At 61.5% G+C, this 56,435-nt stretch carries 54 protein-coding genes, 1 tRNA gene and 1 pseudogene (1 of these 56 running past the window's edge); 20 read left to right on the top strand and 36 right to left on the bottom strand.

The features are described from left to right. Positions 1 to 32: 32 nt before the first annotated feature. From hslV to regB, 9 genes are all read right to left on the bottom strand, one after another. Positions 33 to 590, bottom strand: a complete 558-nt coding sequence (hslV, locus tag ARC39_RS17610) for an ATP-dependent protease subunit HslV (protein ID WP_068116155.1) — start codon at positions 588 to 590, stop codon at positions 33 to 35. A gap of 161 nt (positions 591 to 751) precedes the next feature. Then, a complete protein-coding gene (gene trxA, locus ARC39_RS17615) occupies positions 752 to 1,072 on the bottom strand; it encodes a thioredoxin (RefSeq protein WP_068116156.1) in 321 nt (106 codons plus the stop codon). A 59-nt stretch (positions 1,073 to 1,131) separates the two neighbouring features. Beyond that, positions 1,132 to 4,530 carry a double-strand break repair helicase AddA gene (gene addA, locus ARC39_RS17620; RefSeq protein WP_068116157.1) on the bottom strand — a complete coding sequence of 1,133 codons (3,399 nt, stop codon included), beginning with the start codon at positions 4,528 to 4,530 and terminating at the stop codon, positions 1,132 to 1,134. Next, entirely contained in the window at positions 4,527 to 7,517 is a 2,991-nt protein-coding gene (addB, locus tag ARC39_RS17625) for a double-strand break repair protein AddB (protein WP_068116158.1), read from the bottom strand. The genes addA and addB overlap by 4 nt, the downstream gene beginning before the upstream one ends. Next, on the bottom strand, positions 7,510 to 8,208 hold the full coding sequence (locus ARC39_RS17630; RefSeq protein WP_068116159.1) for a nucleotidyltransferase family protein: 699 nt from the start codon (positions 8,206 to 8,208) through the stop codon (positions 7,510 to 7,512). The genes addB and ARC39_RS17630 overlap by 8 nt, the downstream gene beginning before the upstream one ends. After that, positions 8,184 to 9,209, bottom strand: coding sequence for an aminoglycoside phosphotransferase family protein (locus ARC39_RS17635; RefSeq protein WP_068116160.1), 1,026 nt, complete (start codon positions 9,207 to 9,209; stop codon positions 8,184 to 8,186). The genes ARC39_RS17630 and ARC39_RS17635 overlap by 25 nt, the downstream gene beginning before the upstream one ends. Beyond that, on the bottom strand, positions 9,206 to 9,721 hold the full coding sequence (gene tsaE / locus ARC39_RS17640; protein ID WP_068116161.1) for a tRNA (adenosine(37)-N6)-threonylcarbamoyltransferase complex ATPase subunit type 1 TsaE: 516 nt from the start codon (positions 9,719 to 9,721) through the stop codon (positions 9,206 to 9,208). The genes ARC39_RS17635 and tsaE overlap by 4 nt, the downstream gene beginning before the upstream one ends. Positions 9,722 to 9,790: 69 nt before the next feature. Next, a complete protein-coding gene (locus ARC39_RS17645; RefSeq protein WP_068116162.1) occupies positions 9,791 to 11,383 on the bottom strand; it encodes a PAS-domain containing protein in 1,593 nt (530 codons plus the stop codon). A gap of 80 nt (positions 11,384 to 11,463) precedes the next feature. After that, positions 11,464 to 12,864, bottom strand: a complete 1,401-nt coding sequence (regB, locus tag ARC39_RS17650) for a sensor histidine kinase RegB (RefSeq protein ID WP_068116163.1) — start codon at positions 12,862 to 12,864, stop codon at positions 11,464 to 11,466. A 96-nt stretch (positions 12,865 to 12,960) separates the two neighbouring features. Here regB and ARC39_RS17655 point away from each other — a divergent pair, with 96 nt between their 5' ends. The 3 genes from ARC39_RS17655 (at position 12,961) to ARC39_RS17665 (ending at position 14,642) form a co-directional block, all read left to right on the top strand. Continuing rightward, positions 12,961 to 13,593: an SCO family protein gene (locus ARC39_RS17655; RefSeq protein ID WP_068116164.1), complete on the top strand. Its 633-nt coding sequence runs from the start codon at positions 12,961 to 12,963 to the stop codon at positions 13,591 to 13,593. 103 nt (positions 13,594 to 13,696) lie between these two features. After that, the gene (locus ARC39_RS17660; protein ID WP_068116165.1) at positions 13,697 to 14,251 is read left to right on the top strand and encodes an ActR/PrrA/RegA family redox response regulator transcription factor; all 555 of its coding nucleotides are present in this window, start codon (positions 13,697 to 13,699) and stop codon (positions 14,249 to 14,251) included. Between the two features lie 103 nt (positions 14,252 to 14,354). Beyond that, complete coding sequence (locus tag ARC39_RS17665) at positions 14,355 to 14,642, top strand: hypothetical protein (RefSeq protein WP_068116166.1); 288 nt, start codon at positions 14,355 to 14,357, stop codon at positions 14,640 to 14,642. On the opposite strand, the gene ARC39_RS17670 is transcribed toward ARC39_RS17665, so the two are convergent. Further along, positions 14,637 to 15,230 carry an HD domain-containing protein gene (locus ARC39_RS17670; protein ID WP_068116167.1) on the bottom strand — a complete coding sequence of 198 codons (594 nt, stop codon included), beginning with the start codon at positions 15,228 to 15,230 and terminating at the stop codon, positions 14,637 to 14,639. The two genes, ARC39_RS17665 and ARC39_RS17670, sit on opposite strands and share 6 nt — an antisense overlap. A 104-nt stretch (positions 15,231 to 15,334) precedes the next feature. On the opposite strand from ARC39_RS17670, the gene ahcY reads away from it, so the two are divergent. Beyond that, positions 15,335 to 16,723, top strand: coding sequence for an adenosylhomocysteinase (ahcY, locus tag ARC39_RS17675; protein WP_068116168.1), 1,389 nt, complete (start codon positions 15,335 to 15,337; stop codon positions 16,721 to 16,723). 523 nt (positions 16,724 to 17,246) lie between these two features. On the opposite strand, the gene lysM is transcribed toward ahcY, so the two are convergent. Beyond that, the gene (lysM, locus tag ARC39_RS17680; protein ID WP_068116169.1) at positions 17,247 to 17,672 is read right to left on the bottom strand and encodes a peptidoglycan-binding protein LysM; all 426 of its coding nucleotides are present in this window, start codon (positions 17,670 to 17,672) and stop codon (positions 17,247 to 17,249) included. Between the two features lie 267 nt (positions 17,673 to 17,939). Between lysM and ARC39_RS17685 the strand changes: the two genes are divergently transcribed. Continuing rightward, a complete protein-coding gene (locus ARC39_RS17685; RefSeq protein ID WP_068116170.1) occupies positions 17,940 to 18,281 on the top strand; it encodes a DUF2853 family protein in 342 nt (113 codons plus the stop codon). A gap of 238 nt (positions 18,282 to 18,519) precedes the next feature. On the opposite strand, the gene ARC39_RS17690 is transcribed toward ARC39_RS17685, so the two are convergent. The 3 genes from ARC39_RS17690 to tsaD form a co-directional block, all read right to left on the bottom strand. After that, positions 18,520 to 18,939, bottom strand: coding sequence for an EVE domain-containing protein (locus tag ARC39_RS17690; RefSeq protein ID WP_068116171.1), 420 nt, complete (start codon positions 18,937 to 18,939; stop codon positions 18,520 to 18,522). After that, on the bottom strand, positions 18,939 to 19,211 hold the full coding sequence (locus tag ARC39_RS17695; protein ID WP_068116297.1) for a YciI family protein: 273 nt from the start codon (positions 19,209 to 19,211) through the stop codon (positions 18,939 to 18,941). The genes ARC39_RS17690 and ARC39_RS17695 overlap by 1 nt, the downstream gene beginning before the upstream one ends. Positions 19,212 to 19,310: 99 nt before the next feature. Further along, a complete protein-coding gene (tsaD, locus tag ARC39_RS17700) occupies positions 19,311 to 20,420 on the bottom strand; it encodes a tRNA (adenosine(37)-N6)-threonylcarbamoyltransferase complex transferase subunit TsaD (RefSeq protein WP_068116298.1) in 1,110 nt (369 codons plus the stop codon). 72 nt (positions 20,421 to 20,492) lie between these two features. On the opposite strand from tsaD, the gene ARC39_RS17705 reads away from it, so the two are divergent. The 3 genes from ARC39_RS17705 to ARC39_RS17715 all read left to right on the top strand — a co-directional run bounded on the left by ARC39_RS17705 (position 20,493) and on the right by ARC39_RS17715 (position 24,392). Further along, on the top strand, positions 20,493 to 21,215 hold the full coding sequence (locus ARC39_RS17705; RefSeq protein ID WP_068116172.1) for a uroporphyrinogen-III synthase: 723 nt from the start codon (positions 20,493 to 20,495) through the stop codon (positions 21,213 to 21,215). A gap of 76 nt (positions 21,216 to 21,291) precedes the next feature. Continuing rightward, positions 21,292 to 22,878 (top strand): hypothetical protein, encoded by a 1,587-nt coding sequence (locus ARC39_RS17710; protein ID WP_068116173.1) that lies wholly within the window; start codon positions 21,292 to 21,294, stop codon positions 22,876 to 22,878. 11 nt (positions 22,879 to 22,889) lie between these two features. After that, entirely contained in the window at positions 22,890 to 24,392 is a 1,503-nt protein-coding gene (locus ARC39_RS17715) for a heme biosynthesis protein HemY (protein WP_068116174.1), read from the top strand. A 352-nt stretch (positions 24,393 to 24,744) separates the two neighbouring features. On the opposite strand, the gene ARC39_RS17720 is transcribed toward ARC39_RS17715, so the two are convergent. From ARC39_RS17720 to ARC39_RS17745, 7 genes are all read right to left on the bottom strand, one after another. Next, positions 24,745 to 25,110 (bottom strand): rhodanese-like domain-containing protein, encoded by a 366-nt coding sequence (locus ARC39_RS17720; protein ID WP_068116175.1) that lies wholly within the window; start codon positions 25,108 to 25,110, stop codon positions 24,745 to 24,747. Positions 25,111 to 25,136: 26 nt separating this feature from the next. Further along, positions 25,137 to 25,508, bottom strand: a complete 372-nt coding sequence (locus ARC39_RS17725) for a DsrE family protein (RefSeq protein WP_068116176.1) — start codon at positions 25,506 to 25,508, stop codon at positions 25,137 to 25,139. Between the two features lie 746 nt (positions 25,509 to 26,254). Beyond that, positions 26,255 to 26,764: an anthrone oxygenase family protein gene (locus ARC39_RS17730; RefSeq protein ID WP_068116177.1), complete on the bottom strand. Its 510-nt coding sequence runs from the start codon at positions 26,762 to 26,764 to the stop codon at positions 26,255 to 26,257. A gap of 66 nt (positions 26,765 to 26,830) precedes the next feature. Further along, positions 26,831 to 27,658: a Rossmann-fold NAD(P)-binding domain-containing protein gene (locus ARC39_RS17735; protein ID WP_068116178.1), complete on the bottom strand. Its 828-nt coding sequence runs from the start codon at positions 27,656 to 27,658 to the stop codon at positions 26,831 to 26,833. Positions 27,659 to 27,885: 227 nt separating this feature from the next. Then, positions 27,886 to 28,065, bottom strand: coding sequence for a hypothetical protein (locus tag ARC39_RS26025; protein WP_201455773.1), 180 nt, complete (start codon positions 28,063 to 28,065; stop codon positions 27,886 to 27,888). After that, positions 28,062 to 28,367 (bottom strand): hypothetical protein, encoded by a 306-nt coding sequence (locus ARC39_RS26030; RefSeq protein ID WP_201455774.1) that lies wholly within the window; start codon positions 28,365 to 28,367, stop codon positions 28,062 to 28,064. Before ARC39_RS26030 ends, ARC39_RS26025 begins: the two co-directional genes overlap by 4 nt. A gap of 27 nt (positions 28,368 to 28,394) precedes the next feature. Beyond that, entirely contained in the window at positions 28,395 to 29,261 is an 867-nt protein-coding gene (locus ARC39_RS17745) for a pirin family protein (RefSeq protein ID WP_368085985.1), read from the bottom strand. Between the two features lie 111 nt (positions 29,262 to 29,372). Here ARC39_RS17745 and ARC39_RS26515 point away from each other — a divergent pair. The 3 genes and pseudogenes from ARC39_RS26515 to ARC39_RS26520 form a co-directional block, all read left to right on the top strand. Beyond that, positions 29,373 to 29,498: pseudogene (locus ARC39_RS26515) on the top strand (LysR family transcriptional regulator); the annotation flags it as partial. 87 nt (positions 29,499 to 29,585) lie between these two features. Continuing rightward, entirely contained in the window at positions 29,586 to 30,308 is a 723-nt protein-coding gene (locus ARC39_RS17750) for a LysR substrate-binding domain-containing protein (protein WP_236545298.1), read from the top strand. A 266-nt stretch (positions 30,309 to 30,574) separates the two neighbouring features. Beyond that, entirely contained in the window at positions 30,575 to 30,880 is a 306-nt protein-coding gene (locus tag ARC39_RS26520; RefSeq protein WP_161470985.1) for a DUF3604 domain-containing protein, read from the top strand. Here the strand turns inward: ARC39_RS26520 and ARC39_RS17760 are convergent. After that, the gene (locus ARC39_RS17760) at positions 30,868 to 31,440 is read right to left on the bottom strand and encodes an outer membrane protein (RefSeq protein ID WP_068116181.1); all 573 of its coding nucleotides are present in this window, start codon (positions 31,438 to 31,440) and stop codon (positions 30,868 to 30,870) included. The two genes, ARC39_RS26520 and ARC39_RS17760, sit on opposite strands and share 13 nt — an antisense overlap. 273 nt (positions 31,441 to 31,713) lie before the next feature. On the opposite strand from ARC39_RS17760, the gene ARC39_RS17765 reads away from it, so the two are divergent. Beyond that, positions 31,714 to 32,319, top strand: coding sequence for a TetR/AcrR family transcriptional regulator (locus ARC39_RS17765; RefSeq protein ID WP_068116182.1), 606 nt, complete (start codon positions 31,714 to 31,716; stop codon positions 32,317 to 32,319). A gap of 311 nt (positions 32,320 to 32,630) precedes the next feature. Beyond that, positions 32,631 to 32,945: a DUF1476 domain-containing protein gene (locus ARC39_RS17770; protein ID WP_068116183.1), complete on the top strand. Its 315-nt coding sequence runs from the start codon at positions 32,631 to 32,633 to the stop codon at positions 32,943 to 32,945. Between the two features lie 466 nt (positions 32,946 to 33,411). On the opposite strand, the gene ARC39_RS17775 is transcribed toward ARC39_RS17770, so the two are convergent. From ARC39_RS17775 to ARC39_RS17790, 4 genes are all read right to left on the bottom strand, one after another. Beyond that, positions 33,412 to 34,593, bottom strand: a complete 1,182-nt coding sequence (locus ARC39_RS17775) for a carbohydrate porin (protein WP_236545299.1) — start codon at positions 34,591 to 34,593, stop codon at positions 33,412 to 33,414. A gap of 49 nt (positions 34,594 to 34,642) precedes the next feature. After that, entirely contained in the window at positions 34,643 to 35,773 is a 1,131-nt protein-coding gene (locus ARC39_RS17780; protein WP_236545300.1) for a dipeptidase, read from the bottom strand. A gap of 219 nt (positions 35,774 to 35,992) precedes the next feature. After that, positions 35,993 to 36,670, bottom strand: coding sequence for a DUF3299 domain-containing protein (locus ARC39_RS17785; protein ID WP_161470986.1), 678 nt, complete (start codon positions 36,668 to 36,670; stop codon positions 35,993 to 35,995). Between the two features lie 157 nt (positions 36,671 to 36,827). Next, the gene (locus tag ARC39_RS17790; RefSeq protein WP_068116186.1) at positions 36,828 to 38,216 is read right to left on the bottom strand and encodes a metal-dependent hydrolase family protein; all 1,389 of its coding nucleotides are present in this window, start codon (positions 38,214 to 38,216) and stop codon (positions 36,828 to 36,830) included. 173 nt (positions 38,217 to 38,389) lie between these two features. Here ARC39_RS17790 and ARC39_RS17795 point away from each other — a divergent pair, with 173 nt between their 5' ends. Then, entirely contained in the window at positions 38,390 to 39,427 is a 1,038-nt protein-coding gene (locus ARC39_RS17795; protein WP_161470987.1) for an AraC family transcriptional regulator, read from the top strand. A gap of 583 nt (positions 39,428 to 40,010) precedes the next feature. On the opposite strand, the gene ARC39_RS17800 is transcribed toward ARC39_RS17795, so the two are convergent. Continuing rightward, the gene (locus tag ARC39_RS17800) at positions 40,011 to 40,394 is read right to left on the bottom strand and encodes a nuclear transport factor 2 family protein (protein ID WP_161470988.1); all 384 of its coding nucleotides are present in this window, start codon (positions 40,392 to 40,394) and stop codon (positions 40,011 to 40,013) included. Positions 40,395 to 40,540: 146 nt separating this feature from the next. Between ARC39_RS17800 and ARC39_RS17805 the strand changes: the two genes are divergently transcribed. Both ARC39_RS17805 and ARC39_RS17810 read left to right on the top strand, forming a co-directional pair. Next, complete coding sequence (locus ARC39_RS17805) at positions 40,541 to 40,765, top strand: hypothetical protein (RefSeq protein WP_149866476.1); 225 nt, start codon at positions 40,541 to 40,543, stop codon at positions 40,763 to 40,765. A 47-nt stretch (positions 40,766 to 40,812) separates the two neighbouring features. After that, positions 40,813 to 41,763 (top strand): histone deacetylase family protein, encoded by a 951-nt coding sequence (locus ARC39_RS17810; RefSeq protein ID WP_201455775.1) that lies wholly within the window; start codon positions 40,813 to 40,815, stop codon positions 41,761 to 41,763. 328 nt (positions 41,764 to 42,091) lie between these two features. Here ARC39_RS17810 and ARC39_RS17815 read toward each other — a convergent pair. From ARC39_RS17815 to ARC39_RS17825, 3 genes are all read right to left on the bottom strand, one after another. Further along, a tRNA-Thr gene (locus tag ARC39_RS17815) sits at positions 42,092 to 42,167 on the bottom strand. Between the two features lie 198 nt (positions 42,168 to 42,365). After that, entirely contained in the window at positions 42,366 to 44,111 is a 1,746-nt protein-coding gene (locus tag ARC39_RS17820) for a sugar phosphorylase (protein ID WP_068116191.1), read from the bottom strand. A 76-nt stretch (positions 44,112 to 44,187) separates the two neighbouring features. Beyond that, positions 44,188 to 45,657, bottom strand: coding sequence for a UbiA family prenyltransferase (locus ARC39_RS17825; RefSeq protein ID WP_236545301.1), 1,470 nt, complete (start codon positions 45,655 to 45,657; stop codon positions 44,188 to 44,190). Between the two features lie 320 nt (positions 45,658 to 45,977). Here ARC39_RS17825 and ARC39_RS17830 point away from each other — a divergent pair, with 320 nt between their 5' ends. After that, positions 45,978 to 46,913 (top strand): alpha/beta fold hydrolase, encoded by a 936-nt coding sequence (locus tag ARC39_RS17830; RefSeq protein ID WP_068116192.1) that lies wholly within the window; start codon positions 45,978 to 45,980, stop codon positions 46,911 to 46,913. A gap of 27 nt (positions 46,914 to 46,940) precedes the next feature. On the opposite strand, the gene trhO is transcribed toward ARC39_RS17830, so the two are convergent. Continuing rightward, entirely contained in the window at positions 46,941 to 47,849 is a 909-nt protein-coding gene (gene trhO / locus ARC39_RS17835) for an oxygen-dependent tRNA uridine(34) hydroxylase TrhO (protein ID WP_068116193.1), read from the bottom strand. A gap of 94 nt (positions 47,850 to 47,943) precedes the next feature. Between trhO and pncA the strand changes: the two genes are divergently transcribed. The 3 genes from pncA (at position 47,944) to pncB (ending at position 52,478) form a co-directional block, all read left to right on the top strand. Next, positions 47,944 to 48,546 (top strand): bifunctional nicotinamidase/pyrazinamidase, encoded by a 603-nt coding sequence (pncA, locus tag ARC39_RS17840; protein ID WP_068116194.1) that lies wholly within the window; start codon positions 47,944 to 47,946, stop codon positions 48,544 to 48,546. 101 nt (positions 48,547 to 48,647) lie between these two features. After that, positions 48,648 to 50,990, top strand: coding sequence for a hybrid sensor histidine kinase/response regulator (locus ARC39_RS17845; RefSeq protein ID WP_068116195.1), 2,343 nt, complete (start codon positions 48,648 to 48,650; stop codon positions 50,988 to 50,990). Positions 50,991 to 51,185: 195 nt separating this feature from the next. Then, positions 51,186 to 52,478 (top strand): nicotinate phosphoribosyltransferase, encoded by a 1,293-nt coding sequence (pncB, locus tag ARC39_RS17850; protein ID WP_068116196.1) that lies wholly within the window; start codon positions 51,186 to 51,188, stop codon positions 52,476 to 52,478. Between the two features lie 2 nt (positions 52,479 to 52,480). On the opposite strand, the gene ARC39_RS17855 is transcribed toward pncB, so the two are convergent. The 5 genes from ARC39_RS17855 to mepA form a co-directional block, all read right to left on the bottom strand. Continuing rightward, positions 52,481 to 53,416, bottom strand: coding sequence for a phosphotransferase enzyme family protein (locus ARC39_RS17855; RefSeq protein ID WP_068116197.1), 936 nt, complete (start codon positions 53,414 to 53,416; stop codon positions 52,481 to 52,483). Beyond that, the gene (locus ARC39_RS17860; RefSeq protein ID WP_068116198.1) at positions 53,413 to 54,678 is read right to left on the bottom strand and encodes an aspartate aminotransferase family protein; all 1,266 of its coding nucleotides are present in this window, start codon (positions 54,676 to 54,678) and stop codon (positions 53,413 to 53,415) included. The genes ARC39_RS17855 and ARC39_RS17860 overlap by 4 nt, the downstream gene beginning before the upstream one ends. Before the next feature lie 4 nt (positions 54,679 to 54,682). Continuing rightward, positions 54,683 to 55,105, bottom strand: a complete 423-nt coding sequence (gene arfB / locus ARC39_RS17865; RefSeq protein WP_068116199.1) for an alternative ribosome rescue aminoacyl-tRNA hydrolase ArfB — start codon at positions 55,103 to 55,105, stop codon at positions 54,683 to 54,685. A 302-nt stretch (positions 55,106 to 55,407) separates the two neighbouring features. Beyond that, positions 55,408 to 56,040, bottom strand: coding sequence for a queuosine precursor transporter (locus tag ARC39_RS17870; protein WP_068116200.1), 633 nt, complete (start codon positions 56,038 to 56,040; stop codon positions 55,408 to 55,410). A gap of 160 nt (positions 56,041 to 56,200) precedes the next feature. Continuing rightward, positions 56,201 to 56,435 carry the end of a penicillin-insensitive murein endopeptidase gene (gene mepA / locus ARC39_RS17875; protein WP_068116201.1) on the bottom strand. It continues 659 nt past the right edge of the window, so only the last 235 of its 894 coding nucleotides appear in the window; the start codon falls outside the window, past its right edge; the stop codon is at positions 56,201 to 56,203.

Genomic DNA, 56,435 nt, shown 5'->3' on the forward strand with positions numbered 1-56,435 from the left:
GATTCAAGCGACCGGCGGCAAATGCCGATACGTCAGCCGGAGATGCGCTCCACCGTGAGATTGCCGTTGGTATACACGCAGATGTCCGCCGCGATGGCCATTGCCTTCCGCGCCACCTCTTCGGCGCCGAGATCGCTCTCGATCATCCCGCGCGCGGCGGCCAGCGCGTAATTTCCCCCGGAGCCGATGGCGGCGATCCCGTGTTCGGGCTCCAGCACATCCCCTGCCCCGGTGATGATCAGAAGCTCCTTGCCGTCGGTGACGATCAGCATCGCTTCCAGCTTCTGGAGGTACTTGTCGGTCCGCCAGTCCTTGGCCAGTTCCACCGCCGCGCGCGCCAGTTGGCCCGGCGTCGCCTCCAGCTTCGTCTCCAGCCGCTCCAGCAGCGTGAAGGCGTCGGCGGTCGACCCCGCGAAGCCGCAGACCACGTCATGACCGCCGGGGCTCAGCCGCCGCACCTTCCGAGCGGTTCCCTTTATCACCGTCTGGCCCAGGCTCACCTGCCCGTCGCCAGCGACGACCACCTCGTCGCCCTTCCGCACCCCGATGATCGTCGTCCCGTGCCAGCCGGGAAAATCGCTGTCGGCCATATCCGTCTCCGTCTTGGTCCGGCCCTATATGGGCGCCACGCGCGGCAGCCACAACCGGGCAAGGAAAAAGGGCGCCGAAGCGCCCCTCACCGGTGGTCTCGTCGTGTGTCGCTGAATTCCGGTCACTCGACACGGTCGAAATGGCCGGCAATCCGGTCAGATCAAATCGACTCGTCGATCCAGGCCTTGAGCGCGGCCTTCGGTGCGGCGCCGATCTTGTTGGACACCACCTGGCCGTCCTTGAACAGGAACAGCGCCGGGATGCCGCGCACGCCCAGGGCCGCTGGCGAGTTGGGGTTCTCGTCGACATTCACCTTGGCGATCTTGATCTTGTCGCCGTACTCGGTCGCCAGCTCTTCCAGGGCCGGGCCGATCTGTTTACAGGGGCCACACCATTCGGCCCAGAAATCCACCACGACGGGGACTTCGGAGTTCTTTACGTCAGCATCGAAGCTGTCGTCGGTCACTGGGACGGTTGCCATCTGAATTCTCCTGGGCATCACGCGTTGGAGGCGGAAAGTAAGGAGCCGTCCCGGGAGCGTCAAGGCAATGCCGCTTTGCTCACCGCGTCGTGCACAAGCGTGCCGGGCAGGTAGGTCAGGCGCGGGACCCGCGTCCACAAGATCGCCGTTCGGACCTCTCTGTCCGGAAAAATCTGTTTCAAAGCAGCGGTATAGGCCCCCATTTGCCGAAGGAGTCCGTCCGGCGTCTGCCCCGCCTCCGCAGGTACGATGAGGTTCGTCTTGAAATCGACAGCAAGCACGTCGGACTCGCGAACGATAAGCCTGTCGATGGTGCCGTGAATGCGGCGGCCGCCCAATTCGGTGAGGTTCGCAGAGACCGGTACCTCGGCGAGCGTTCCCGGCGCGAACAGAAACGCAAGTTCCGGCGCCTCCAGCACCGAAAGCGCTTCGGCAAGGAGGTTTTCGCGCTCGCCGTTCGACACCTCTGTGCCAAGCAATCGTGCGGCCAGGTCCCGCTGCGTCTCGGGCGAATGGCCGGCAAGGTGTTCCAGCAACAGGTGAATTTGCGTGCCGCGAAGCTTCGCGGCTTCTGCGCCCAACCCAACAACACCTTCCGGTTCGCCGGGCATGACCTTCGCGCCACCGAGCTCGGACGGCGAGACCGTGGCTCCGGCACGGGCCGGGGCCTCCACCGGTTCGGTCAACCAACCGGGCGGCGAGACCGCATCCGGTGCGTCCGTCGGCGATGGTGCAGGCCGGCTGCCGCCAGCCCAATGCGTCGATTCCAACCGCAGCCCCGGACCGCCGTCGAATGCATGCTCCGCAGCCCCCATGGAGCGCAACCCGGCATCGACCTGTTCGTACCAACTGTCCCCAGCGTTCCCGAGGTCGCCTGCCGCAGCCACGATCAGCCATTGCTCCGCCCGCGTCATTGCCACGTAGAGCAGCCTTTGCGCTTCCTCCAGCTGACGTCCGATTGCCTGCTGCTTCAGTTCCGACAGGCGTTCCGGGCTCTCTGCCTGTGGCATCGACCACAGCGGCGCGCCCTCGCCATTGCGCAGCAGGCGTCCCTTAAACTCCCGTGGAGTCTTGCGAAATCCGGTGTCGGGCAAGATCACGATGGGCGATTCCAACCCCTTTGCGCCATGCACCGTCATCACCCGGATCTTGCTTCCGCGCCCTTCGGCCCGGCGCTTTACCTTGACCTCTGCCCCTTCCATGTGCGCCACGAATCCGGTCAACGACAGCGGCCCGGATTGCTCTAGGTCCAGCGCCTGGGCAAGCAGGGAATCGATCCCGTCGGAGGCCTCCTCGCCCAGCCGCGCCACCAGTTTCCGGCGTCCGTCGTGACGAATGAGCAGCCGCTCGATCAGGTCGTAGGGTCGCAGGTAGTCCGCCTGATCGCGCAGGTCGCGCAGCACGGCGTGGGTCTCGGCAAACTCCTCTTGCCGCCGCCGCAGCGCCTGCCACAGGTATTCCTGCGGCCCCCGCTCGGTTGCGAGGTCATAGAGCGCGGCCTCCGACCAGCCAAAGAGCGGCGAGCGCAGAGCGGCGGCCAGCGAAAGGTCGTCCTCCGGCGTGTCGAGAAAGGCCAGCGTCGCGCGGATGTCCCGCACCGCCAATTCCTCGCCGAGTTTCAGCACATCGGCTCCGGCCACCTCCAGCCCCTCACTCTTGCAAGAGCGGATGATCTCGTGGAAGAGCGGCCCGCGGCTCTGCACCAGGATCAGCACATCGCCTTCGGTAACGGGGCGTTCGCGAAAACCGCCCGCGATTTCCTCCCACAGAAAGCCGCTCCCGACCATGTCCCGCACCTGCCGGGCGACGCGTCGCGCCAGGCGGACGGTATGATGCGCCTCGCTGACCTGATCCACCGGGTCGTACCAAAGGCGGTCGTCGTCCTCGGTGTCGCGTTTTTCCTCCAGCGGCCAGAGGTCCACGCGTCCGGGCATGGTGCTCTTGAAGGCGATATGGCTCACCGCATCGCCCATCCCGCGCAGGTCCCCTGTACCGAATGTGAAATCCACCGCGCCGAGGATTTCCCCGGAAGACCGGAAAGAGTATTTCAATTCAAGCTGTTGAAGGCTCAGTCCAATGGTCGAAAGTCGCTCTGAGAAGGCTTCGCGCATGCGGGTGAACCCGCTCGGATCCGCGCCCTGGAACGAATAGATGGATTGCTTCAGGTCGCCCACGACGAAGATGGACCGTTCGCCCACCTCCGCGCTGCCCGTCCCGGCCGTGAACTCCCGCGTTAGATGTTCAATGACCTGCCATTGCAGCGGGCTGGTGTCCTGCGCCTCGTCCACAAGGATGTGATCGATCCCGCCGTCGAGCTTGTAGAGCACCCAGTCGGCCACGCCGGGCTGCGCCAGCAGCGCTTCGGCTCGCTCGATCTGGTCGTCGAAATCGAGCCAGCCGCCCGCCTCCTTCCGCCGGGCATATTCCGGCAGGAACGCCGCCGCAAAACGGTGCAGGGCGAGGGTCCGGCGCGTGGCTTCCAGTGCCAGCAGGCGCTGGCGGGTTCCCGCGAGCGCCTCGGCTATACCGTCGAAGTCATCGGCCAGCGGCCCGAGCGCCTCCCGTGCCTTCTTGGTCAGCGCGCTCGGCTTGGGCAGGCCCCGGTTGGCTCCGGACGCATAGAGACAGACTTTCGCGAGCGCCTCGAAGGCGGCTAGGTCAATTCCGGACTCACAGGTCTTCCGGAGTAAATCCTCCAATGTAATCATCGTCTTGGATAATCCGCGCAGCCCATCGGCTATGTGCTCAAGGGTGCCGGTATCGATCGTTGACGCGAGATCAGCGATCGCTTCCGCATTGTCGTAGCCGGGCGGAAGGTCGTGGAAGGCAAGTACCGCGTCCCGATCCGGAGTGTTTGGAAAAAGTCTCCGGTTAGATGAAATCTCGGCCGCAAGCCCGGTCAGGTCGGCGTCTCCGATCAGCGCCGCAACCTCGGCGAAGATGCCGGGCTCCGACAGCGCGACCGCATCCAGCGCCTCGGTCTGCAACTCCGCCGTGGCGCGCTCGTCCAACTCGGTGAAGGCAGGGTTGACACCGGCCTCCAGCGGGAAACGTCTCAGGATGCCGGCACAGAAGGAGTGGATCGTCTGGATCTTCAACCCGCCCGGGGTTTCGATGGCCCGCGCAAAGAGCCGCCGCGCCTTGGAGAGTGTCTCGGTATCGAGCGCGGGGTCGACGCCCAGCCGTGAGAGCGCGTTCCGCAGATCCGCATCCTCCCGCATCGCCCAGTCGCCCAGACGCTGGAACAGCCGGTTCTGCATCTCGGAGGCCGCCGCCTTGGTGTAGGTGAGACAGAGAATGTTCTGCGGCGGCACATCGTTGAGCAACAGCCGCGCCACGCGGTCCGTCAGCACCCGCGTCTTGCCCGAGCCGGCGTTCGCCGAAAGCCAGGTGGAGGCGCGCGGGTCCGCCGCCGTGATCTGCCGTTGGGTGGCATCGTCGAAGGCGGGTCGGTTCATGAAGCATTTTCCTTCGCCGGTCCGACCGTTTCGGGGGTTGGAGCATCGGTGAGGTCCCATTCGCCAAACCGTGCGAGATGGTCGAAATCCCCTGCGAAACTGGTGAGTTGCGCCGCCCGGATCGCGGTGTAGCCTTGCTGGCGCTTGCTGTAACGGCCGATCAGCCCGTGCAACCCTTCCCAGGTTACATCCGGCAAGCGGCCGGTATCATCCTCCATTGGCAGCATTCGGTCACCGCCGGCGGCGCCGAGCCCGATGTAGCCGAGGCCGTCGAGAACCTGCTTGCCCAAACCGGCGAAACCGTCGCGCTCCAGCATTGCGCCTTCCAGCGGTAGCTGCTTCTCGAAATGCTTCACTTCGGAGTCGCTCGGCGGTTTGCCCGATTTGTAGTCGTAGATCACGAACCGCCCGTCGTTCAGCCGATCGATCCGGTCCGGCCGTGCCGTGAGGCGGAAGTCGAGTCCCGCAAGGTCAACGCGGCCCCAATCCTCGATCAGGACCGGCGTGCCCGCGTCCAGCCGTGCAATCTCGCCGGCGACAATCCGGTCGGCCACGCTCATCAGCCGCGCGTGCCAGAGTGACTGCATGGAGGGCAGGGGGGTCGCCTCGCCGAGTACCTCCCACGCGATGTCCGACAATCGGGTGAGTGCAACCTCCATGTTGCCGTGCCACTCGGCCCGCGCCGCCAGAAACTCCTCCATGACACGATGCAGCGCCGTACCCCGAAGGCGGGCATCGGGGCTGGGCGCAACGGGGTCAAGCGGGCGTAGCCGCAGGATATGCCGCGCATAGATCGCATATGGGTCGCGGATAAGCTGAGTGATCCGGGTAACAGCCAGTTCACGCGGCCGCGCGGAAACAGGCGGGCGCGGCGAGGGGCGCGGGGCAGGGGGCACGCGCGCCTCCGGCCGGTCGAGATCGGCGGCGAGAGACAGCCAGCACTGCCCGCGCCCGCGCATCTCCGCCAACGCGGCCTTGCTTTCGGCGCCGATCCCGTCGAGCAGGTTGACCAGCCGGTTGAGCCAGCGCGAGGGCACGGTCTCCGCCTCCTCATTGCGCAGGGCGCGGCTCAGCACGACCTCCCGCGCCGCTGCGGCCATCTGGAAGTCATGCGCCGCCAGCCCGATCCGCCTGTCCGGCAGCAAAAGCCCCGCGGCCTCCCGCATCTGGCGGTTCAGCCAGGTGTCTGGGCCGGGCAGGTCCGGCCACGTTCCGTCGTTGAGCCCTGCGAGGATGGTCAAATCGGCGCTTTGAACCCGCGCTTCCAGCGTACCCCAGATCATTACGCCAGGATGGGGGCGGTTCGGGTCCTGCACCGGCACCGCACCGAGGTGGCTGCTCAGAATACTGGCGTAGTCGCGTGCCGCGAGCGCCCCGCCGCGTGCACCGGCGCCGGCAAGCTCCTCCATCGCTGCCCGCGCCGCCTCACCGGCCCGGCCGGACCAGAGCCGCCCGGCGCCGTCGCTCTCGCCTTCGCGCCCTCCTGGTCCCATGGCCAGCGCCTCGGCCAGCGCCAGATGCTCGGCGATATGGCTCCCGAGGTCGTTGGCCGTGCCGTGCGCGATACTGTCGAGCAGGTGCGCGAGCCATTCCGCCCAGCCTCGGCGGCCGTCATCAACGCGGGTCTTGGCCGCCCAGGCCAGGAAATCCGCGCCGCCGGGCCGTGCGGTCGCGTGGCGGCGAAGGTACAACTCCAACTCTCGCGTCCAGCGCAAATGCGGGCCGCGTACCCCATCCGCGGAAGACGTGATCGGGTGTTTGAGGAGCGCCAGCAGGGCGGGCAGGTCAGGGGGCGAAATCCGCAACTCGTTTGCTTGTCGCAGGAACCGGCCCGGTGCCGACTGGTGCAGCGGTTCACCGGCGCTATCATCCGGCTCGATTCCCCACCGCTGCAACGCGGCGGCCACACGTCGCGTCAGCACCCGGTCCGGCGTGATCAGCGCGGCTGTCTGACCGTCGGCCACCGCCTGCCGCAGGCGCAAGGCGACAGCGGCGGCTTCCATGCGCTGGCTTGGGGCCTCGATCAGTGTCGCGCCGGATGTCGCTTCGGCAACGCCGGTCAATGCGCGGCCTTCCCGGCGCCATTGGTCTGTGACGGGTGCGGGGCGAAGCGCGAGGGAAATCAGCCGGTTACGCTCAGGGGCAGGGGCTGGCATATCAGACCATTCTGCAATCTGTGCGGGGGTCAGCCCAAGGGCGCGCATCATCGGCCGGAACCGGTATTGCGGGTGGTCTTCGCCCTGCATTGCCCCGTCGAGCGTGGACCAGACGTGGTGTGGCTGTTGGAAATCGTATCCGGGCAGAACCACGTATCCATGTGGAAGGCGCGCAACCGCCTCGATCAACATGCGAGACGGGCCGCGCGATCCCGTGGAACCGGCGATCACCACCGGATCCGCCGGCGGGTCGGTTTCCCAATGGCGTGTGAGCGTTTCAACCACCTGGCGCAAACGCGCCTCGGGGCCTGCGAGCCATTGCGGGTCCTTGCCGAAATGATCGAAAGCCGCTTCCACGATTGCGCGCCCCTGGCGCCAATGCTCGGCAAAGGCACCGACATCGAGCGCGGCCAGCGCTTCCACACCGACACCCTGTCCGTGCATCTCGTCGAGAAGATCGGCCAGTGTCTCGGCAAGGCCAAATGCGGCGGCGCGCGGGGCGAGGTCTGGAGACCGCTCAATCAGCGCAAGGATCAGCTCTGCCAGGTCCAGCCTGAGGTGCAGTTTTGGCAGGGCTGGCGGCACGTCTTCGAAGCCGGGATCCTGACCGAGATCACCGATGGTCCGCAGATGTGGCAGCAGGCGCGGCGGACCGGCGTCCAGCACCTCCCGAATCCGCCGCCGCATCCGTCCGCTGTTGGCGAAGATTGTCACGCGTGCCCAGGCGGTGGGATCTTCCGGCGGCAGGCGCCGCGCCAGACCGTCGACGAGTGCCTCGGCATACGGCACGCCAGGGGCGAGGCCGAAGAGGCGCGCCGCCGATTCAGGCATTGGCGGCCTCGGCCAGCATGGTTTCGGCTGTGGCAATCCCCTCCGGCGTGCCGACGTCGCACCACCCACCCGGATGCATGACGCCGAAGAGCCGGCCGCGCGCCATCAACCTGTCCCAGAGGACGTTGAGCGAAAAAGCAGCGTCGGGGATGGCCGCAAGTCCATCGGTTCGAAGGATCTGGGCTCCGGGGTAAACCGCACCGGGGCCGCGGCGCAGACGCCCCGCCTCGTCGCAGTGAAAGTCGCCTTTTCCTGCATGGCCGCGTGCCCGCTCCATTGGAACGAGGAGCAGCAGCCCGTCCATCGCTTCCGGGCGCCAGGCGGCGCGCAGTGTCTCCAGCGGGTTCGGGCCGGTCCAGATTGCGTCGGTATTGAGAGTGAAGACGGGGCCGTCGCCGAGCATCGGCAGAGCCTGCCGCAATCCACCGCCAGTTTCCAGGATCCGGGGCGTCTCATGCGAGACCCTGACTTCGGGGCGATCCGCCAAATGCGCTGCGACCTGGTCGGCGTGGTAGTGTGTATTGACCACACACCGCGACACGCGGGCGCGGTCAACAATATCCAGTGCATGGTCGAGTAGCGGTCGCCCGGCCACGGGAAGAAGCGGCTTCGGCGTGTGCCGGGTCAACGTGCCCATGCGCGTGCCGAACCCGGCGGCAAAGAGCATCACGGCGTCGGGTATGTCGCGCATAGGCGGCGGATCCTTTCGAGGCGGTCGCGGGTGGGCTCCGGCAGCGTGTCGGCAAGGAAGTCCGAAAGCCGTGTGAGCGACGGATGGGCGAGGTCCCCCTGCAGCAGGCGCCAGACGCGGGGAATGAACGCCACGTAATGCGGCTTTCCGTACTGCATCGACAGCCGTGCGAATATGCCGAGGATGCGGAGATTGCGTTGCGCCCCCAGGACGGCGCACGCCGTGCGGAAGGCAGCGGTGTCACAGCCGGCGCGCTCAATATAGTGGGCGATCATTGCGGCGCGGATGTCCGGAGGGACATCGCGCCGGGCATCCTCCAGAAGTGAAATGAGGTCATAGGCACGTGGGCCGGCGAAGGCGTCCTGAAAATCCAAAAGTCCGACGCGCGCCGGACCCGTCCGTTCGGGCAGCCAGATGAGGTTTTCTGCGTGAAAGTCCCGAAGAGCCAAGACGGGCGTTTCCGCCGCCAGACCGACCAGCGCGTCCCGGACGATTTCCTTGCAGAGCTCGACCTCTTCCTGCGTGGCGTCGCGTCCGCAACCGGTTGCGTACCAAAGAAGAGCGAGATCGGTGGCTTCGGCCATCTGCTCTGGACCCAGGGGCGGCAGCCCTTCAGGTGCCGGGTGCCGGTGCAGCTCCAGCAAGAGATCCGTGGCGGCGAGATAAAGCGTGGACTCCTGTGTTGGATCATCGTCCATCAGGCGCGCAAAAAGTGCATCCCCAAGGTCTTCGAGCAAGAGGTAGCCGGCCGTTTGGTCCGCCGCGAGCACCTCGGGCGCGGACAGGCCCAGCGCGGACAGGTGTTTGGCAATCCGAAGAAATGGAGCGGTGTCATTGCCCAGGTCGGGCGGCGCATCCATGAGCACGACGGAGTCACCGGAACCGGTCCGGGTGAGGCGTTCGTATCGCCGGCTAGAGGCATCGTCGACAAGCGGCACCGACGAGGCGCAGCTCCAGCCGGTCGAATCCAGCAGTTCCTGTCTGGCTTGAGCGCGCGTCACGACGGGTTCCCAAGCTGTGTCAACTGGCGCTCAAGAGCGATCCAACGCGGATCGGTCGCCCGGATCGACACACGTCGGCCGACTGTTTCGGGACTCAAGTCAAGTGAGACCGTCAGCGCGGCAGCAGGAGCGTCTTGACCAAGTCTGTCGGGCCACTCGACAAGGCAAATCTCCGTCTCGAAGGCGGAGTCGAGACCGAGTTCGAAAACGTCCTCTGCGCCATTCAGTCGATAAAGATCGGCGTGCCAGACCTCCACGTCGCCAAGGTCATAGACCTGCACGAGTGTGTAGGTAGGTGAGGGGACGTCTTCCCTGGGCAGATCACGACGCTGCTGGAGCGATTGAATGATCGCGCGGGCGAGATGGCTCTTACCGGCACCGATCTGTCCGGACAGAAGCAACGTGTCGCCCGGCCGCAGCACGCCGGCCAACGCGACGCCGAGCGCGTCTGTCTGTTTCGGCCCCGGGAGGGTCAGATCGAGATCAAGAGCAATGTCTGTGTCGGAACGCATGCGCGCAGAGTAGCGGCAAGCGATCTCCCCGCAAGCGGCCAATCGCGCACGACCCTCCTGAGTTTGCAGTCAGCGCTGGTGTGCCGGAGTCGCGGCCCAGACCTTCGAAGGAGCATCGACGCTGCGCCGCCCGGAAATCTTGGAGAAGCCCACAAGCGTGGCGTGGCGGGGCAGCGGTGCAAATCGGCAGTTGAGGAGGTTTCCGTCGGTTCGACGCACTTCTGCGTTCCACTCGGCGCGTTCATCCATTGAGCCAACAAAGTCTCGCAGATCGCCCCATGCGGGCGTGGGCAGGCATCGCGACTGCCAGAGCGCCGTTGCCTCCGTTACGCCGGTTTCGCCAAGCGTCGAGTCAGGATCGTGCTCCCACATTTCCCGATAGGCACGATTGGAAAGAAGCAAAACGCCGGAGGCGGAGAACACTGCAATTGCTTCGTCGACACTGTCCATGACGGACTGGCCAAGCTCGAGTTCGGCCCGGAACCGCCTCGTGAGCGAAACCTCGTCGCTGATATCCTCGAAAAGGAACGCCACTGCCCCGTCCGGGTGAGGGCGCCCGGTCACGCGAAAGGTCTGACCGCTCGGCAGGTACCAGGTTTCCTGATAGGTGCCCGAAGCCGCGGCGCTTTCCAATTCGACGATCTGTTTTCGCCATCCCTTGTAATTCTTCGGTTCCGGCATCCGCCGACGCTCCCGAAGCTGATCGAGGAACTCGAACAACGTTGGCCTTCCACTCAGAAACAACGGCTCAAGCCCCGAGAGGTCCGTCAGCGCGGGATTGAACAACGCAAGGCGCCGGTCCTTGTCGAATACGGCGAGCCCGGTGGGCAGATGGGCAAACGTTTTTGTGAGCGTCTGAACGAACTCGCGCAGTGACCCCTCTGCCCGCACCAGCTTGTCGGCAGGAAGTGCAAAGATGAGCGTCTCGCTCTCCTGAGCGTTGTCGTAGCTGTCGAACCAAAGTGGCTGGTCATCGTCCGGCACAGCAATCGAAAGGCGCCGCGGCGGTTCCGAAATATCCGGACCGAAAGGACGCTGATCGAAAATCCGGGGCAGGGGCCAACCAACCGTGTCTGGGTCGTCGGACACACGCCGCACCAGCTCAACATAGGCGGCATTCGCCCAGCGAACGGCCCCGGCCCCGTCCTCTTTCCAGATCAGAATCGGAGCGTCGTCGATGACATCGCGCAGCGTCTTCAACTCTCCGGTAAGCGCGGCCTGGCTGAAGCGATCGGGCAACCAGCCCTCCGCCTGCTTCGCGCTGCGCTTCTCGAAGATGGCGATGCGCGTCAAGCCACCGCGCCACTCGGCTTCAACGCGGTCGCCGGTCGCGGAATCCGTCAGCTCGATCTTCTGGAGATCGGCGAGATCGGTGATTTCCTCCCCGAAGTCGGGAAACCGCGATTCGATGACGGACAGCGTTCGCGACCAATCGTCGAGAAAGTCCGGCCCGGTGTTCAGCAGCGCGCGTGCGTCCGGAGTCGCGTCGACCATTTCCCGATCTCGGAAGAGGAACACGACGGGTTCGTCCATTTTGTCCAATGGGGTCCAGCTTACACGGCGCGCAGGCAGGAAGTGGCCCATGAGATACAGTGCAACCGTTGCGGTACCAAACGAGGAAATCACCAGTACGAAGCCCAGTGACAGGTCGAAAAACTGCATAATCGTCCGCGGCCCCCAAGCCGTGAGTTACGCTTCGGATCGTTTGGGGGAATAGTTAACCTGGCGTTAACCGAGATGCCTCATCCAACCGGTATTCGTAGGTTCTCGCCCAGACCTTCGCCTTTTGCGATATCTTCATCCGATATGTCGCTGCGTGGCCACACCACTTCGACAATCGCGCCGCTCCGGTCTGGGCGTTCTGATTCGGTCAGAAATGGATCCGCGCCGTTTGAAAACGTGAGCTCGCCGCCGGACCGTTCCAGCAATGTCTTGGCAATGAAGAGGCCAAGCCCCATTCCCTCGTACTCGGGCCGCCTTGACCGTTCGGCTTGCGACTTCCGGATACGAATGAACGGATCACCGATACGAGCAATTGCATGGGGCGGAAACCCGCGCCCGTCGTCGGCAATGCGAATGATAATCTGCGAGTCCGTCCATTTGGCGTCGACCCAGACATTCCCGACCGAAAAATCCACGGCGTTCTGCACGAGGTTCCGCAATCCGTGGATGATTTCCGGACGCCGTTGAATCGACGGTTGCCGGCTTCCGCCGCCAGCGGCGGGCGCCACATCGAAATGGATCTCCTTTCCACGGTCCTGATGCGGTTCCGCTGCCTCGCGAATGACCGTGTCGAGCGGCGCGCTCCGCATATGCAGATCGTCTTTTCCGGCCCGTCCCATCGAACGAAGAATGTCTCGACACCGGTCGGCCTGATCACGGATGAGTTGCGCGTCCTGGCGCAGATCCTCGTCGCCGTCCAATTCCTCGATCAGCTCCGAACTGACGAGCTTGATCGTTGCCAGCGGCGTGCCCAATTCATGCGCGGCGGCCGCAACCACCCCCCCCAGATCGGTCAGTTTCTGCTCGCGCGCAAGTGCCATCTGTGTGGCTCCCAGCGCGTCAGACATGGAGTTGATCTCGCTCGCCACACGCCGCGCATAAAGAGCAAGAAACGCGATCCCGATAACGATCGCGACCCAAAAACCGAACCGGAAAATGTCCGGGATCTGCAACACGGCACCATCACTGGTTCGCAGGGGCAGAAAGAAGAAGCCAAGCAAGGTTGTCAGCAGCACGGCGACGCCGCTCAGTATCAAAGTTGCGGGCAGGCGCAGTGCGGTTGCGGCGATCGTGACCGGGGCAAGAACCAAGAGGGCAAACGGGTTGTTCAAACCGCCGGTCAGGTACAGCAGGAACGCCAACAGCGACAGATCGAAAAGCAGAGTCAGGAGCGTCTCGTGCTCGGTAAGTCGCTTGTTCTGGGGATAGGCGAATATCGCGACCAGGTTGGCGATAATCGCTATTCCAATCGCCATCAACGCGAGGCCGAGTTCAAGCTGGAGGTCGTAGAAAAAACTGACAACGACAATCGTTGCGAGCTGGCCGGTTATGGCAACCCAGCGCAGGACGATCATCGTGTGCAGGCGCACCCAATGGCTCCTCGACATTCCGTCAATTACGGGGAATGTAGTGTCAGCCATGCGAGCTCCTGTGTCCTCGGCCATCGGATCAGCGTTGTTGATAGCCCGCGATACAACGCTCGGCAAATGGCTGGAAGAGGATGCGAGGAGCAACCGATGAGGATTCTAGGTTATGTCGCCGCTGGAGCGGGGTTGGCATTAATCGGCGTGATTGGCGGCGGCTTTTTGGTGAACCAGATGTCCCAGGGCACGCAGGACGACCGGTTCGCGGAGTGCATTTCCGGAGTAGCGGCCGGCGGACCAGACAGTATCGGCGGCCCGCTGGAACTGGTGAGCGAGACCGGTGAAACAGTGACCGACAAGGACATTTTCACCCGTCCATCGCTGCTTTATTTCGGCTACACGTACTGCCCGGACGTCTGCCCACTCGACACGGTACGCAATGCCGAGGCCGTGGATATCCTCAAGGAGCGGGGTTTCGACGTGCAGCCGGTTTTCATCTCGGTGGACTGGGGTCGGGACGATGCCCAGTCGATGAACGATTTCACCTACAACATCCACCCTGACATGCTGGGGCTAACCGGTTCGGAAGAGCAGATCCGCGCCGCCTCCAAAGCGTACCGGACCTATTTCAAGGTCAGGGATCCGGAGGATGAGTACTACCTCATCGATCACTCGACATTCACCTACCTCGTTCTGCCCGAAACCGGGTATCTGACCTTCTTCCGACGTGAACTCTCCGGCGATCAACTCGCTGATCAGGTGCAGTGCTACCTGGAAAAGCTCTGATCTGGCCTGCGTTTCAATCACCTGCCGCAAGTCAACTGTTTGACGCTGCGGCGCAGTGACACTACTGTCCGTTCGAACGAAATATGGTTGGCGGAGGACGCCCATGGCGGAGCGCGAATTGCAGGATATCGGCGAGGACAGGTCGCTTCTGATCGTCGACGACGACGAGCCCTTTCTGCGCCGTCTGGCGCGCGCAATGGAAAAACGCGGCTTCGAGCCGGAGATGGCGCAATCGGTCGCCGCTGGCAAAGCGGTCGCCACCGCTCGCCCGCCGGCCTATGCAGTCGTCGATCTGCGGCTGGAAGACGGCAATGGCCTCGACGTGGTCGAAACCATCCGCGAGAAGCGCCCAGATGCACGTGTCGTCGTCCTGACGGGGTACGGTGCAATTGCCACGGCAGTGGCCGCGGTGAAGATCGGCGCGACCGACTACCTCTCCAAACCCGCCGATGCCAATGACGTGACCGCGGCGCTTCTGGCCGACGGAGACGCGCTGCCGCCGCCACCGGAGAACCCGATGTCGGCAGACCGTGTGCGCTGGGAGCACATTCAGCGGGTTTACGAATTGTGCGACCGCAACGTGTCGGAAACCGCGCGTCGCCTGAACATGCACCGCCGGACACTGCAGCGGATCCTCGCGAAGCGTAGCCCGCGCTGAACCGTTGCGATCTGGACGTCTCAAATGCATCAAACCGGCCCTCGTGGCCGGTTTCGCCGTTTTGGCCGGGTGCACCGGACAAGTCTCCGGGCCCTCGGAAAGCATGCCGGCCCGCCCGGTGGCAGATCCGGTCTTCAACGCGACCGGGATCGGCGTCGGCGCGACGGGAATGGAGATCGGCTTCGGGCGGTCAGAACCCGGGGCAATCGTCGCCATGTCAAAGCTGATGGGTATGGAACCCGCGGTCGTCGCACGCGCATGCCCGGGAATGCGGGCTGCCAGATGGCCGGACGGCACGGCGCTCTATTTCGAAGAGCGGCCATATGATCCACCCGCCTTCGTCGGTTGGCGGGCCGGAGCCGATAACGCGGGCCGAACCTGCCCGCTATAAACGAGCAAGCAGGGTGGTGTGCCGCTCGGTGAAGCTGTTTCGCACCTCCACCGGCGGTCGAAGGTGAATCCGCAAACCGTCGATCACTTCGGGCTTCGGTTTGCCGAAGAACTTGTTGGACTCCGCCTCCGAGAAACCGGCGATCTGGGTGGCTTCGAGCCAAGCGCTGACCTTGTCCGCCCGCTTGATCTGCTTCTTAACGGATACCGGGATCTGTGCGGGTAAGCCGAACCGCAGGTGAATCGCCGCCGTCAGCCGCTCGTCCAGCGCGCCGTAGCTCGGGCCAACCGCCGCCTTCACGGGCGATATCATGTCGCCGATCACGTATTCCGGCGCGTCGTGCAGCAAGGCCGCCAGCCGCCATCTTGGAGGCGATTCCGGCTGCATACGGCCGAATATCTCCTCCACGAGCAAGGAATGCTCGGCGACCGAATAGGGAAAGTCGCCCCGGGTCTGACCGTTCCAGCGCGCGACGAACGCCAGACCATGGGCGATGTCCTCGATCTCGATATCCACCGGGGTCGGATCGAGCAGGTCGAGCCGTCTGCCCGAGAGCATGCGTTGCCAGGCGCGCGCCGGTTTTGCCACCTGCTGTTACCTCCAAGTTAAATTCCGATGCCTATCCTTGCCGGGTAGCAAGTGCGGTGCTACGTCACCGCGCAACTCTTTACCACCGTTCGAGGAACGTGATCATGCCGCAGGACTATATCGTTAGGGACATTTCGCTTGCCGATTTCGGCCGTAAGGAGCTCGACATCGCCGAGACGGAAATGCCCGGGCTGATGGCGCTGCGTACGGAATACGGAGATGCGAAACCGCTCAAGGGCGCGCGTATCGTGGGCTCGCTGCACATGACCATCCAGACCGCGGTGCTGATCGAGACGCTTGTCGCGCTCGGTGCCGATGTGCGCTGGGCCTCGTGCAATATCTTCTCCACGCAGGATCACGCCGCAGCCGCGATAGCAAAGGCCGGCATCCCGGTATTCGCCGTCAAGGGACAGTCGTTGGAGGAGCATTGGGACTATCTTGACCGCTCCTTCCTGTTCGAAGACGGTCCGAACCTGATCCTCGACGATGGCGGCGACGCAACGCTCTATGTGCTGCTCGGCGCCCGTGCAGAAGCCGGGGAGGAGATCCTCGCCGTACCGGCCTCCGAAGAGGAGGAAGTGATCAAGAAGCAGATTGCCAAGCGCATGGCAGAAAGCCCGGGCTGGTTCACCAAGACCCGCGACCAGATCAAGGGCGTGTCGGAAGAGACGACGACCGGCGTCCACCGCCTCTACGATCTGCACAAGAAAGGCCAGCTGCCGTTCCCGGCGATCAACGTCAACGACAGCGTCACGAAGTCGAAGTTCGACAACAAGTACGGCTGCAAGGAATCGCTGGTCGATGGTATCCGCCGCGCCACGGATACGATGATGGCCGGCAAGACGGCGGTCGTCTGCGGATACGGCGATGTGGGCAAGGGCTCCTCGGCGTCGCTGCGCGGCGCCGGCGCACGTGTGAAAGTGACGGAAATCGATCCGATCTGCGCGCTTCAGGCGGCGATGGACGGTTTCGAGGTGGTCCGGTTGGAGGATGCGGTTGAAACCGCCGATATCTTCATCACCACCACCGGCAACAGGGACGTGATCCGGCTGGAGCATATGCGCCGGATGAAGGACATGGCGATCGTTGGCAATATCGGCCACTTCGACAACGAGATCCAGGTCGCCTCGCTGCGCAACATGAAGTGGACGAATATCAAGGATCAGGTCGACATGATCGAGTTGCCGAACGGCAATCGTCTGATCCTGCTCTCCGAAGGCCGCCTGCTGAACCTCGGCAACGCCACCGGGCACCCGAGTTTCGTCATGTCGGCCTCCTTCACCAACCAGGTGCTGGCCCAGATGGAGCTTTGGACAAACGCCGACGCCTATGACAACGAGGTCATCATCCTGCCCAAGCACCTCGACGAAAAGGTCGCGCGCCTGCACCTCGACCGCATCGGCGTCCGCCTCTCCGAACTCTCGGCCGAACAGGCCGATTACATCGGCGTCACCGTCGAGGGCCCGTTCAAGCCGGAGCATTATCGCTACTGACCGGGCTCGCCAGCCGGGCGCTCATTCCCGCTCCCATCGGCGGCCGCGACAGGACCTTTTGGCAGCTCGACCGAAGCGTTGTCTCGCCCGGAATCAAGCCGTAGGCGCCGGGCGAGCGCCGGCCCGCCCCGACGGGCTGGCGCTGTGGCAGCCACGCGCAACGCACCAATCTCTTCCGGATCTGTCAGACATCAAGCGCACCAGCCAACCGGCTCTGCGCCAGCCGCCGGTCCGGCGCTCGCCCCGCTCCGGGTGGAGTCCTGGGCAGCGATCCAAGATCTGGTCGTGCAGTGACGCCTCGCAGGTCGGCCATTTCGGTTGCCCGCTGCAAGCACCCAGGCACTTTTTGCGCGAGATGCATTGCGCACGGCTCTGCGCCAATTCCTAACAAAGTGTGAATCCGTCCTTCTAACTCATTGAAATTACGTCAGGTGCGGATTGTCTCACCGTGAGACACACGAAAAAAGGGCGAGGTATCCCCCGCCCTCGAAGGCCCACACCGCCGGGCCGGAATTGTCCCGCCTCAGGCGGTCGGAATCCGCAGCACCTGGCCGGGATAGATCTTGTCGGGGTCCGACAGCATCGGCTTGTTGGCCTCGAAAATCTCCATGTAGCGGGCCCCGCTGCCCAGCGTCTTCTCCGAGATCGCCCAGAGCGTGTCGCCGGATTCCACCGTGTGAAGCACCGGATCGTCGCCGCCCGTGGTGTCCTCCACCTCGGCGACGCCCTGCACGTTGCCCACCGCGACGATCATCTTTTCCTTGGTCTCCTGGTCGACCGCATCCCCCTTGAGGGTCACCTTGTCGCCCTCGACCGCAATCTCCACGCCGTCCGCGTTCAGGCCGAGATCTTCCACTTCCTTGACCAAGGCGTCGGCTGGCGGTGCTTCGGATGCCTCGGCCGCACCAAGGTTTTTACCTTTTCCCTTTAGAAAGCTGAACAAACCCATTTCAGGTACTCCTTTGCAACTATGCGTTTGGCGCGCGAGCACGCGCGATCATCAATTCGTGGTACCGGTATGCGGACAATTCGTCGGCGAGTCGACATCCCCCATTGCCATGCTGACGCGGCGGTCGCTGTCATCCGGACTTCCGTGATGATCGTATCGGCGGAAATTTCCTTGTTCTGTCACGGCTTCCCGTTAACGTGGGCGTCACGGACAGCCCCAGCGTTTCGGGCTGTGCGTTGAATTCAGGCTAGGGATTGCGAGGACGCCATGAGCAAACGCGACGAACTCATCGAGAAATACGCCGGAGATCTACGCACGAAATGTGGTGTGGAGCCTGACATGGATCTGCTGACCAAAGTCACGATCGGCTGCGGACCGGCGATCTACAACGATGACGCCTCGACCGTCGCCGCGGGCCAGGAAAGCGAACTGGAGACGGTGAAGAACAACTTCCTGGTCAAGAAACTGGGTCTGTCCGACGGGCCGGAACTCATGGACGCGATCAATAGCGTGATCGAAACCTATGGCCGTTCGGAACGCAACAAGTACCGTGCCGTGGTCTACTACCTACTGACAAAACATTTCGGCAAGGAGTCGGTATACGGCTGATCCGGAGGGAGCAACTCCCCGGCAATTGCCTCAAATACATGGTATTCGGCTTTTGCTATGGCTCGGTGCTTGGGCTATCAATGTGGCGCAGGTCAGGATGGCCTCGGAGTTTCTCAGACACACGTGTGGTGCGACCATGGGCACGTGGGGTAATGGAGGGTTCCGGGGTGGGACCCTCCATTTTACTTCGGATGTCGCGCATACCTGGTGCGTGCCGCCGACGATCTGGCCGGACATGTCAGGGCGCCGTGCCTCCCATTTCACAGATTGTCTTCCATTCCGCTTCCGTCACCGGTTGAACGGACAGCCGGGTGTTGTTCACCAGGACCATATCGGCAAGCGTCGGCATTTCCTTGATGTCGCCGAGCGTCACAGGCGTCTCGAACGGTCGGACCGCGCGAATGTCCACGCATTCCCATCGGGGATCATCGGTCGTGCTGTCGGGGTGGACTGTCGCGCAGACTTCGACAATGCCGACAACGGCCTTTTCCTTCTGTGAGTGGTAGAAAAACCCCCGATCGCCGATTTCCATCTGGCGCATGTTGTTTCGTGCCTGGTAGTTTCGCACGCCGTCCCATTCCTCCCCCGTGTCACCTTTGGCGACCTGATCGTCCCAGGACCATGTCGAGGGTTCTGATTTAAAGAGCCAGTAGGCCATCAGCCGATCACCTTTTTCCATGCACGAAGCTCGACACTCTCAAAAAGACCCGCCTTGGCGTAGGGATCGTTTGCAGCCCAAGTCCTTGCGGTTTCCATGTTGTCGACGTCGAGAATGACGAGTGAACCGCACATTTCGCCGGCCGTATCCAGAAACGGACCTGCCTGAAATACGACACCTGTGGATTCGATGTAATCCAGATGGGCCGTACGATTGTCGAGCCGCGTCTGAATCGCGCGGGGTTTGTCCTTGCAGATTAGGGCGACGAGCATTGCGATCTCCTTCATGTCGGGGCCGACGCACCATCTCTTGAGCGCTCTCCCATGACAAGCCCCGGAGCCGGAGGAGCGCGACGCGATACCGGCTGCCGCTTAGGCTTTCGCGCCCTTCTTCCCCGACCCCAGCATCGCGGCCTGAGTGGTATCCAGCGGCCATCGCGGCCGGGCGGACAGTGTCATATCGTCATACCGACCCAGGAGGGCAGCTTCGATTCCTGCCCAGGCGATCATCGCGGCATTGTCGGTGCAGAGTTTCAGTGGCGGCGCAACGAACCGCAAACCGTTTCGGTCGGAGAGGTCCTGCAGGCGCCGGCGAATGGCTCCATTGGCCGCAACGCCGCCGGCGACAGCAAAGGACGGCTCGGCTGGTCTGGCGTTGAGGTATAGTTCTACGGCGCGACGGCTCTTTTCTTCCAGTACGTCCGCAATAGCAGCCTGGAACCCTGCGCAGAGATCCGTGCGGTCGGTGGCTGGTAGCCCGGCGCCCCCGGCGTCGGCGATACAGGCATCGCGCGCTCTCAGCAGCGCTGTCTTCAAGCCGGAGAAGGACATGTCACATCCCGGACGGTCAAGCAGCGGCCGCGGGAAGCGGAAGCGGGTCGGGTCGCCGTCACCGGCCAGTTTCTCCACTTCCGGCCCACCAGGTTGCGGCAGGGCAAGTAGCTTCGCCGTTTTGTCGAATGCCTCACCCGGCGCGTCGTCGATGGTGCCACCGAGGCGGTGGAAGCGGTCCGCAGCCTCAACCAGAAGAAACTGGCAGTGTCCGCCGGAGACGATCAACATCAGGTAAGGGAACATCAGCCCGTCAGTGAGGCGAGGCGTCAGCGCGTGCCCGGCAAGGTGGTTCACACCAATGAGCGGAAGGTTCGCTCCCAGTGCCAGCCCCTTGGCGAACATGACGCCGGACAGAACGCCACCGATAAGCCCCGGACCTGCCGTCACGGCGACCGCGTTCAGATCGTGCAGGTCGCATGCGGCTTCGGCGAGCGCGGCTTCGGTTACGACATCGAGTTTCTCGGCGTGGGCGCGGGCGGCGATTTCAGGGACCACGCCGCCATACGCCGCGTGTAGGTCCGTTTGCCCCGACACGATATTGGACAGGATCTCAGCGCGACCGTCGATTCCCCGGCGTACGATGGCCGCGGAGGTATCGTCGCAGCTGCTCTCGATTCCCAGCAGCGTTATGGGACGGTCGTCGGGAATGGTGGGCAGTTGCACGGCACGGGCACCTGGGGCAATGAAGATCAGGCCCAGATAGTCCGACAGGCGCAAAAAGTGAACCTCCGCGATACGACCCTGCTGCTGACGCGCCCGGAAACGGCATCCCGCCGGTTCGCGGATCAGGTCGAAACACGACTTGGGCACTTTGGCCTGGTGGTGATCGCGCCAATCCTGGAAATCGTTTCGGTGCCTGCTGATTTGCCGGACGTCTCGCGGGTCGCGTGGATCTTCACCTCGTCCAATGCAATTCCCGAAGTGATCCGACGCGGTACGGCCGAAGGTGCGGCGGCGTGGTGTGTCGGTCAGCGAACCGGCGAAGCGGCAAGGCAGGCTGGGTTCTCGCTGGCTGGAGTTGCGCCGGACGCAGCAACGTTGTGCGCGCGGATCGTCGCAGCGCATCCGGCAGGGCCGTTGCTGCACGCGACTGGCCGCCACCAGCGGGGTGATCTGGCCGGAGAAATTCGTTCGGCCGGTCTGGATGCGCGTTCCGTGGTTGTCTACGATCAGGTTGAACGCCCGCTCGACCGCGATGTTGTTGCCATGCTGGCGACCCCAAAAGAAATCGTCGCGCCGCTCTTCTCCCCGCGTTCGTCGGCGATTTTGAGCGAGGCCGCGCGAGGACGGCAGGCCAGGATCAACGCGGTGGCAATAAGCGCTGCGGCTGCGGAGCGATGGATATCCCTGCCGGATGAAGCGCTCATCGTGGCCGAGACGCCCGATGCGACGGGTATGTTGACGGCCATGGGCTGTCTGTTTGACGCAGACCGCTCCGCTTGAGGCAGAACACGCGCCAAGCTAAGTTCTCCCGGGACGCTCCAAGACGCATAAGCCCAGATTCGGGGGAGTTATTTCATTGGCCGATAAAAGTAAGACCGAAGCGGCGACGGATGACACGGAAAAATCCGTAGAGGATCAGCAAGAAACCTCGCAGACTTCGGAAGTGGAAACCGAGGAAGTTGCCGAGCCCGATGCGGTAGAGTCGGACGATATCGAGGACGCTGAGGTTATCGGCGAGTCCCCGGCTGAGCCGGACACTGTCGAAGCGGCCGAAAGCTCCGACGAGCTGGGTGAGGACAGTGAGACCGACGCCGAAGCGGATGTCGCCGACGAACCGCTGCAAGACCCGGATCCTGAGACAGTGGACGCCGAAGACCTGGCAGATCTCGAAGCGCTGGATGGCGTTGATGACGCGGAGCCGGACGATCCCGCGCCTGAACCAGTTTCGGCTTCTGGCGAGGAAGCGGCAACAGAGGAACCGTCGCTTCTGGACAACGTGGGCAACGGAACCGAACCCTTGCGGTCGGTTGAGAAGGAAACTGTTGTCGTGGAGCGACGTGGCGGCCTTGTTCCCGGTTTTCTTGGCGGTGCTATCGCGACTTTGGGTCTCGCCTTCGCAGCACCATTTGTCATTCCCGAGAACATGATGCCCGATTTCGGGACCAAGGCGTTGAAGGAAGAGATTACCACGCTCCAGGGTGAGATTGAGACGCTGCGCGGCGGTCTTTCGGAGGCGGCAACCGTCGCGGCGCTGTCGGATCTGGCTACAAAGTCGGGCGAGAGCACAGGCGCTCTCCAATCCGCCGTCGAAGAGTTGCAAGCGACCCTTTCAACGGTGCAGAGCGAGGCCGCCCCGGCCAGCGGTCTGGAAGAGGCCCAAGCGATGCTTGAGTCCATGGCCGCGGACCGGGACGCGTTCGTCGAAAGAATCGATGCGCTGGAGAAGCGGCCAATTGCCGAAGCGACGGACCCGGCCTCAATTGCCGCGGTCGAAGCCTATGGCCGCGAACTCGCCAGCCTCCGCGCGGAGGTCGCCGAGATGATGACCCGGTCGGAAGAGATGGTGTCGCAGGCCGCTGCCGCGGCCGAAGAAGCGGTGCAGGTGGCAACATCGGAATCGCAGGCCGCCATTGCCGAGGCCGAGGCTCAAGAGAAGGCGGCGGCCGAGCACGCCGCGCGCGTCGCCCGATCCGAGGCTCTGGTCGAAGTCCAGGCCGCTATCGAGGCTGGCGAGCCCTTTGAGGACGCACTCTCTCGGATCGACACGGTCGAGATACCGGCAGCGCTCGCAGATCAGGCGGCCGACGGTGTTCCGACGCTTGCCGAGCTTCAGGCATCTTTCGCCCCTGCCGCGCGTGCCGCGCTGAGTGCGTCACGTCAGATGTCCGAGCAGGAAACGGCGCAGGGACGTTTTGTGACATTCCTGAAGTCCCAATCCGGCATTCGCTCATTGGCGCCGCGTGACGGGGATAGCCCGGATGCGGTGCTGAGCCGGGCTGAAGCCGCGGCCGTTCAGGCGCGCCTCCAGGAGGCCATTGCCGAGATTTCTACCCTGCCCGAAGTCGGGCAGGCGCCCATGGCGGACTGGGTTGCGCAAGCCACTCGCCGCGCCGAGGCGGTTGCCGCCGCCGATGAACTCGCAGCCACTCTGGCCACCAACTGAGGACGCCCGCGATGCTTTGGTCACTCATCAAGATTTTATTGTTCGTTGCTGTGGTCGCGGGTCTGACCATCGGTGCCGGGTATATTATGGAAACCGGTCCCGGTGTGACGGTCTCCGTGGGGACGCTCGAGTTCAATCTCGGCCCGCTCCAAGCCGTGCTGGCCGTGTTGGCGCTGCTCGCCATTGTCTGGCTCGGCTTCAAGATCGTCGGACTGCTTGTTGCATTTCTAAAATTCTTGCTGGGCGACGAGACAGCGATCTCGCGGTATTTCGACCGCAATCGGGAGCGCAAGGGCTACCGCTTGATGGTGGACGCGTTCATGGCGCTCGCTGCGGGCGAGGGAAAGCAGGCGATCAGCAAGGCCGCAAAGGCGGAGAAGTTCCTGCAGGACTCGCAGGTCGCAAAGGTAATCACCGCGGAAGCTGCCCAACTCACCGGGGAGCACAAGAAGGCCGAGGAAGCCTACAAAGCACTGCTGGTGCGGGATGATACGCGGTTCGTTGGAATTCGGGGTATCATGAAGCAGCGGCTCGCCGATGGTGATACGGACACCGCGCTCGCGCTCGCGCAACAGGCCTACGCCCTGAGACCGCGCCATGAGGAAGTGCAGGATACGCTGCTCAAGCTGCAGGCAGAACATCGCGACTGGTCTGGTGCACGAAAGACGCTCGGCACCAAGCTCAAAACAGGAACGCTTCCCCGAGACGTCCATCGCCGCCGCGATGCGGTCCTCGCGGTGTCGGAAGCCAAGGACATCCTGGACTCCGGCAAGTCGATCGAGGCGCGGGAGGCGGCTATCGAAGCCAACAAGCTTTCGCCGGACCTCGTTCCGGCCTCGATCATGGCCGCGCACGGTTTGATCGAGAAGGGCAAGCCGCGGCAGGCGGCGAGGGTGTTGAAGAAAACCTGGGAGGTCAACCCGCACCCGGAACTGGCTGTAGCCTTTGCCGAGATCGTCCCGGACGAAGATCCGAAGGCGCGGCTCAAGCGGTTCGGCGACCTGGTGAAGATCCAGCCCGATCATCCGGAAACGAAGATGCTAATGGCCGAACTCAATATCGCGGCCGAAGACTTTCCGGCGGCGCGCCGGGCAATCGGCGATCTCGCCAGCACCGATCCCACGGCGCGTGCGCTGTCGATCATGGCTGCTGTCGAACGCGGTGAGGGTGCGGATGACGCGGTTGTGCGGGGCTGGCTCGCGCGTGCCGTCACGGCGCCGCGCGGCCCGCAATGGGTCTGTGACAAGTGCCACAGCACGGAACCAACCTGGGTTCCAGTCTGCTCGAATTGCGGTGGTTTTGACACGCTAGCCTGGCAGGAACTGCCAAAATCGGAACTGACGATACCCACGGGCAGCGAGATGTTGCCCCTTATCGTCGGGGAGACCGAGGCCGAAGCCGCGCCGAAGGTTGTGGAACCGGAAGGCGAGAGCGCCGATGCACAGGCTGATATGGCGGACGTGGAGATCTCGGCGACCGAAGAACCGCTGGTCGACGAGAAGTCAAAGGCCTAGTCCGGCCGAACGCGGAAGCTGGACCGACTACGAAGGGGGCCGGACGGGCCCCCTTTGCCGTGGGGCGACATGGCTAGCGCGCGTCCGAGGACCGCTATTGTCCCGCTGCAAGGTGCTCATACCAACCGACGAGCCTCCTGGTGTTGAGCGTTGCGGCACGCATCCACCGCAAAAACCACCCTGCACGAGGGTTGCCGTACCGCGGGTTCGCGAATGCAATCAGCCACGACCGACTTAGCTAGCGTGCGGGCAACGAGCACTCCTTGCGCGAAGTCGCAGCACCACCTCGTCGGAGGCGGTGCTGCCGATGCTTTTTGTTGGTGCGCCGCATGAGGGGCGGAAACCCCCTCGTTCAGTGAACGGTCGGTAATCCCGCCGCAAGCCAGGCCTGCGTCCCGCCGTCGATCCAGCTAACGCGGGAAAACCCAAGCTTTGCGAAGGCGGCCGCCGCACGTTGCGCAAGCGGCCCGGCCTGGCACGTTGTCACGACATGGATGGAGCGGTCGGCGAACGCCGGCGGCAGGTTGGCCGCTTCTATGTCGGCTATTGAAATGAGGCGTGCGCCGGGGATCTTGCCCGTCGTTTCCGCGATCGCGTCGGCGGGGCGCGGGTCGACAAACTCGACCCCGGCACGTCCGTGATGGCGCTGCGCCTCGTCGACAGTGATCGGGGTTGCAATGGAGGTGTCTACGACGCCGGCGTTGGTGCAGGAAGTCATTGGTTCTTCTCCCATTTCAGGCTGGATCAAAAACTCAGCGTGGCGGCGCCGTCGAGGATCAGCGCGTGTAGCGCGGGAGAGCCCACGACCTGCACGCCGTCAATGAAATCGCTCTCTTCGTAGCCGCGAACCTTTGCGCAGGGCGGGCAAACAAGGATCCTGCCACCGCTTGTTTGGAACTTGCTGATGAGTTCTTTCAGTGGCGGGTCAAAGGGGTTCATCTGAACGTTGTCAGCGGCCCCCTTGCGAACCACGTCGACGCCCGCGCTGACCATGAAGAGGGTTACTTGTTGTCCCGATGCGACGCCGGTGTTGGCGATCGTGAAGGCAACGGTTGCACGTTCGTCATCGAGGCCACGAGAGACCACGATTGCAAGTTTGTTGGGCTTGTCTTCCATCTGTCTTCTCCTTCTATGAAGTTGGATTGGGTCCGGACGTTCCCCGGTCCGGTCGGGATTCGGTTGAGTTTGGCGGGAGCTGCGCGGACCAGTCCGAACGCGGATCCGGGTTCCTTCGCCGCCAACGTACTGCCGGGGTCGGCACAACTACCCGCCCTTGGCCCATCGGTCGGGACAGTCCGTTGGCTCGACTTGACCGGTCGCACCGCGTGTGTGGCGGTTGAGGTTGTGCCAAGCACCATGCCAACGAGATCTTTGGCAGGTGCGCTATCGAGGAGGGCATGGTCGCTCTTTCAACAAAAGACTATTTGGTTTGTTTTAAACATACCGTTTAGTCTGATTTGGGCATAGAGCGACTGCGGTTTCATTCGTTTCAAGAAAATTCGCGCGCGAAACACGCCTGAAACACTCTGAACCTCCGATAGAACGGAAAGAACAGGCAAATTGAAATCAGACTGTTTGGTTTATAATAGCACAGATTCTACAGGGCGCGACGACCAGTGGAGCGCCCGATTCCGGACGGTACGCGCGTGTTGCGCAATGGGGAACGTATCTGTGAGTACCACGCTTGGCGGTATCAAGCCGCAAACGGTGCCGCAAGAATCACGACCCATCGTCACGTCAAGCGAACGGCCAATCGTGCCCCCTTCGCGGATCGGAGGTGGTCGCCCGACAAAAAGCGGATTGGGCCGCCCCACAAGGCGGCCCGATCTCACACAAAGTTCAGAGGTTTCCGATAACTGGCATCAAACCGGTTGCGCTTGGTTCTGTGTCATCCAAGTGAGCCCGAACAAGATCAACGCTGCCGAGACAGCACAGGCCGCAGTGCGCACCGAGTTCCAGAAGGTCCAATGCGGGACATAGGTTTGATTCCAATAGTCGCGCGTGCTCGCACCTGAGGTCTCCATTCCGGCGAGGGCCTCGTTCATCGGCACATTGAAGAAGACCGTGACGCCGAAGCAACCAATCAAATAGACCAGACCGGCGAGCATGATCAGTGTCCTGGCCGGGCCGGTCAGCGCAAATGCACCGTAGGCCGCAACGATCACCGACACCGCTGCCAAGCCAAGAAAAAGCGCCATGAAAATCCAGCGAAAAACCTCTCGGTTGATCACCTGCATCGCCTCAATACCACCATGGCCGCCGGTTTTCGCGAGCGAGCGCATGATGAAGTCGGAGAAGGCAAGAAAGACGCCGCCGACGAGGGCATAGGCGAGAACGGTGAACTGGACCAGAAAGTAGAAGGCGATAGACATGTCATTCACTCCTATTTTGCGGTGTGGGCAGGTGATTTCTGTCACCCGCGCTTTTGTCGCCTCGGCTTAGGCCGCGTTGGGCCAGGCACCGGCTGCCATGGCGGTTTGTGCGAATTCCGCGAAGTCCCGCGGCTTCCTTCCCAAGGCCCGTTCAACCCCGTCGGCTGTATAGGCATTGCGCCCGTCAAGCGTTTCCCGCGCGATGGCGGTGAAGACGTCGGCCACGAATGTGTTGCCCGAAGCTGCGACATTGGCATGGAAGTCTTCAAAGGTGATCGGCACGTGTTGGATCGGACGGCCGATGGTGGTGGTCAGGACCCCGGCCATCTCCGCAAAGGTCATCAGGCGTGGGCCGGTGACCTCATACCGTTCACCCAGATGCCCGTCTTCGGTCAGTGCCGCCACGACAACGTCGGCGATATCGTCAATATCAATGATCGGCTCCGCGATGCCGCCCCCCGGCATCGGGAGGACACCGCCTAGAATGGGATCGCGCAGGTAGCCTTCGGAGAAATTCTGCGCGAACCAGGCCGAACGCACGATGGTGAAGCCGAGGCCAGAGTTTCGGATCACCTCCTCGCCCATGCTGGCGAAATGCTCGCCGCGGCCGGACAGCAATACGATGTGCTCCAAGCCGGTCTCCAAGGCGACCTTGGCGAAGGCCTCCAGCTTTTCGATTGCGCCCGGAAAGGCCAGATCGGGGAAATAGGTGACGTAGGCTTTGGAAACGCCAGTCAGGATCGGGGCCCAGGTGCTTTGGTCTTCCCAATCGAAGGGCGTGTCCGACCTGCGTGCACCGCGCCGGACAAGCAGGCCCCTGGCATCTAGTTTGGCTGCAACGCGCGATCCGGTTTTTCCGGTTGCGCCGATAACAAGGATAGGTTGGTCGATCATGGTCGTCTCCTCTGGTGAGCCGAGGGCTCAGTGTCTGTGCTGGTTTGAAAAGGTGCTGGATTGTTGGCTGCGGCCACTAAGGGAGTAATACCGCTGCCGATCCCGTCGCGATTGGGCAGAAGAGCGACGGGACGTAGATCAAGTGGAACAGCCGTTGCGATCTTTGGAGCGCATGCCTTGTGTGGAGTGTTTTGAGATGCTGGGCATGTGGGTGTCACTTGGCATGGCTATGCCGTTTCACGGACCTGGCCGACGTGTATCGTCCAATCCACGCTCAATGCCGAGTACACATCGCCGGCTTGATTGCTCGCGGTATCGGCAAGGATCTCGGTCATCACGCTGCTGCCATCCGCGACGACAACACCTGCCTGCGAAAAACGGATCGACGCGGTCTTTCGCGTCATCATGTTGAAAGTGCCTCAGGCATCGACGCGACATAGGCTTCAAACCCTTCGCGCACTGACCGCATCGCGGGAAACGCGGCACCAAGCTCTGGGATGGAAGGCCCAAATTGCGTCTCAGTTGAGGTGGTCGTCGTGACAATCGGCAAGCTTAGCGCCTTGGCGGCTTTGTCCAGACCGACAGTGCTGTGTTTAAGCTCCGCGATGAGACAGACGCGCACGCCGGTCATCACACCCACATGATTGTCCAGATGCACAAGGGCAGCACTGGCGCGGGCCAATTGGGTTGGGTGATAGGCATTGGTCATTGAATCTCCTCTTGTTTTCATTGGGTTCTAGTCAATTGATCCGAACCGACCGGCGCGGTGGTCGGCTTCGACCGCGTCAAGCTCCGCCGCATTGCCCATGGCGAATGGGCCTCGCTGGACAAAGGTCTGGCGAATGGGGCGCCCCCGGAAAAGGACGGCATGCGCGCCTTCTTGCGAGGAAAGTGAGATGTCTGTGCTGCCCGCGAATGCGATGGCTGTGCCCGGGTGCAATTCGGCCGCCCCCGTGCTCCAGACCACGGAGGATGTGCCCTTGATCGCGAGGATCCAGGCGTGTTGGTTGCTGTCGCCGCTATGAGTGAACTGACCGCCGGCCTGCATGTTGATGTCCAGCAGGGTGAGCGGAATGTCCGGCGCGGCCTGACCTGTGACACCGTTGGTTTCGCCGAGGATGAGCCGCGCATTGGCCCGGTCGCTCCTGAGTTTCGGGATGTCCTTGGCCGCGATGTGAAAGGCAGAGGGCGCGTCGTGCCGGTTCTTGGCGGGCAAGTTGACGAAAACCTGTAATGCGTGGGTTTTCGCACCGGGCCGCGGTGCTTCGTTGTGTATAGCGCCGCGCGCAGCCTTGAACCAATACAGATCGCCCGGCGCCAGATTGAGGTCATTGCCAAGGGTGTCGCGGTTGAGAAATGCGCCTTCGCTGTCCTCGAACATTACGGTCACGGCAGAAAGCCCGGCGTGAGCGTGGGTCCCGAAGGTTGGCCTGGTCATGACGAAATGATCGACCATGATCAGCGGGTCCATTAGCCCTTGGAAGTCCGTATGCTGATAGCTTCGCGCGGCAAAGCCATCGCCGATGGTGACTTTGCGACCGTCGCTTAATGCGTGGGTCTCGGTGGGCGCGCCTACGAGCTTGTCAATATGTTGCTTAGTCATGCCAGTCTCTCGCTTCTGCTGTATTGAGGATATGGGCGAGACAATCGGCCGAAAATCGGTCAATATCAGAACATATCGTTCTATGAATGAAACGATAGAACAAGGCACAGCATGGACCTTAACGACGCGTTCTACTTTGTTCAGGTTGTTGAGAAGGGGGGCTTTTCCGCAGCTGCGCGGTCGCTGAACATTCCCAAGTCCCGGCTCAGCCGCCGCGTGCGGCAGCTGGAGGATGACCTCGGCGTGCGCCTCTTGCAGCGCACATCGCGCGTCGTCACGACGACAGAGGTTGGCGAAGAATACTACCGCCATGCGCAAGAGGCCTTGGCGCGGTTCGAGACCGCCGAAACCGCAGTCCGCCGCAAGACCAACACTATCGAAGGCACCGTGACCGTGTCCTGCTCCGTGGGGATGGCGCAGTTTGGCCTGGATCAGATCCTGCCGCGTTTCTTGCAAGACAATCCCGGGGTGACGGTTGTGCAGCGGGCCTCGAACCAGATGGAAGATCTCATCAAAGGCGGGATCGACGTGGCGATCCGGGGGCATATGGATACGTTGCCAGATTCAAGCCTGATTCAGGTAAAGCTTGCGCGTGTTGAATGGCACCTGTTCTGTTCGCCCGAGTACCGGGGCGCCATTGAACAATCCGATGATCCGGCCGTCCTGGCGGATCACCCTGCCTTGGTTCTCGGCCGTCCCCGAGAGCGGCACCAGTGGTTGTTGACCGACTACGGCGGACAGACCGCGTCGCTGCCGGGCCGGGTGCGATTGGCCAGCGATGACATGTCGACGCTGAAAAACGCTGCGGCGGTCTCCTTGGGAATTGCCGCCCTGCCATCCTACGTGTGTCGACAGGACGTCGAAGCCGGATCGCTTGTACGCATCTTGCCAAGCTGGACAGCCGGTCGGCCACAGATCAGCCTGCTGATGCCGTCAAGGCGGGGCCTGTTGCCAGCATTTGAAGCGTTCCTCAGTTTCTTGAAGCAAGAATTACCGGCTGCTTTGGGTTGCGACGCACCAACAGCCACGCCGCGGCGCGGCCGCTAGAAGTTTCAGCGCGCGAGAGCGAGTCCAACCGGACTACAAGCTGCAACCAGATCAAAGATGAGGGGCGGCATCAACCCCGGGCCTTTTCGCTCTGTTGAGGCGTCACAGAAGCCGCCCATTCGCGGAATCTGCAACTAGGACGGCTTGCACCTGCACACCCGCTTCTCGATGGATGCCGGTATGGTCGGCATGCTTCCCGGCCTGGAAGGCGCGTATCGCTTCGCCGGGCGAAACGGTGACGAGCAATTCCGGGCAACGTGTTCGCGGTGCGGCCGCTCGATTTCCTCGTCGTCGCGGACCATGCAGAGACCCTCGGAGTGCCGCGACCACTGGCGGAGGGCGATGCGCGACTACTCGACAACGAATACGGGCGCCGCTTCCACGACCTGATCCAGGAAGGAATGGCGACGCCGCCTATGACCTCTGGAGCCGCGCAAATCTGGCGCAGCCCGGTGTTTCTTCCTGATCCAACGGGACTGGCGATTGTCGCCTGTCTCGCCCGGTGCCGGGGCGCCCTGCGTGTTGGCACGGCCAGTGCCGCATACCGCGGCCCTGCTGGTCAGAAGCGATAGTTCACGCCGATCGTGGCGGTGGTCGCATTGACCCGCCCGTAGTCCCGGTAGGAGTCGAAGCGATGCGTTGCGACCTCGCCGGTCAGGCTGACGGTGTCCGACAGCATCTTTTCGATACCGACCCCGGCGAAATACCCCCAATCGTCATTCAGGTCGCTGCTGGCTGCGTAGCTGGCACCGGTCGTGGCGTAGAGCAGCGTGTTGCCGAAATCGTAGCCGCCCCGAACCTTCAACCGGGTGAGTGAGTCTAGGTCGCCTGCGCTGGTCTCGAGTCTTCCGAAGTTCACGTCGGCACCAACACCGACAACCCAGTCTCCGAAGTCCCAGTCATAGCCGGCGGTCACGCCCCCGATTGCGCTGTCGCCATCGAGCCCGTCTCTCAGTTCACCGTAGCCGAATTGAAGACCGACATAGCCGCCAGTCCAGTTGGAGCTGGATTGCGCCGCGACTGGTACAGGGCTTGGTTCAGTTGGGGGTGTATCGAGCGTCCCTGCGAATGCGGGGACGGCAAGCGACAGGACAGCCGTCGCGCCGACGGCGCGAACGAGATATCTGTTCATCGTTCATCCTTTCAGAATGTCTTTGAAAACCGGATGATGCTCGGTTTTATCTGCCTCTCTGTCGAGGCAGGCCACATCTATGGAGTCCGGATGGGGCTTCAATATATGCAGTGTAAATTTTCTGATCCCACGAACCAGAGACGAACCAGAGACGGCCTCCGCGCAGCTCGGATGTGACTGATCTCTGCCTCCGCGCACTCAGGCGTGCGTCGCGCATATGTCTGATGTAAACTTTGCAACGCAAGGCGCGCGGTTGCCTCGAGAGGCGAGACGATGAAGAAAGACAGCTACCACCACAAGAACCTGAAGAAGGCGTTGATCGATGAGGCGACGCGGAGGCTCGATGCTGATCCGGAGTCGGAGATCTCCCTGCGCGGGCTGGCGCGAGACCTGGGTGTTTCGGCAATGGCCCCCTACGCCCATTTCCAGAGCAAGGCGGAATTGCTCGACGCAGTCGCAGTGAATGGGCACATGGTCTTCAGGGAGGCGTTTCAGCGGGTGGCCGAGGCGACTCTCGGCCTGGAAGACCGGCTCGTTGCCTATTGCGAATGCTACCTCAGTTTCTCGCGGGAGCACCCCGGGCAATTTCACATAATGTTCGGACTGAAGCTGCGCGAGGAAGACGATCCGGTTCGCCTTGCCGGTGAAGCGAACCTTGCCATTGTTCGAAACAGCATCGCGGAAGACCTGCCGGCGGCAGACGAGGCGGGCCTGACGGTGATCACCGACCTCCTCTATTCCGTCGTTCACGGGGTCGCCGTTCTCTCCGCCAATGATGTGCTTCGCAGTCTGTACCTGGAAGATTTCGGTTCTGTCGATCTCATCCGGGAAGCCGTCGAGGCACTGGTAAGAAAATTCCAGACGTCAGGCGGAACCTAGGCGCCGGCGCGGGCCTCCCTTCCGCCACTCGCGCCGGATGACAATGGTTCAACTGCCGTTGCATCGAAAGACTCAATCACCAGATACTTGCAGCGTAAAGTTTACGCCATATATATTTGTCATCGCCAAGCTGAAACGCATGGTGAAGCCAAGAAGTGCGGACCGATATCGTTCGTGAGACCGGCTCGATCCACGTGAAGGCGGTCCCGGCGGCCGGACAGATGCGCGGTTCGGGAAAAGCGATGTCACTGGATCTGAGAGTCCGTTTGCAGAGCCAGCCGGAAACCAACAGAACCGATTGAGAGGAAAAGATGACCAGCCTTGAACTAAGACGAAAGGCCTTCGAACACAGCTATGCCTGCGACGCCGAGATGCAGTTTCGGGTGGAGGCGCGGGCAAACAAGCTTCTGGGTCTCTGGGCGGCTGAACTGCTGGAGAAGACGCCACTGGAAGCGAGCCACTACGCCAACGACGTGGTGCGCTCGGATTTCGAAGAACCAGGGCACGAGGACGTGGTCCGCAAGGTTGCCGGCGACCTCGGACGACGGGCGAGCGCAGAAGATGTGCGCGTGATGCGCAATGCCTGCGTCGAGACAGCGAAGACGCAGATCGCAGTCGGAAGGTAAGATCGCCGGGCGATGAACGTCATCTGTGCGCGTCGCTCCGCCACCAGAAGCCGGTTGAGGATGTTTGGCCAACATCTGCAAAAGGTCCGCGATGAACCCGCGAAGTTGACCATGCCAGTCTGCCACACGTCACCGCTGCGAAGCCGCACGCTGCTGGTTGCCGTTGGACTATTGGTCGTGATGTGGCGTCTGGCGCTTTACACCGATGCCGGCCACGCCCTGATGGGCACGGTCTCGCTGCCCTTCACGCATCTCTTGGGTACGTACTTCATCGCGGCTGTGCCGACGCTCCTACGACCAGCGAATGGTCCGCGAGACGGGCTTCCCCGGTGCCGGGCACGAGCAACGCGAACGTCCCGAAGTAGGCAGTAAGTCAGGTGGGAAGTCATGCCCGTTTTGGGCCAACGCGTCCAAATCGAACAGAGTGCCTTGGTAGTTCTCGCGCCGTTCCTTCAACTCAGACAGGTCAGAAAACGACGCGGGCGCGCAGGCCGAGGATCGTGACATCGCTCGATCTCGGACTCAGCAGTGGATTCGAGATGTACTGGATGGACGGCGTGATCTGGAAGTCCGGCGAGACGTTGAACCGGTAGAAAGCCTCAGTGGTGAACTGTGTGTCGTCGAACCCCTTTGCCTCGGCCCAGTTGAGGCCAATCCCGGCAAGGTCCGTGTTGCGCCGGTACCATCCTAGGCCGGTCGAAAGTGACCTCTCATACAGCGCCGCCGTTCCCTCGGAGCGTCCGGCCCGGATATACGGCATCCAGGTGTTGTCGATGAACCATGCCGCGGAAAAGGCGACGCCTTTGTCCTCAGCGCGGCTGCCATCCTCTGCCGCATCGGACTGCCAGAAGGTCAGGTGGATATTGTCGAAATAGATCCGGTCGCCGCCGCTGGTGTAGCCGATCTCGAGGGATTTGAAGGTCTCGCCGGTCTCGAAGACGTCGAAATCCGGTTCGCTCGGATCGCCATTGGCGTCAGAAATCGAGCCGACCGCGTAAAAATTCTCCCCCAGCTTCGCGCCCGCCGCGATGCCAAGGCCTTGGTTTGGCGAGTTGATGGTTGGGTTGGTGTTGAACGCGAGATTCTGGAATGCCGTGTAGGGGCTGACGAGGCCGTAGACATCGAGGAAATCCGTCACGTCGATCTGGCCGATCTGGATCGTCCAGCGGCCTTCCGGATCGCGCTGCGTCCAGAACAGGTTCGTCAGGAGGGTGCCGCTATCGTTGAACGCCGTGCCTGTGATTGACAGTGCGCCGGAATCGAAGCCGAAGAATTGCGGAGCCACCTCTCCATATGCCTGCCGGTTCTCGATCTTGAAGGTCAGCGACCCGTTTTCCGTTGCCTGCCACGCTCCGTAGAAACGCAGCAATCCACCCGCGGCATCTCCTTGACCCAATTCACTGTCGCTCCATTGGCCGAGCGCGAAATAGTCAAGGTTGAACCTGAGGCCATTCTCCGCAAGCCGATCCTTCCAGGCGAAATACCCCGGCGCAATGTTGCGGGGAAAATCGCTGCGCGGTTGCGGGTCCGTCAGCCCGTCACCGGCAAGTTCGGACTCCACGGAGGATGGGCCGGAGAGGCCACGCCCCTGCGCATCGAGTGACGTGGATAGCAGCAGCAGCGGGAGGGCGAGAATAGGTGACTTCACGTGCTCTTCCTTATGCAAGAATCGGCGAGCGAGCTCCACGACCGTCTGGTCAACGCGCGAAGAAGCCCCTTCTCATTTCTTCCCGAATGCGCAACCGCTCCGGATATTCCGCAAGGAACTGTTCCGGCGGCTTACCTTCCCAGACCTGCGCATAGACCCGCATCTTATTGCCGCCATAGATCTTGGCGAGATCCTCATTGCTGTAGCCGCGCGCCCATAGGTCGTCGGTGATCGCGGCAAGGATCTTGGCAAGCTCGCCATTGCCGGTCGCGCCGCGGTTGAAAGCGTCGATCATGTAGCCGCCATCGTCATACATCGCCGCGTTGGCCGTGGCGAATTCGACCACGAGCTCGGTCGAGAACATATCATCCGTGGCGATGCCCACATGGTCCACGCCGACGAGTTGCACGTAGTAATCGATCATGTCGGCGGCCTGTTCGGGCGAGATATCCTCGGGCCAGATCCCGTCCATCATCCATTCAGTGAAGGTGGGGGAGACATAGCCCCCTGAGGCAGCTGCCCGCTGCGCTTCGTCATCCGGGATCGCGCGATAGCAGCCGCGCGGGGTGGCGTCGGGTACGTTCGCATAGAGACCGGCGGGCACGGAATGGGTGTAGACGTAAGGAACGCCGGGATAGGTCTCGTCCATGTAGTCCATGGCATCATTTGCCGTTTTCGACCCGGTATGGCTGAGATCCAGCAGGATGCCGAAACGCACCATCTCGTCGATGACCGATTTGCCCCAGGGGGTCAGCCCGATATCGCGGCCGTTATAGGCGGCGAGTTGCCCGGACCCGGTGCGGAAAATGTCGTTATAGGCCAAGATCATCGACTTGACGCCGAGATCCTTCAGCGTGGCCATCTTCTTCAGGTCGCCATTGAGGATGGTTGCGGTCTGGCTGTTCCAGATCACTGCCGTCCTGCCTTGCAAATGCGCGGCCTCGATGTCCCGCGTCTCGTTCACGATCAGGTATTTGTCCGGCTGCTCCGCCATCGCGGCGCGGAAATGGTAATGCTGCTCCAGAAGCGTTTCGAAGGACATATCGGCGGCGGCGAGCGTCATCTCGTGCCCGGTAATCCCGTTTTCACGTGCCCGCTCGAAATAGGTGTGCAGCTGGTCATACTCGGTCCAACCCGTGCCATAGGGGCTGGCCAGCATTCCGATCACGATCGTGTCCATGACGAATTGCCGAGCCTCCTCCGAGGCCGGCCATGTCTTGCTTTCTTCGCTTGCCTGCGCGGCGCCCAAAAAAAGCGATAGCGTGAAAACCAGGCCGGACATTCTGGAAATTGCGCGGCGCCGGACTGAAACCGCATCGCAGCAAAACGTCATGAATCCACCTCCCGAAGTGCATAGACTCCCGAACATTCAACGCAGAGTTGATCCGACACAACCATTTCATTCGCCCTGTTTGTGCGGTGCTGTCTTGCTCGCTCTCAGGCCGGCACGGAGTTGCTCTATCCACTCGGAGTTTGCACCCATTTTTCTAGGGTCCGGCCTGAAATCTTCGACCGCTGCCGCCTCCAATTGCCATGTTGCTTTCATTGCAACGTCTCCATCAACAACCTGAAAAACCTTATCGGTTGGATCGATTTTCATCCGTCCTGTCACGCGCACGGGCTGGTGCAGGTATTCCGGCGTCCATTCCTCCGCCAATCGGACCTGGACCAGTTGATTGGGCGCAGGCGGCGGCATGTGGCTGCACAGTCCAGGAAGTTCCACGAGATAGAGCACCGACGTCCCGTCTTCTTCGGTCGGAGCCGATATCGCGAACCCGGACAGGGTGATCTCTTGGCCATCGAATGCGGCGTTGCCCAGCGTGGCCGCCCTCTCACGGCGCTCTGCAACGATCCAGCGTTGCGAGATTAACCAATCGGCGTCGACTCCCTGTTCCTCAAGACTGGCCAAACGCTCTTCCAGCCTTAGCGCGTCTTCCCCTGCGAGCGACCCGGCCTGTTCTTGCATTGCTCTTAGCCGGGCAACCTCAATCACGTCCTCGAGCGTGTCCTGGTCAAGGTTTCGATAGGGGTCCTCGTACTCCTGGCTCGCCGGATCCGGAAGGTCCAGCCATTCCACAGTCGCTGTTGCATCGGCGGAAACCGGGACGCAAAGCCCGGCAACGAGCAGAAGCAAAGAGGTCGCGTGGGCAATGGGATGAAGGCGGTGCGGCATCGGTGGCTCCCCTGCAGGATGAACGTCGGGGCGGCCCTAGAGAGAGCCACCCCACAATCAATCAGTTCAGCGTGTTCTTGTAGATCACGCCGTCCTTCATGATGAGTTGGATCGTCTCGGGGCTGTCCGGGCGCGGTTCGGCATCAAACCACTTGTCACCGGTGCCCACGACCGAGAAATCCTCCAGCGGATTGCCGTCGATCAGCAGGATGTCGGCATAGGCGCCTTCTTCGATCACGCCGAGTTTGCCCGCGGTGTAGGGATTGGTGAAATCTCCCGAGAGCGTGGCGATCTCGCCGCCGATCGACGTCAGTGTCAGCATCGATTGGTAGGGACCGAAGAACTCGTTGTTGAGATGCTTCTCATAGGCGATCTGGATGTTGCACGCCTCGACTGTCCCGACGCAATCGGTCTGGAAACCGCGTTTCACCGGGCATTCCTTCATGTTGGGAATGTAGTTCTCGAAGGTGGCCGAGGCAGAGATGGCCTTTGCGAGGCTGGAGGGCTGGTTCTTCACCGCCGGGATATCGAGAAGGCCGGGATCGAAGGCGGTGAGGTTGGTCGTGATATAGGCGCCCTTCTCGTTCATAACCTCCGCGATGTCGCAATCGAAGGAAAAGCCGTGCTCGATGGACATCACGCCTGCATCCAGCGCGCTCATGATCGCTTCCTTGCGGTAGGAATGGGCCATCACGTAGGAGCCGTATTCGCTCGCCACCTGCACGGCGGCCTCGATCTCCTCCTTCGAGCCGGCCAGCAGTTGCCAGGGATCGAATGCCGATACGACGCCGCCAGACTGCATGAACTTCAGCTGTGTAGCGCCCATGCGGAAGTTGTTGCGACCGAACTTGTAGACATCATCCACGCCGCTGACTTCCTGAGCCATGTTCAGACGGCTGAAGTTGGTGTCGCTGCCGGGAGGCGAAGTGAAGTTGGCAAAATCGGCGTGTCCGCCGCGGGTGCTGATAAAGGCGCCTGACGGGTAGTAGCGCGGCCCGACGATCTGCCCGGCATCGATGGCTCGCCGCAAGCCGCCGTTGGCGCCACCCGCATCCCGCACGGTAGTGAAGCCCTGCATCAGGTACATCTCCGCCATCCGCGTGGCATGAATGCCGAAGTCCTCCCACGTCGAGTTCGCCTCCATGGCGCTCAGGCTCGGGCCCATCAGCATCAGGTGGGCGTGGTTCTCGATGAAGCCGGGGGTGAGCGTCCGGCCGCCGCCATCGATGACCTCGGCGCCAGGGGCCTCGATCGGCTCCGAAGAGACCTGCTTGATCAGGTTGCCCTCGACCAGCACGGAGCCGTTTTCGATCAGCGTATCACTGACACCGTCGAAAACGTTCACATTGCTGAAGAGAACCTGCCGCGGCGCGTCGTCCTGTGCAAAGGCCAGCGTCCCGGCTCCGACGACCATCACAACCCCCGCGATGGCGGTAATAGAACGTATCATAATCCATCTCCCCTTGGACCAAGCCGACTTGATCGATCTTGTTTGCCGAAGAGAGTGTAGTGCTGATTTCCGGCTTGTCCTGTCAGCAGACATCGCCAATGCCTGAATTCTTACTCACAATGACAGAATTGGAGAGGTTTCTGCTGTTTTCGCGGGATGCAGGGATTACGCTCATGCCAACCGAACCTGCCAACGCTCAAGAAATGCCAAAGAGCTTGCCACTCGTCAAACTGAGCCTCCTTCGACCCTACGCAAAGGCGCTGCGGGATCGTGGGCTCGATCCTGAACCCGTGTTCTTGGGTGTCGGACTGAGTGAAGAAGCCACGTTGGATCCGGATGCATCGGTACATGTGATGGTCGCGACGCAGTTTGTCGAGAATGCTGCCGAAGCGGCTGATGATCCATTTCTCGCGGTCCGCGTCGCCGCAGGTCTGGATCTCGAGGGCTGGTCGATTCTGGCTGATGCGGAAGCGCGCGCTTCTACCGTCGGAGACTACCTGTCGATCTTCGTGTCGACCGCCAACAAAGTTGCCTCATCGGCCGTCGAGTACCTTCACCTGAACGGTCCGACGGCGACACTTGGTGAGCGGCGAACCTTTGAACCGTCCATCCTGCCAGCCCAGAACGATGCCTTCATGGCCGGGCTGGGGTGGGCCGTGCTCCGACGCGCGTTGCGCGACAACCTGGACCCCTCACAGATACAGGTGGTCGTCTGCGAGCCCAAGGCGCTTTCGCCAGAGTTCGAGTTGATGCGCCCGATGAAGGGCGATCGCAGCGGGTTCAAGCTGATCTTTCCCTCCGCCTGGCTGTCCGCGCCCTTGGAGGCCTCCACTGCACCCGTCTCCCCAAGTGTGGTCGCTGATCGCGACATCCCCGAGTTCGTGCATTCGTTCCGACAAGTTGTGCGTGCACATATTGCACACGGGAACCTGACCGCGGCCGACTGCGCAAGGCTCGTGTCAATGAGCCAGCAGAAACTTCAGCGGCTACTCGCGGCAGAGGGTACGAACATCTCCAACGAGGTAGGTTTCGTTCGCCAGGAAACCGCCAGGACGCTCCTTTCCACGACGAACCGATCCATTGGAGAAATCGCAGCAGCACTTGGCTACTCAGATGCAGCAAACTTCACGCGAGCCTTTCGACGCGCGCACAACCAAGCCCCGACGACGTTCAGGAAGGCGGCGCAAGGCTTGCAACGCGACGCCGAGTAACAGCCGTCCGATCTCGGATCACTGAAGGCAAGGCAGCGAAACAAGTGAACCCGAACCAGCCATTGGGTCTCTGCGCGGCAAAGGCCCGCAATCTGCCAGCCTTAACGAATGCTGCGATCGGAATGGACCACCTCTTCCGGGCGCGAAGCTGTCATCCGCGCATTTTCATCGGATGACCGCTCAGTCGGCGAACTCCCCCTTCGACCTGAACCGACCGTCGCAAAGCATGAACGGAGGCCCTAGGGAGCCGTCAGTTGAACGAGTCCTCATAGTACCTCGCGAGCTGCGCGAAAAGGCGGCGGTGCGTCAGCCTCTCCAAGAAAATGTTCGGAAGGATTACCCTCGAAGATCAACTCGCTAGGTGCATCGCAGTCGCATCAGGGTGCACTCGGTCATACGTCATCGCTGCATTTCCCGCCCCGCTCCTCCGCATGGTTTCAAGCGCATCCATGTCTGCAACCTCTACGGAAGGGGCAACCTTTTTTCCGTCACCCGGCTGAATGTAGTCCGGAGACTGGTCGCGATACCAGCGAACACGTCCGCCCGCTTCGCAAATGCGCGCCACTGGGCGACGTCGTCGATGTCATGTGTCTCGGTTAGCTTTGGAATGCCCGGTTTCGACCCGACTAATTTGGCCGTCCTCAACCGAAAGGGCCATCAGGACGGCCTGCCGGGTGCCATCGACATAGCCGTTAATGCCATGCACCACGAGAATGTCATCGTTCTCGCAGATCTCGCGCCGAGCGCCCATGGCCGTCTTGGCGGACGCCATCATCTTGCGGATCACCTCGGCAAACTGCGACGTGTCCATCGTCGTATCGCTCCGATACCTGACGAAGACAGCGTCGTCAGCGTAAAGGTCGAGATACGCGTCCGCGTCATTTTTCGCCAATGCCATATTCATTTTGTCGAGAATTGCCATCTGGCGCTCCCTCGGCAGGGGTTGCCCCATCGAAAGTCTCAGCATGTTGCCCTTCTGCAGACGCCGCAACGGTTCCCGTCCTTCCTTGTGCATCCGTGATCGGGCGAACCCCGCCTCGGGAAGCAGGCGGCGCGCAATGCGTGATGGACAAGTGCACGTATGCAAAGTTCACTGTGGGCGGGAGGTCTACCATGAAAACTCTGCCTGTGATCGTTGCGGCCTGCTTGGTCTCTGGGTGTTCAACCCCCGAAAGCTACGAGTGGTTCCGGTCGACTACTCCGGTCAAGATTCAGATGTACTACAGTGAGAAATGCTCAGAGGCTGGCTACGCGCCAGGCTCGGCACAAAATGCGGACTGCACCGACAAGGCCATGCGCGAGGGGTGGAACGAAGCTAAGAAGGCGAATGACTTCTAGGAAAGTAGATTTCGCCGAGATCGACAAATCACCTGTTTCAGCGAACCTTGGAAATTATCGCAAATAGGTGGGAAATTCGTTCTATATGGCCTTACATGCTGCCGATCGTTACCCATCCCGCATACGATATTCCGTTGCCCGAGGGGCATCGCTTCAACGCGACGAAGTTCTCTGGCTTGATGCAGGCGCTGGGGTCGCAAGGTGTTTTGGAATCCAGCACGCTTCACCATCCGAAACCGGCTTCACCTGACGATCTGACGCTCGTCCATGATCCTTCGTACGTTGCCGCAATCTCGCAGGGCAGTCTCGATAGAAAACAACTCAGGACACTTGGTCTCAACTGGAGCACGCAACTTCGCGATCGCTCCTTCCTGTCCGTGGAAGGCACATTGGAGGCGGCGAGGTTGGCGCTTGCGCATGGCGTTGCCTGTCACGCAGCCGGCGGAACTCATCATGCGCACGCCGGCCACGGCGCTGGCTTCTGTGTCTTTAACGACCTCGCTTACACCGCAATGCGCCTGGTCGCCGAAGGCGCGGTGCGTCAGGTCCTGATCCTTGATTGCGATGTGCATCAAGGCGATGGCACTGCTCGGATCGCACTCGGAAATGGTGCAGTTTTCACTTGCTCGGTACATTGTCGGGTCAACTACCCCGAAAAAAAGGCAACCAGCGATTGGGACATCGAGCTTGACGAAGGTCTCAGCGATCAGGGTTACCTGTCCATTCTCGATCAAACCCTTGCGGGGTTAAGAAGCCGGTTATCCAAAGTTGATCTCGTACTCTACGACGCCGGTGTTGATGTGCATGCCCGCGACCGGCTCGGCCGTCTGAAGTTGAGCTACGAAGGTATCCTGGCGCGCGACCGAAAGGTCCTGACGCACTTCCGTTCGCTTGGTATCCCCGTGGCGACCGTCATAGGAGGCGGCTATAGCGAAGACTTGGCAGAGGTATCTCACCGCCACAGTCTCATATTTCGCGCCGCCATCGAGACCCTTTGACTTGGCGCCGAGATCTCTTGTTGGCACGAGGTCCGGATACTGCGCACACCGAACTCCCATCAAATGCCTCACTTCGAAAGCGCGGCAAAGTTTGCGAGCGCGTGCCCGCTCAAACGGCTTGTCACTGGGCTTTGGGCACGGATTCTGGCGTCACTCAGCGTCGACATCGGGAGTATCGTGTCTTCTCGCTGGCTGGGGTGCTCTCAGGTCGTAGCCCCAAACGGGGAGATACGGGTGAACCTCCGTGGACGGCAACGGACAGCAAATTGGCTAATACCTAAAACACAAGGCATTTTTCAGCGTCATCGGATGCAATGGGATGCGTATATGGTGCCGGTGAAGGGACTCGAACCCCCGACCCACGCATTACGAATGCGTTGCTCTACCATCTGAGCTACACCGGCGCACCGCGACCCTTTAAACGCTCGGTGTGAATCGCGCAAGGCGCAATTCCTAAGGCGGAACGATGGTTGGGCGTTGATTTCAAGCGCCTGCGACGCGGGAACAATTCGGGCGCTGGCAGCATGCCCGGAAGGTCGGCGCTACGGCCAAATGCCGGTGCCGGTGCCGCCCGAACCCGGCAACAAAAGGCCCGTGTCCGCTTAGTGACGGTTGCTGATCCACCGGCATTGGTATGGGGCAAACGTGACGGTACTGGCGGAAGCGTCAATGGACTCGCCGCTCAAGAGATCCACCCAGGCTGCTCCGCCGATCAGGTTGATCGCGTGGGTCGGCATCGAGACTGGCTCGTTCGTGACGTTATGGATCGCGAAAATGGATTGCTCGCGATTGATGCTCTGGCGCCAGAATCCGAAGAAGGAATCGCCCAGGTGCAGCGTGAACTGCGTAGCGTTCGGGTGGAAAGCCTTTTGGCGAATCCGGACGCCGATGCGCCGTTTCATCGCCGCGAGCACGCGGGCATGGATCGATTCTGGGTTTTCCAACTCACCGCGTAGCGTTGGATAGTCCCAGCGATGCCTGTTGATCGCGCGATTGATTCCCGTCTTTTCGACGCCAGAATGGTCATTCGACGTGCCCAGGAGGGAATGGATGTAGAAGGCCGGAAGGCCTTCGAGCGCCATAACAATGGTCTGGCTACAAAGGAACCGCTCTAGTTGCAGGTCGTCCGGCCCGTCGACCGTCCCCTTCATGGCGTCGAACCAGGTGATGTTCAACTCGTAGGGCCGTTCGCCGCCACCGGGCAGGGATCGCATGGAGACGAGACCGCCGAAGTCTCGCACCGCTGTCACCATCGCATTGGTGTCGTCCTCGCTGATCAGCCCTTCGGCGCCGCGCACGCCGATCCCGTCGTGGGAAGCGGTGAAGTTCAGGTAGGCGCAGCCCAGTTGCGCCGGCGGCATGGCCATCTGCCAGCGGTTCAGCGCCTCGCTCGTGCCGTTCAGCATGGCGTGCAGGATCAGCGGCGGCAGCGAGAAATTGTAGATTGAATGCGCCTCGTTCATGTTGCCGAAGTAGGAGAGGTTCTCGGCGTTGGGCACATTGGTTTCGGTCAGCAGGACAACCGGTTCGGCCGCGTAGTCGAAGAGCAACCGGATGAGCCGCACGATTGCGTGGGTTTGCGGCAGATGGATGCAGGAGGTGCCAATCTCCTTCCAGATGAAGGCCACCGCGTCGAGGCGGATGATCCGGACGCCATTGTCGATATGCAGGCGGATGATCCGGAGGAACTCCAGAAGAACCTCCGGATTTCGGAAGTCGAGGTCCACCTGATCGTGGCTGAACGTGCACCAGACGTGCCGATCGCCGTTGATTGTACCTACTTCCCGCAGCAGAGGTGAGGTGCGTGGGCGGACGACCGCGCTCAAGTCGTCTTCTGGTGAGGCTTCGAAGAAGAACCTGTCATAGGGCGGGTGCCCCTGGCGATATTCCTGGAACCAGGTGGAATAACTGGAGACGTGGTTGAGTACCAGGTCCGACATCAGTTTGAATTCGCTCGCGATCCGGTTGATGTCGGCCCAGTCGCCAAGGTTGCTGTTGACTGTCCGATAGTCGGTCACGGCGAAGCCATCGTCCGACGTGAAGGGGAAGAACGGCAGAATGTGAACACCGCTGATTACGCCGGAGACGTTCTCTTCCAGGAAGTGGCGCAACAGGTCGAGCGGCTTATGCGCTCCGTCAACCAGCGAGTTGCCGTAGGTGATTACGAGCGTGTCCGTTTCGTCCCACAGGTTGTTTCCGGGCGGGCGCGTTCGGCTTCGAGCGGGCGTGCCCGCGGGCCAGAATGCCTCCTGAATCTCGCTGCGAAGCGCACTTCCATCCGCGTCGGGATAGATCTGCGCGAGAAGAGCGGTGAGCTTGTCTCGGAACTTCGGGCTGTTTACGGGCATATCGCTGGTATCGGTACTGTTCAGGCGGGTAGAGCCCCATTGCGGAGAAAGATCAAGCGAATGTGCGACGGATTGCTCAACCGATAGACGCTGCGATAGCGATGAGCACGATCAGCAAGCCACACAGGCGACTGGTGCCGTCTTTCAAGGCAAACACGACAGGATCGTCATGCATCATGCCGCGATGGGTCATCATCACCACCCGGCTGATCCAATAGAGCAGGATTCCGCAGATCCCCCAGAGCATAAGTGGCGTGGAATAGAGCTCCGTGACATCCGGCGTGCTGACATAGAGAACGAGCACCAGGACTCCCACGTAGCCTGCCGAAAGTGCCATGCCGGATACGATTGGCAGATCGGATGTCACGTAGGCCCGCCCGGCGGACCCTTCGCGCCCGGCTGAAAAGTCGCTAATGAGTTCGGCCTGCCTTTTGATCGCCGCGAGCGACAGGAACAGAAAGCCGGTAAAAGCGAGAAGCCAGGCGGAGATCGGGATTTCCGTTGCAGCACCTCCGGCCAGTATGCGGACGGAATAGAGGACCGCCAGGGTGCAGATATCGACCACGAGCTTTCGCTTCAGGCCGAAGGAATACGCCATGGTAATGACGTAGTACCCGAAAAGGACCGCGAGGAAACCGGTCGGAAGGAGGACCGCCGCAAGCACAAATCCCGCCACCAGCAAGCCCGGTGCGAGCAAGGTTCCGTGCAAGAGGTCCATTTCTCCGGAGGGCAGGGGTCGGAAGCGTTTCCGCGGGTGGGCGCGGTCTGCGGCGAGGTCCAACAGATCGTTTAGCAGGTAGACGCTGGAGGCGATCATGCTGAAGATCACGAAACCAATGGCGGTAGCTACCCAATCGCCTGCCGCGAAGCTGTGCGAGAGGATGACGGGCAGGAATAGAAGAACGTTTTTTGCCCATTGATGAGGCCGCATCGCGCGCAGCCACGCCTTGTTTGGCCGTCTCGCATCGGGTGTGCCAAGATGCTCTGCCCCGTCAGGAGCCGCGACTTCAGCAGCGGCACGCAGGTCGTTTGGCGCGTTGACGGTTATTGCCTTGCGCGCAGCTTTCCAGACTTCGACATCGGCTTGATTGTCGCCGATGTAGTCGAACCCGCCTTGTCCGTAGCGCTCCTGCAGAAAGGCTGCCTTGGTGGCTCCCTTGAGGTTCGTCTCCCCGTCCGAGGCGTGAACCTCGTCGAACAACTGGAGGTGCTCTGCGATTTCCTGCGCGATCTCTTGGTCGGTCGCGGTGACAAGTGCTGTGCGGCCCCCGGCTGCACGATGCGCCCGGATATGGTCCAGCACATCCTCGTTGTACGGGAGTCCCGAGACATCCACTTGGGCTAGCCCGGCCAGCGCCTGCTTAAAGGCGGCTTTGCCTTTGGGAAGCGTCCCGAGGGCGCGCAGTGCGCCCGCGAGATTGCTCGAGGCGACGTTCCACCAGCTCTCCAGCAGCATGTCGCTTCGGATCAATGTACCGTCTAGGTCGACAGCAAGCAGAGGCGGAGATTCCGCCGTATCAGGGGTCGGGGTTGTGGCGTTGTGCACCGGATATGTCCTGCTCGTTGCGCTCAGTTTGCCAAATCGAGCCGCAGGTCTCGGCCTGCCGAACTCCATCGGGCCGGTTGACCGGCCTCTGAACCTGTTGCGGCGAACCTAGGATGCCTTTGGGCGAAGTGGCAAAGCGTCTGCCCTTCGAAAGGGTGCATTTCGGTCGATGGAGTTGCACCTGTGACCGGCCGGCCATACCTGGCTCCTATTCGCTGACGCTGCGCCGCAGCAATTGACAGTGGGATGGTGAACAGCCGCAGCATAGCAGGCCGGTACCTGAGCCGGCATTGAAACCTAGCCCGGACAAAGGCCCCTCAATGAACGAAATCGAGATCGATAGCTATCAGAGCTGGGCCATGATCGAACATGCGCCAGCACGCGAGCAGAAAAGCCAGTGCGACCTGCTGTTCCTGCACGGAATGGCGGCGGGGAGTTGGGTCTGGACAGACGAGTGGTTGGCGCGGTTCACTGCCGCGGGATACCGGTGCTGGACCATGACACTGCCGGGCCGTGAACGGGGCGGAACCGTCCGTTCCGATCCCCGTACCCTAGACCGGGCCATGGCGGCGGCCATGATGCATCCGGACCCCAGTGAATTCGCCGCGGCCGTTGCCGCGGTACTGCCGGGAGCGCCACTCTTCGATGGGCCAGATTTGGAGGACTATACCGATGCCCTGGCGCAGGCCCTGTCTTCGACGGGTCGGCCAACGGTAGTGGTTGGCCATTCGCTCGGTGGCGCCGTAGTCCAGAACTTGTTGCGTCGCGGCCGGCGGCCGGCTGGCACAGTCCTTGTTTGCTCGGCACCACCCTACGGCCTTTGGCGCGCTTCGCTGGAAATCGCGTTTACCAATCTACCGCTATGGAAAGCCCTCTTCGACTTCTCCTTTTTCGGCGTTGCCGCCGTCGACGTCGATGTCATGCGCCGAAACCTCTTTCCCAATGGGATAGACGAACCGATGTTTCAGCAATTACTCAGCCGCTTTACCGACGAATCCCTCGCCGCGACCGCACGCACCCCCGGTTTTCCTCCTTTCGCCCCGCTCCCGGGAGCACAACGGGATATGCTTATTATCGGAGCGTCAGAGGATCGACTCGTTCCCCCACTCGATATCCAGTTGACCGGGTTCTACTACGCGACGGCGCCGCAGTTCGTGCAGGGGGCCGGGCACATGCCAATGTATGAACCCCAATCTTCGAAGCGCACAGCGGAGATCATCCTGGATTGGCTGCCAAGGGTACATTCAGGCGGATGAAATGCGTCTCGCCGGTTGCCGAACCGCTCAGGACCCGGCACCGAGATGCCGTGCGCCCCGTTTTTCGGCAAGCTGGACCTGTCGTTGCCTTTCCCGGAAACGCCTGCGATCCGCGTCGGTGAAGAGGTCGATACAATGCGGGCAGGAAACGCCGTGCTCATAGCTTTCTGCCGCCATATCGTCCGGTGATATCGGGCGGCGGCAAGCATGGCACATGGAATGCGTTCCTTGTTCAAGCGCATGCTTGAGCGCGACCCGCTGATCGAAAACGAAGCATTCCCCGTGCCAAAGACTTTCTTCTGCCGGTATCTCCTCCAAGTACTTCAGGATGCCGCCCTTGAGATGGAATACCTCCGTTTCTCCGAGCCCCATCAGGTAGTTGGTCGACTTCTCACAACGTATCCCACCGGTGCAGAACATCGCGATCCGCTTGTTGTGGAACCGGTCACGATTGGCCTCCCACCATGCGGGGAAGTCTCGAAAGGACCGAATGCCAGGATCGACCGCTCCGTCGAAGGTTCCAATCGCCACCTCGTAGTCGTTGCGGGTGTCGATGACGGCGACATCCGGTTCTGCGATCAACGCGTTCCAGTCCTCGGGCGCCACGTAGCGCCCGACAGCCGTCGTCGGGTCGACCTCTGGCTTGCCCATGGTCACGATCTCTTGCTTGAGGCGGACTTTCATTCGACCGAAAGGCATACGTTCAGCCGTGCTTTCTTTCCAATCGAGTTCTGCGCAGCCGGGCAGGTCGCGGATATGCGCAATCACCGTATCGATTGCGGCAGGTGTCCCAGCGATTGTGCCGTTGATCCCTTCGCGTGCGATCAGCAAACTGCCGCGCACGCCCTCTGCATCGCAGAGAGACTTGAGCGGGGCACGAAGAACTGCGGGGTCTTCGAACCGGGTGAAGTGATATAGCGCGGCAACGGTCAGCATGGCAGTCTGACTAGGCCGGAAAGCCCTTTGCGCACAAGCCCGCATTGACGCGGTGGCTACGCTTGCCTAGCCAGTGTTTCAGGAGGTGCCCGAAATGACCGAAGCCCTTATCGTGATCGACGTTCAGAACGATTTCTGTCCAGGTGGTGCTCTCGCCGTTCCGGGCGGCGACGAGATCGTGTCGGCGATAAATGCCATGCTGCCCGAATTTGGCGCTCGGGTGTTCACCCAGGATTGGCATCCGGCAGATCACGCGTCTTTCGCATCGCAGCATCCCGGCAAGGCGCCGATGGAAGTAATCGACATGCCCTACGGGCCGCAGGTGCTTTGGCCCGATCACTGCGTGCAGGGAACGGAAGGTGCCAGTTTTCACGCCGGATTGTCGGTGGATGCAGCGGACCTGATCATCCGCAAGGGGTTTCGCAAGCAAATCGATAGCTATTCAGCTTTCTTCGAAAACGACCAGAAGACACCGACTGGCCTCGAGGGCTACCTGCGAACGCGCGGTGTGGAAAGGCTGAAACTCGTAGGGTTGGCGACAGATTTCTGCGTGCACTTTTCGGCTGTAGACGCGGCACGACTCGGTTTTGAGGTGACAGTGGATCTCGGCGCCTGTCGCGCAATCGACTTGCAGGGCTCGTTGGATGATGCATTGACGTCCATGCGGGCTGTCGGCGTGAAACTCACGGAACACTGATCCCGACCCTTCCCTAGCGTTAAGTGTTCGGGAAACCTTTTTTGCTTTTCTGTCCGTCGTCCCCGTAGGGATTTCCTGCTGAACGACCGGACGGAGCGCAAATGGAACCCAGAACGGAAGCGGCAGACCGCAACCTGGAAGCCTTTCGCGCGCGTCAGAGCGTCGAAGGACGCTTTCTTTCCTACTGCAGGGGCCGGTCCCGGCACTTCTGGACGCGCCAGATGCTCATCATTGCCTGTGCGCCTGTTTTTCTGGCCATGGCCGATGTCCGCACGGCAATATACATCGCGTTTATCGTGTTTCTCGGCGATGCAGTCGATTGCCTCTTGCTCCGGTATCTCGGCAAGCGGTCGGCGCTTGCGGCGCGTCTACCACTCGCCATGGGTGTAACGACACTGACTGGCGGTTTGCAGGCCGTGACCGTGATCCTGTTCGTCGCCTTGGTGGAGTCATTCGGCGGCGCGGACGCGCGGACATTCGCCAGCGCAATCTGTCTGGCAGGTCTGCTGGATGCATCGCTGTTATATGGCGTACACCGAGCGGCCGCTCTCGTTCGTATTATCGCGTATCTACTCGCACTCACGACGATATGTGCACAGTCATTTCTCCATCATACAATAGCGCCACAAAGCGCCTACTTTGATGTATCTGCGGCGGTCATGGTTGCCTACGTGGGCTGGGTGTTTTCACGCCACGTGCACGAGAACCGTCTTCGCCGAAGCGCCAACCAGATGGCGACGCTCGAAAGCGCACGCGAACTTGCTCATGCCAATGTGGCCCTTGAGCAATCACGGCAGGTTACAAGACGGCTTGCGATGGTGGCAGAGCGGGCGAACGACAGTGTTATTATCACCGATGCAGAGGGGGTGATTACCTGGGTAAATCGCGCCTTCACGCTTGTGACGGGATATAGCTTCGCGGAGTCGGTCGGGCGCAACGTGTCTTTTCTGAACGCGCCTGACACCGATCCCGAGGTCGTGAAAGAACTACGGTCCGCCCGGGAGCAACGCCGTCCGGTGCGGGCAGAAATCATGAATCGACACAAGAACGGCCAGCCAATCTGGATCGAGGTCAACATGGCCCCGGTCTTTGATGAGGATGGAGAACTCGAGCGGATCGTCAGCGTGGAGCGCGACATAAGCGAGGCGAAGAAACGCGAACATGCGCTGGCCGAGGCGCGTCTTGCTGCGGAAAGGGAGGTCCGAACACGGCATAATTTCCTCGCCACGATGAGCCATGAAATCCGAACCCCCATGAATGGGGTGATCGGAACCGCCGATCTGTTGATGGAGACATCGCTCGATGAAACTCAGCGCGGTCTGTTGCGCACGATAACCTCATCTGGCGAGGCGCTGCTCGCGATCGTGAACGATATCCTCGACTTTTCGAAGCTCGAGTCTGGCCGGTTAGAGGTCGCCGCCGATCCTTTTTGTCCCGAGCGATGCTTGCGCCACGCTGTGGACCTTGTGCGCCCTCTGGCGGAGGCCAAGGGGCTGTCATTGCAACTGGTCCTACCAACAAGCTTGCCCCTGTCGGTTGTCGGTGACGAAGGCCGAATCCGACAAGTCGTGCTCAACCTGCTCGGGAATGCCATCAAGTTCACCGAAACCGGCGGTATCACCATAGACGTTGGCGTGAAGCTGGATGACGACGCGTGTCGATTTCTGATTTCGGTCCGGGATACGGGTGTTGGTATCAATCCGGAGAGAATTGGTCACGTTTTCGAAAGCTTCGCACAGGCCGACGCCAATATTGCGGGCCGCTTTGGAGGGACCGGTCTGGGTCTCTCAATCTCACGGCTCCTGATCCAGGCGATGGGCGGGGAAATATCGGCCGCCTCCACGCCCGGGCAGGGGTCGGTGTTCTTTGTCTCCTTGATTCTTCCAGTTTCCGCGGAGACGTCCAGACCCGTCACCGACGGGATCACCGAAACAAGCCGGGTTCCATCCCAATGCCTTGCGGGACTGAATGTTCTGGTGGCCGAAGACAACAAGACCAACACACTACTGCTAGAGAAAATGCTCTCGTCCTTTGGTGTAACAACGATCTTCGCCACCAACGGGCGGGAAGCCGTGGAGTTTTATGACTTGCATCGCCCGGACCTTGTTCTCATGGATATGCACATGCCAATTCTCGACGGATTGGCGGCCACGCGAGAGATTCGCGCGCGGGAAATTCGAAACGCGCAAGACCCCGTGCCGATTGTCGCGCTGACCGCGAACGCCTTCCCAGAGGATCGCAACCTCTGCCTGGAAGCCGGTATGAACGACGTGGTTACCAAGCCGTTTCGCAAGGAGGATCTTCGCGTCTCCATTGCCACGCATTGCGGCCGGCTTTCCGCGACCGACTCCACGGTCGACGTAAGAAGCGCTTCAGTCCAAGGTCAGCAGGATAGCGTCGGGCTTGAAAAAGGCGTCGACGGCGCTGCGCGCATCGGATGCTAGTCGAAGCCTTACGTCTTCGCGGCGGCGGGCGGGTTTGAATCTGGCCAGAAATCGTTGGACACGCAACGTCAGCGTAACATGCCGACATTCGCTTGACACGTAGTGCCAGCCGCGCCGCTGGCCGGGGATTTTGCAGCCCTTCCAATCGTCTGCGTCGAAAGATAGCCTCAACGCTGCCGAACACAGGGAGGCACCATGGTCGACATCGCCACGCGGGTCTGGAACCACAAATGGAAAATCGATCCGATCGTCCGCTCGATGATAGACACGGATTTCTACAAGTTGTTGATGTGCCAGTCGGTATTTCGCAACAAGCCCGATGCGCGGGTTACCTTCTCCCTGATCAATCGTACAAAGGACATTCGCCTCGCCGAACTGATCGACGAAGTCGAGCTTCGGGAGCACCTCGATTATATTCGCTCCCTCTCGGTTACCCGCGGCGAGAGCACCTGGCTCCGCGGCAATACCTTCTATGGCAAGCGACAGATGTTTCGGTCCGACTTCATGGAGTGGTTCGAGAAACTGCGCCTGCCCGATTACAATCTGGAGAAACGAGACGGCCAGTACGAACTGACCTTTGAAGGTAGTTGGCCCGAGGTGATGCTGTGGGAAATTCCGGCCCTCACCGTGTTGATGGAGCTACGTGGCCGTGCGGTCCTGAACCGGATGGAGCGTTTCGAACTTCAGATCCTCTATGCGCGGGCCATGACAAAACTCTGGCAGAAGGTCGAACGTCTGCGAGCGGTCCCGTCGCTGAGGATTGCGGACTTTGGCACGCGGCGGCGCCACTCGTTTCTGTGGCAGGATTGGTGCGTGCAGGCGATGATGGAGGGGTTGGGCGACAGTTTCATCGGCACATCGAACTGCCTTATCGCGATGCGGCGCGAGGTCGAGGCAATTGGAACCAATGCGCATGAATTGCCAATGGTGTATGCGGCGCTAGCCAGGAATGACCGTGAACTGGCGGAAGCGCCCTATCAGGTCCTCGAAGACTGGCAGGAGGAACACGAAGGCAACCTGCGAATTATCCTCCCCGACACGTATGGCACCGAGGGGTTCCTTCGCCATGCGCCGCATTGGCTGGCCGGCTGGACCGGCATACGGATCGACAGCGGAGACCCGGCCGCGGGTGCAGAAACGGCAATCGACTGGTGGCTGTCGCGTGGCGAGGATCCGACGCAGAAGCTGGTGATCTTTTCCGATGGTCTGGATGTGGACAAAATCCTTGAACTACAACAGAAATTCTACGGGCGTGTTAAGCCTAGTTTTGGTTGGGGTACATTGTTGACCAACGATTTCCGCGGGCTGGTGCCGAACGATGCGCTTCGCCCGTTCTCGCTTGTATGCAAGGCCGTCAGCGCCAATGGTCAGCCGACTGTCAAACTGTCCGACAATCCCAACAAATCAATGGGTCCGCCCGATGAGGTGGCTCGTTACAAGCGGGTTTTCGACGTGGGCGCCCAGACATCGTTTGAGGTCGTTGTCTGAGGCTACCCAGAGAGGTAGAGGCGCGCGGCCGCGAGCGCTCTTTCGGCGTAGAGTCTCTGGCGCGGATCATCTCGCGGTGCACGCGAGACGATCCATCCAGCGGTGACGAGCCCTCGGATCAGGATAAAGAGCGGAATCTTCTCAACCGTGCCATCGGCGCCGGGCCGGCGAGCCAGGTACCCCTCCACCAATGCGGAGCGGCGGTCGGACAGATTGGGGCTATCGAGCATCTGGACTAACGCAGTGCCCAGATCGTAGCCGCGATACCCCCAACCGCTGTCGTCGAAATCGATCAGCCAGAGTTGCCGCCCATCGTCCAGCACGTTCTCGCGAAGCGTATCGGCGTGTATCAGGCCAACATCAGGGTGCGATATGGCACCAAGATCGGTGCGCGCTCGGTTGCGGGCTTCCAAAAGGAAGGAGCGCTCGCTCTTGTCGAGTGTTGAATTTTCCCAAAAACCGCCCCACCGGGGTGTGCCACCGATCAAGTCCGGGCTCTTCCAGGTGCGCCGCGGTACCGGGCACAGCGAAAGCCCGTCAGCGGCCATGTGGAAAGCCGCCAGGCACGAACCGAGCCGATACATGAGACTCAGTGGATCTGCCTGAGAATGGGAAACCGGGGGCGCATCGATCCAGCGGACCATGGTTACGAGCCGATCCGACCATCGCGCTACGAGCGCGCCGTCGACCGTTCGAATCGGTCTCGGACAGGGGGTACCGGCATCCGAAAGCGCCTCGGACCAGATGAGTTCGGTTTCGATATCCGCAAGATCCAGACTATCGCGGCGGTGGATTCGCATCGCTGCGCGCGTTCCGTTCGAGAGCAGCACATCGAAAACGGTATTCTCGCGATGGGCCACGAGGCGAGGTTCGCTCACGCAATGACCCCACGCCGACGTGGCGGCTCGGGCGAAGTCACTGTCGATCAAGTCACTCATTCCGGCATCCGGGCGAGAACCGCAACAAGCGTGTCAACGGCGAGGTCCGCATGCGCGCGCGAAAACACCATCGGCGGACGAATCTTGAGTATGTGCATGTGTCGGCCGATACGGTTGAGAAGAACGCCGCGCACGCGCATGCGCTCAACGACCGTTTCTGCGAAGTCCCCTGCCGGATTGTCCGTAGAACCGCTGAACTCAATGGCAAAAAACAAGCCCTGCCCTCGGACCTCGGCAATCCGGGGATGGGAGATCGCACGCAGTTGGTTCAACATGTAGTTTCCAACGTCCGCTGCGTTCGCGATCAGCTTTTCCGACTCGATCACGTCCAACGTAGCCTGCGCGGCCGCTACGGATACGGGGTTACCGCCGAACGTGTTGAAATACCCAAATGCGCCTCGGAAGGCACGCATCAGGTCCGGGTGCGTCAGGACAGCGGCGACCGGGTGGCCATTTGCCATCGGCTTTCCCAGCGTGACGACGTCAGGAGCGAACCCCATCGCCTCGTGGCCCCACCATGATTGTCCAAGCCTCCCGAACCCCGGTTGAACCTCGTCGCAAAGCAGCAATCCACCCGCGCGGCGAACGACGTCGACCGTCGGGTCCAGAAATCCGTTGCCCAGCACAGGCAGGCCTTCGTTGGCAAAGGCCGGGCACAGCATCATTCCGGCGAAACCGTGCCCGGCGTTCTCCAGTTCTTGAATCGCACGCTCGACATGGCCGGCAAAGGTTGCTGCCTGGCTTTCCCGAGCACCGCCGAGCGGGCGAAGCGACTCTGGCGCGGGCACGAGACGGACGTGTTCGGGATATCCACCAATCGGAGGACGCCTTGTGGAAAGCTGGCTCGTTGCTTTGGTGTTTCCGTGGTAGGTATTGTCGGTGGCAATGATCCCGGTCTTGCCCGTTGCAGCCTCCGCCATGCGCAACGCAACGTCGTTGGCTTCGGACCCGGTACAGACCAGGATTGCCTGACTCATCCCATGGCCGAACCGATTTGTCAGACGTTCGATGTAATCGAGGATTCCCTCGTGCAAGTACCGCGTGTGGGTATTCAGAATGCCTGCCTGGCGGGCGATTGCCTCCACCACCAGCGGGTGACAATGGCCCACATGGGGCACGTTGTTGTAGCAATCGAGGTAGCGTTTGCCGTCCGCATCCCAAAGCCAGACGCCCTCGCCGCGCACAATCTGCACTGGCGTTCGGTAGAAAGTGGGGACGTTTGGGCCCATGAGCCGTGCCCGCCGCGCGACGAGGTCTTCCATCGCGTCAATCCTCTCCGGTGACCTTGCCGCGGAGTGATTTTAAAGCGCCTCGACGGGTTTTTGCATCGATGCGGCGGCGCTTGGAGGCAAGTGTCGGACGGGTCGCGATTCGACGTTTCGGCTTGTGCGTGGCCTTCAGAATCAACTCTACAAGGCGTTCGCGCGCGATTTCGCGATTGCGGCCTTGGCTGCGTGTGTCCTCCACCCGCAGGATTAGCGCTCCGTCCGAGGTCCAGCGCCGACCGGCAAGTCGCTTGAGTCGGCTTTTGACCGGCGCGGGCAGATTTGGGCTGCGCGCGGCTTCGAAGCGGAGTTCAACCGCCGTAGAGACCTTGTTGACATTCTGACCGCCCGGTCCCGAAGCGCGCGTGAAATGCTCGGTGAGTTCCCAGTCCTCGATCGCAATCTCGTCGTTGACACGCAGCATGACAGCTTCCCCTTGTCCGCCTCCATAGGCCAGATATGGGGCTACGCGCAATTCGTGCGTTCATTCGCGCAATCGCGCCAACAAATGAAAAGAGCCGCTCCGATCTGGAACGGCTCTCCGAGCTATCATGGAGGTTAGGTATCCCAAGGCCCATAAGCCCGTCGGAAGACTACCTCGAGGGCTGCCTCAGTGGCGCGTCGCTCCGATTGTACCGATACCTCTCTCCAGCATGACTCTCGACACTGGATCACCTCCTTTCGCTTGTTTCCGTTGCGATCAGCGTGACATAGAACAGTTTCGTGTCAATGAATTTCCGCAACTGGCGCGGCAAGCCGCTTCACGATGACTCGGAACGGCACCAAAGCGAGCAGCGCGAGGCACAGTTTGACCATCCAGTCGGCAATCGCGAGAGACACCCAGAGCGGTAGCGCCGGACCAGCACCCAGGAGCGGCAGCACTTCCTGAGCCCACAGTGGCGGGTTCGCCGGCTCTAGCCCGTTCAATGCACCGGCGAACGCAATGGAGAAGAATACGGCAGTGTCGAGTGTTGACCCGATCAACGTGGAGGCCAGCGGCGCCCGCCACCATCTTCCTCCCCGGAGCCTGTCGAATACCGCAATATCGACGAGTTGTGCCGCGAGGAATGCCGATCCGGAGGCAATGGCAACACGGAGGGTTACCAAAGGCCCGAATTCGCCATGTATCTGGCTCCCCACGAGGGAACAGGCGACACCAACGACAAAGCCAGCGAGCACCACGCGCCGTGCCGGTCCGGGTCCGTAAAGACGATTCATCAAGTCGGTGACGAGGAACGCGAAGGGATAGGTCAGCGCGCCCCATGTGAGCCATTGTCCCAATAGGTGCTGAACCAGGATGTTTGAGGCCACAACGATAGCGGCCATGGCAACAATGCCAGGAAGGTGATTTCGCGTCATATTTCCGATGCCCGTTTTGACAAGGTTGCGGCGACTTGCCCCAAAATGGGGAGAGCGGCGTCATACGCTCTGACGCGAGCTAGCGCAAGGGCTTGGCAACCAGTGGAGCTGGCCCTGCGAAAGCGACGTCAAGGCCATGCCGCGCGACGGTTGGGCACAGTCAGCGGGCTGTCAGAACCGCACTGCATTGCTGGGGCAGGTCCGCCATAGTGTAGTCTCTGGCGCTCCGTTTCTTCGGCGCGGGCGGTGCCGGCTTGGCGACCTTCGGTGGGTTCAGCATATCGGTGACCCACCAGTTCAGCGAGGCATCGCAACCGTTTCCACCGTTGGAAATCTCTTTCACGGTCGGGGTTTGCGTTCGACATGCGCGCGCACCCTTGGGGCATTTCAGGCGG

Origin of the sequence: Tropicimonas marinistellae (assembly GCF_001509585.1) — a bacterium.
Lineage (GTDB): Bacteria > Pseudomonadota > Alphaproteobacteria > Rhodobacterales > Rhodobacteraceae > Tropicimonas > Tropicimonas marinistellae.

Bases quoted from the DNA above. Each gene is read 5' to 3' on its own strand.
- ARC39_RS17805 (WP_149866476.1), top strand. From the start codon at position 40,541: ATGAAAACTCTGCCTGTGATCGTTGCGGCCTGCTTGGTCTCTGGGTGT.
- ARC39_RS17720 (WP_068116175.1), bottom strand. From the start codon at position 25,110: ATGACTTCCTGCACCAACGCCGGCGTCGTAGACACCTCCATTGCAACC.
- ARC39_RS17790 (WP_068116186.1), bottom strand. From the start codon at position 38,216: ATGATACGTTCTATTACCGCCATCGCGGGGGTTGTGATGGTCGTCGGA.
- ARC39_RS26030 (WP_201455774.1), bottom strand. From the start codon at position 28,367: ATGACCAATGCCTATCACCCAACCCAATTGGCCCGCGCCAGTGCTGCC.
- ARC39_RS17745 (WP_368085985.1), bottom strand. From the start codon at position 29,261: ATGACTAAGCAACATATTGACAAGCTCGTAGGCGCGCCCACCGAGACC.
- ARC39_RS26025 (WP_201455773.1), bottom strand. From the start codon at position 28,065: ATGATGACGCGAAAGACCGCGTCGATCCGTTTTTCGCAGGCAGGTGTT.
- ARC39_RS17715 (WP_068116174.1), top strand. From the start codon at position 22,890: ATGCTTTGGTCACTCATCAAGATTTTATTGTTCGTTGCTGTGGTCGCG.
- ARC39_RS17655 (WP_068116164.1), top strand. From the start codon at position 12,961: ATGAGGATTCTAGGTTATGTCGCCGCTGGAGCGGGGTTGGCATTAATC.
- hslV (WP_068116155.1), bottom strand. From the start codon at position 590: ATGGCCGACAGCGATTTTCCCGGCTGGCACGGGACGACGATCATCGGG.
- ARC39_RS17725 (WP_068116176.1), bottom strand. From the start codon at position 25,508: ATGGAAGACAAGCCCAACAAACTTGCAATCGTGGTCTCTCGTGGCCTC.
- ARC39_RS17645 (WP_068116162.1), bottom strand. From the start codon at position 11,383: ATGCAGTTTTTCGACCTGTCACTGGGCTTCGTACTGGTGATTTCCTCG.
- ARC39_RS17690 (WP_068116171.1), bottom strand. From the start codon at position 18,939: ATGGCCTACTGGCTCTTTAAATCAGAACCCTCGACATGGTCCTGGGAC.
- ahcY (WP_068116168.1), top strand. From the start codon at position 15,335: ATGCCGCAGGACTATATCGTTAGGGACATTTCGCTTGCCGATTTCGGC.
- ARC39_RS17730 (WP_068116177.1), bottom strand. From the start codon at position 26,764: ATGTCTATCGCCTTCTACTTTCTGGTCCAGTTCACCGTTCTCGCCTAT.
- ARC39_RS17630 (WP_068116159.1), bottom strand. From the start codon at position 8,208: ATGCGCGACATACCCGACGCCGTGATGCTCTTTGCCGCCGGGTTCGGC.
- ARC39_RS17870 (WP_068116200.1), bottom strand. From the start codon at position 56,040: ATGACGCGAAATCACCTTCCTGGCATTGTTGCCATGGCCGCTATCGTT.
- lysM (WP_068116169.1), bottom strand. From the start codon at position 17,672: ATGGGTTTGTTCAGCTTTCTAAAGGGAAAAGGTAAAAACCTTGGTGCG.
- ARC39_RS17685 (WP_068116170.1), top strand. From the start codon at position 17,940: ATGAGCAAACGCGACGAACTCATCGAGAAATACGCCGGAGATCTACGC.
- ARC39_RS17860 (WP_068116198.1), bottom strand. From the start codon at position 54,678: ATGGAAGACCTCGTCGCGCGGCGGGCACGGCTCATGGGCCCAAACGTC.
- ARC39_RS17780 (WP_236545300.1), bottom strand. From the start codon at position 35,773: ATGGACACGATCGTGATCGGAATGCTGGCCAGCCCCTATGGCACGGGT.
- ARC39_RS17765 (WP_068116182.1), top strand. From the start codon at position 31,714: ATGAAGAAAGACAGCTACCACCACAAGAACCTGAAGAAGGCGTTGATC.
- addA (WP_068116157.1), bottom strand. From the start codon at position 4,530: ATGAACCGACCCGCCTTCGACGATGCCACCCAACGGCAGATCACGGCG.
- ARC39_RS17735 (WP_068116178.1), bottom strand. From the start codon at position 27,658: ATGATCGACCAACCTATCCTTGTTATCGGCGCAACCGGAAAAACCGGA.
- pncA (WP_068116194.1), top strand. From the start codon at position 47,944: ATGACCGAAGCCCTTATCGTGATCGACGTTCAGAACGATTTCTGTCCA.
- ARC39_RS17820 (WP_068116191.1), bottom strand. From the start codon at position 44,111: ATGCCCGTAAACAGCCCGAAGTTCCGAGACAAGCTCACCGCTCTTCTC.
- trxA (WP_068116156.1), bottom strand. From the start codon at position 1,072: ATGGCAACCGTCCCAGTGACCGACGACAGCTTCGATGCTGACGTAAAG.
- regB (WP_068116163.1), bottom strand. From the start codon at position 12,864: ATGGCTGACACTACATTCCCCGTAATTGACGGAATGTCGAGGAGCCAT.
- ARC39_RS17795 (WP_161470987.1), top strand. From the start codon at position 38,390: ATGCCAACCGAACCTGCCAACGCTCAAGAAATGCCAAAGAGCTTGCCA.
- ARC39_RS17845 (WP_068116195.1), top strand. From the start codon at position 48,648: ATGGAACCCAGAACGGAAGCGGCAGACCGCAACCTGGAAGCCTTTCGC.
- ARC39_RS17770 (WP_068116183.1), top strand. From the start codon at position 32,631: ATGACCAGCCTTGAACTAAGACGAAAGGCCTTCGAACACAGCTATGCC.
- arfB (WP_068116199.1), bottom strand. From the start codon at position 55,105: ATGCTGCGTGTCAACGACGAGATTGCGATCGAGGACTGGGAACTCACC.
- tsaE (WP_068116161.1), bottom strand. From the start codon at position 9,721: ATGCGTTCCGACACAGACATTGCTCTTGATCTCGATCTGACCCTCCCG.
- ARC39_RS17800 (WP_161470988.1), bottom strand. From the start codon at position 40,394: ATGCTGAGACTTTCGATGGGGCAACCCCTGCCGAGGGAGCGCCAGATG.
- ARC39_RS17695 (WP_068116297.1), bottom strand. From the start codon at position 19,211: ATGCTCGTCGCCCTAATCTGCAAGGACAAACCCCGCGCGATTCAGACG.
- ARC39_RS17665 (WP_068116166.1), top strand. From the start codon at position 14,355: ATGCCGGCCCGCCCGGTGGCAGATCCGGTCTTCAACGCGACCGGGATC.
- pncB (WP_068116196.1), top strand. From the start codon at position 51,186: ATGGTCGACATCGCCACGCGGGTCTGGAACCACAAATGGAAAATCGAT.
- ARC39_RS17830 (WP_068116192.1), top strand. From the start codon at position 45,978: ATGAACGAAATCGAGATCGATAGCTATCAGAGCTGGGCCATGATCGAA.
- trhO (WP_068116193.1), bottom strand. From the start codon at position 47,849: ATGCTGACCGTTGCCGCGCTATATCACTTCACCCGGTTCGAAGACCCC.
- ARC39_RS17660 (WP_068116165.1), top strand. From the start codon at position 13,697: ATGGCGGAGCGCGAATTGCAGGATATCGGCGAGGACAGGTCGCTTCTG.
- addB (WP_068116158.1), bottom strand. From the start codon at position 7,517: ATGCCTGAATCGGCGGCGCGCCTCTTCGGCCTCGCCCCTGGCGTGCCG.
- ARC39_RS17855 (WP_068116197.1), bottom strand. From the start codon at position 53,416: ATGAGTGACTTGATCGACAGTGACTTCGCCCGAGCCGCCACGTCGGCG.
- ARC39_RS17760 (WP_068116181.1), bottom strand. From the start codon at position 31,440: ATGAACAGATATCTCGTTCGCGCCGTCGGCGCGACGGCTGTCCTGTCG.